The 57,671-nt window shown below is 41.1% G+C and carries 57 protein-coding genes, 2 tRNA genes and 2 other annotated features (1 of these 61 running past the window's edge); of the genes, 5 read left to right on the forward strand and 54 right to left on the reverse strand.

The features are described from left to right. Positions 1–78: 78 nt before the first annotated feature. The 14 genes from ACTWPX_RS17555 to ACTWPX_RS17620 all read right to left on the reverse strand — a co-directional run bounded on the left by ACTWPX_RS17555 (position 79) and on the right by ACTWPX_RS17620 (position 12,062). Positions 79–152 (reverse strand) — tRNA-Arg (locus tag ACTWPX_RS17555). Positions 153–241: 89 nt separating this feature from the next. Then, positions 242–315: transfer RNA gene (locus tag ACTWPX_RS17560), tRNA-Gly, on the reverse strand. A gap of 116 nt (positions 316–431) precedes the next feature. Then, entirely contained in the window at positions 432–956 is a 525-nt protein-coding gene (locus tag ACTWPX_RS17565; RefSeq protein WP_443120862.1) for a metallophosphoesterase, read from the reverse strand. Positions 957–971: 15 nt separating this feature from the next. Next, positions 972–1,565 carry an XTP/dITP diphosphatase gene (locus ACTWPX_RS17570; RefSeq protein WP_443120863.1) on the reverse strand — a complete coding sequence of 198 codons (594 nt, stop codon included), beginning with the start codon at positions 1,563–1,565 and terminating at the stop codon, positions 972–974. 3 nt (positions 1,566–1,568) lie between these two features. After that, the gene (gene rph, locus ACTWPX_RS17575; protein WP_443120864.1) at positions 1,569–2,327 is read right to left on the reverse strand and encodes a ribonuclease PH; all 759 of its coding nucleotides are present in this window, start codon (positions 2,325–2,327) and stop codon (positions 1,569–1,571) included. A 139-nt stretch (positions 2,328–2,466) separates the two neighbouring features. Continuing rightward, a complete protein-coding gene (locus ACTWPX_RS17580; protein ID WP_443120865.1) occupies positions 2,467–3,564 on the reverse strand; it encodes a GerMN domain-containing protein in 1,098 nt (365 codons plus the stop codon). Positions 3,565–3,794: 230 nt separating this feature from the next. Then, the gene (gene racE, locus ACTWPX_RS17585; protein WP_443120866.1) at positions 3,795–4,616 is read right to left on the reverse strand and encodes a glutamate racemase; all 822 of its coding nucleotides are present in this window, start codon (positions 4,614–4,616) and stop codon (positions 3,795–3,797) included. Positions 4,617–4,637: 21 nt separating this feature from the next. Then, positions 4,638–5,099, reverse strand: a complete 462-nt coding sequence (locus tag ACTWPX_RS17590; RefSeq protein WP_443120867.1) for a MarR family winged helix-turn-helix transcriptional regulator — start codon at positions 5,097–5,099, stop codon at positions 4,638–4,640. A gap of 173 nt (positions 5,100–5,272) precedes the next feature. Then, positions 5,273–5,497 (reverse strand): helix-turn-helix domain-containing protein, encoded by a 225-nt coding sequence (locus ACTWPX_RS17595; protein WP_008635211.1) that lies wholly within the window; start codon positions 5,495–5,497, stop codon positions 5,273–5,275. 94 nt (positions 5,498–5,591) lie between these two features. Beyond that, positions 5,592–6,242 (reverse strand): response regulator transcription factor, encoded by a 651-nt coding sequence (locus ACTWPX_RS17600; protein ID WP_281975900.1) that lies wholly within the window; start codon positions 6,240–6,242, stop codon positions 5,592–5,594. Continuing rightward, entirely contained in the window at positions 6,239–8,563 is a 2,325-nt protein-coding gene (locus ACTWPX_RS17605; RefSeq protein ID WP_443120868.1) for an ATP-binding protein, read from the reverse strand. The genes ACTWPX_RS17600 and ACTWPX_RS17605 overlap by 4 nt, the downstream gene beginning before the upstream one ends. 279 nt (positions 8,564–8,842) lie before the next feature. Beyond that, the gene (gene sdhB, locus ACTWPX_RS17610) at positions 8,843–9,607 is read right to left on the reverse strand and encodes a succinate dehydrogenase iron-sulfur subunit (protein ID WP_128526279.1); all 765 of its coding nucleotides are present in this window, start codon (positions 9,605–9,607) and stop codon (positions 8,843–8,845) included. Between the two features lie 15 nt (positions 9,608–9,622). Beyond that, positions 9,623–11,374 carry a succinate dehydrogenase flavoprotein subunit gene (sdhA, locus tag ACTWPX_RS17615; protein ID WP_443120869.1) on the reverse strand — a complete coding sequence of 584 codons (1,752 nt, stop codon included), beginning with the start codon at positions 11,372–11,374 and terminating at the stop codon, positions 9,623–9,625. 67 nt (positions 11,375–11,441) lie between these two features. Further along, positions 11,442–12,062: a succinate dehydrogenase cytochrome b558 subunit gene (locus ACTWPX_RS17620; protein WP_128526277.1), complete on the reverse strand. Its 621-nt coding sequence runs from the start codon at positions 12,060–12,062 to the stop codon at positions 11,442–11,444. A gap of 281 nt (positions 12,063–12,343) precedes the next feature. Here ACTWPX_RS17620 and ACTWPX_RS17625 point away from each other — a divergent pair, with 281 nt between their 5' ends. Further along, complete coding sequence (locus tag ACTWPX_RS17625) at positions 12,344–12,787, forward strand: YslB family protein (RefSeq protein ID WP_443120870.1); 444 nt, start codon at positions 12,344–12,346, stop codon at positions 12,785–12,787. Positions 12,788–12,856: 69 nt separating this feature from the next. On the opposite strand, the gene uvrC is transcribed toward ACTWPX_RS17625, so the two are convergent. The 12 genes from uvrC to zapA all read right to left on the reverse strand — a co-directional run bounded on the left by uvrC (position 12,857) and on the right by zapA (position 25,974). Next, on the reverse strand, positions 12,857–14,650 hold the full coding sequence (gene uvrC, locus ACTWPX_RS17630; RefSeq protein WP_443120871.1) for an excinuclease ABC subunit UvrC: 1,794 nt from the start codon (positions 14,648–14,650) through the stop codon (positions 12,857–12,859). A gap of 120 nt (positions 14,651–14,770) precedes the next feature. Then, complete coding sequence (trxA, locus tag ACTWPX_RS17635) at positions 14,771–15,085, reverse strand: thioredoxin (RefSeq protein WP_128526274.1); 315 nt, start codon at positions 15,083–15,085, stop codon at positions 14,771–14,773. Between the two features lie 138 nt (positions 15,086–15,223). Next, positions 15,224–16,204 carry an electron transfer flavoprotein subunit alpha/FixB family protein gene (locus ACTWPX_RS17640; RefSeq protein ID WP_443120872.1) on the reverse strand — a complete coding sequence of 327 codons (981 nt, stop codon included), beginning with the start codon at positions 16,202–16,204 and terminating at the stop codon, positions 15,224–15,226. A gap of 26 nt (positions 16,205–16,230) precedes the next feature. Next, a complete protein-coding gene (locus tag ACTWPX_RS17645; protein WP_443120873.1) occupies positions 16,231–17,004 on the reverse strand; it encodes an electron transfer flavoprotein subunit beta/FixA family protein in 774 nt (257 codons plus the stop codon). 17 nt (positions 17,005–17,021) lie between these two features. Next, positions 17,022–17,795: an enoyl-CoA hydratase gene (locus ACTWPX_RS17650; protein WP_443120874.1), complete on the reverse strand. Its 774-nt coding sequence runs from the start codon at positions 17,793–17,795 to the stop codon at positions 17,022–17,024. A gap of 15 nt (positions 17,796–17,810) precedes the next feature. Next, positions 17,811–18,401 carry a TetR/AcrR family transcriptional regulator gene (locus tag ACTWPX_RS17655; protein WP_128526270.1) on the reverse strand — a complete coding sequence of 197 codons (591 nt, stop codon included), beginning with the start codon at positions 18,399–18,401 and terminating at the stop codon, positions 17,811–17,813. A 100-nt stretch (positions 18,402–18,501) separates the two neighbouring features. After that, complete coding sequence (locus tag ACTWPX_RS17660; protein ID WP_443120875.1) at positions 18,502–20,205, reverse strand: long-chain-fatty-acid--CoA ligase; 1,704 nt, start codon at positions 20,203–20,205, stop codon at positions 18,502–18,504. A 236-nt stretch (positions 20,206–20,441) separates the two neighbouring features. Continuing rightward, positions 20,442–20,849 carry a DUF350 domain-containing protein gene (locus ACTWPX_RS17665; protein WP_128526268.1) on the reverse strand — a complete coding sequence of 136 codons (408 nt, stop codon included), beginning with the start codon at positions 20,847–20,849 and terminating at the stop codon, positions 20,442–20,444. Between the two features lie 27 nt (positions 20,850–20,876). Beyond that, positions 20,877–23,219 (reverse strand): endonuclease MutS2, encoded by a 2,343-nt coding sequence (locus ACTWPX_RS17670; protein ID WP_443120876.1) that lies wholly within the window; start codon positions 23,217–23,219, stop codon positions 20,877–20,879. A 25-nt stretch (positions 23,220–23,244) separates the two neighbouring features. Then, complete coding sequence (gene polX / locus ACTWPX_RS17675; protein ID WP_443120877.1) at positions 23,245–24,960, reverse strand: DNA polymerase/3'-5' exonuclease PolX; 1,716 nt, start codon at positions 24,958–24,960, stop codon at positions 23,245–23,247. 185 nt (positions 24,961–25,145) lie between these two features. Continuing rightward, on the reverse strand, positions 25,146–25,688 hold the full coding sequence (locus ACTWPX_RS17680) for a CvpA family protein (RefSeq protein ID WP_128526265.1): 543 nt from the start codon (positions 25,686–25,688) through the stop codon (positions 25,146–25,148). 4 nt (positions 25,689–25,692) lie between these two features. Then, positions 25,693–25,974, reverse strand: coding sequence for a cell division protein ZapA (zapA, locus tag ACTWPX_RS17685; RefSeq protein WP_443120878.1), 282 nt, complete (start codon positions 25,972–25,974; stop codon positions 25,693–25,695). 150 nt (positions 25,975–26,124) lie between these two features. Here zapA and rnhC point away from each other — a divergent pair, with 150 nt between their 5' ends. After that, on the forward strand, positions 26,125–27,063 hold the full coding sequence (gene rnhC / locus ACTWPX_RS17690) for a ribonuclease HIII (protein WP_443120879.1): 939 nt from the start codon (positions 26,125–26,127) through the stop codon (positions 27,061–27,063). Between the two features lie 77 nt (positions 27,064–27,140). Here rnhC and pheT read toward each other — a convergent pair whose 3' ends face one another. The 3 genes from pheT to ACTWPX_RS17705 form a co-directional block, all read right to left on the reverse strand. Then, positions 27,141–29,567 (reverse strand): phenylalanine--tRNA ligase subunit beta, encoded by a 2,427-nt coding sequence (pheT, locus tag ACTWPX_RS17695; RefSeq protein ID WP_443120880.1) that lies wholly within the window; start codon positions 29,565–29,567, stop codon positions 27,141–27,143. Positions 29,568–29,582: 15 nt separating this feature from the next. Then, complete coding sequence (gene pheS / locus ACTWPX_RS17700; protein ID WP_443120881.1) at positions 29,583–30,617, reverse strand: phenylalanine--tRNA ligase subunit alpha; 1,035 nt, start codon at positions 30,615–30,617, stop codon at positions 29,583–29,585. 45 nt (positions 30,618–30,662) lie between these two features. Then, positions 30,663–30,884 (reverse strand) — a binding site (T-box leader). A gap of 57 nt (positions 30,885–30,941) precedes the next feature. Beyond that, positions 30,942–31,676: a TrmH family RNA methyltransferase gene (locus ACTWPX_RS17705; protein ID WP_443120882.1), complete on the reverse strand. Its 735-nt coding sequence runs from the start codon at positions 31,674–31,676 to the stop codon at positions 30,942–30,944. Positions 31,677–31,795: 119 nt separating this feature from the next. On the opposite strand from ACTWPX_RS17705, the gene sspI reads away from it, so the two are divergent. Then, entirely contained in the window at positions 31,796–32,014 is a 219-nt protein-coding gene (gene sspI / locus ACTWPX_RS17710; RefSeq protein ID WP_128526259.1) for a small acid-soluble spore protein SspI, read from the forward strand. A 211-nt stretch (positions 32,015–32,225) separates the two neighbouring features. On the opposite strand, the gene ACTWPX_RS17715 is transcribed toward sspI, so the two are convergent. After that, positions 32,226–33,311 (reverse strand): M42 family metallopeptidase, encoded by a 1,086-nt coding sequence (locus tag ACTWPX_RS17715; RefSeq protein WP_128526258.1) that lies wholly within the window; start codon positions 33,309–33,311, stop codon positions 32,226–32,228. A gap of 222 nt (positions 33,312–33,533) precedes the next feature. Then, positions 33,534–34,016 carry a dUTP diphosphatase gene (locus tag ACTWPX_RS17720; protein WP_443120883.1) on the reverse strand — a complete coding sequence of 161 codons (483 nt, stop codon included), beginning with the start codon at positions 34,014–34,016 and terminating at the stop codon, positions 33,534–33,536. Positions 34,017–34,128: 112 nt separating this feature from the next. Here ACTWPX_RS17720 and ACTWPX_RS17725 point away from each other — a divergent pair, with 112 nt between their 5' ends. Continuing rightward, entirely contained in the window at positions 34,129–34,533 is a 405-nt protein-coding gene (locus ACTWPX_RS17725) for a sigma-w pathway protein ysdB (protein ID WP_443120884.1), read from the forward strand. Between the two features lie 302 nt (positions 34,534–34,835). Here the strand turns inward: ACTWPX_RS17725 and ACTWPX_RS17730 are convergent, their stop codons facing one another. From ACTWPX_RS17730 to ACTWPX_RS17830, 21 genes are all read right to left on the reverse strand, one after another. After that, entirely contained in the window at positions 34,836–35,408 is a 573-nt protein-coding gene (locus tag ACTWPX_RS17730; RefSeq protein ID WP_443120885.1) for a TVP38/TMEM64 family protein, read from the reverse strand. A 38-nt stretch (positions 35,409–35,446) separates the two neighbouring features. Beyond that, complete coding sequence (locus ACTWPX_RS17735) at positions 35,447–35,728, reverse strand: DUF1294 domain-containing protein (RefSeq protein ID WP_443120886.1); 282 nt, start codon at positions 35,726–35,728, stop codon at positions 35,447–35,449. A gap of 62 nt (positions 35,729–35,790) precedes the next feature. Further along, positions 35,791–36,147: a 50S ribosomal protein L20 gene (rplT, locus tag ACTWPX_RS17740; protein WP_443120887.1), complete on the reverse strand. Its 357-nt coding sequence runs from the start codon at positions 36,145–36,147 to the stop codon at positions 35,791–35,793. Between the two features lie 30 nt (positions 36,148–36,177). Beyond that, positions 36,178–36,375: a 50S ribosomal protein L35 gene (gene rpmI, locus ACTWPX_RS17745; protein WP_128526253.1), complete on the reverse strand. Its 198-nt coding sequence runs from the start codon at positions 36,373–36,375 to the stop codon at positions 36,178–36,180. Between the two features lie 32 nt (positions 36,376–36,407). Further along, on the reverse strand, positions 36,408–36,911 hold the full coding sequence (gene infC, locus ACTWPX_RS17750) for a translation initiation factor IF-3 (RefSeq protein WP_128526252.1): 504 nt from the start codon (positions 36,909–36,911) through the stop codon (positions 36,408–36,410). A gap of 81 nt (positions 36,912–36,992) precedes the next feature. Continuing rightward, positions 36,993–37,116: a sequence feature (ribosomal protein L20 leader region), on the reverse strand. A 526-nt stretch (positions 37,117–37,642) separates the two neighbouring features. Continuing rightward, positions 37,643–39,589 (reverse strand): threonine--tRNA ligase, encoded by a 1,947-nt coding sequence (gene thrS, locus ACTWPX_RS17755; protein ID WP_443120888.1) that lies wholly within the window; start codon positions 39,587–39,589, stop codon positions 37,643–37,645. A 389-nt stretch (positions 39,590–39,978) separates the two neighbouring features. Then, the gene (gene ytxC / locus ACTWPX_RS17760) at positions 39,979–40,797 is read right to left on the reverse strand and encodes a sporulation protein YtxC (protein ID WP_443120889.1); all 819 of its coding nucleotides are present in this window, start codon (positions 40,795–40,797) and stop codon (positions 39,979–39,981) included. A gap of 167 nt (positions 40,798–40,964) precedes the next feature. Beyond that, the gene (dnaI, locus tag ACTWPX_RS17765; protein ID WP_443120890.1) at positions 40,965–41,897 is read right to left on the reverse strand and encodes a primosomal protein DnaI; all 933 of its coding nucleotides are present in this window, start codon (positions 41,895–41,897) and stop codon (positions 40,965–40,967) included. A 19-nt stretch (positions 41,898–41,916) separates the two neighbouring features. Beyond that, a complete protein-coding gene (locus tag ACTWPX_RS17770; protein WP_443120891.1) occupies positions 41,917–43,272 on the reverse strand; it encodes a replication initiation and membrane attachment family protein in 1,356 nt (451 codons plus the stop codon). A gap of 70 nt (positions 43,273–43,342) precedes the next feature. Next, positions 43,343–43,807: a transcriptional regulator NrdR gene (gene nrdR, locus ACTWPX_RS17775; protein WP_128526247.1), complete on the reverse strand. Its 465-nt coding sequence runs from the start codon at positions 43,805–43,807 to the stop codon at positions 43,343–43,345. Between the two features lie 39 nt (positions 43,808–43,846). Beyond that, positions 43,847–44,221 carry a cytosolic protein gene (locus tag ACTWPX_RS17780; RefSeq protein WP_128526246.1) on the reverse strand — a complete coding sequence of 125 codons (375 nt, stop codon included), beginning with the start codon at positions 44,219–44,221 and terminating at the stop codon, positions 43,847–43,849. Positions 44,222–44,470: 249 nt separating this feature from the next. Next, a complete protein-coding gene (gene speD / locus ACTWPX_RS17785; protein WP_128526245.1) occupies positions 44,471–44,848 on the reverse strand; it encodes an adenosylmethionine decarboxylase in 378 nt (125 codons plus the stop codon). A gap of 237 nt (positions 44,849–45,085) precedes the next feature. Further along, positions 45,086–46,120, reverse strand: coding sequence for a glyceraldehyde-3-phosphate dehydrogenase (locus ACTWPX_RS17790; protein ID WP_443120892.1), 1,035 nt, complete (start codon positions 46,118–46,120; stop codon positions 45,086–45,088). A gap of 127 nt (positions 46,121–46,247) precedes the next feature. Next, a complete protein-coding gene (gene coaE, locus ACTWPX_RS17795) occupies positions 46,248–46,847 on the reverse strand; it encodes a dephospho-CoA kinase (RefSeq protein WP_443120893.1) in 600 nt (199 codons plus the stop codon). Positions 46,848–46,859: 12 nt separating this feature from the next. After that, positions 46,860–47,462, reverse strand: a complete 603-nt coding sequence (locus tag ACTWPX_RS17800) for a manganese efflux pump (protein WP_443120894.1) — start codon at positions 47,460–47,462, stop codon at positions 46,860–46,862. Between the two features lie 48 nt (positions 47,463–47,510). Next, on the reverse strand, positions 47,511–48,350 hold the full coding sequence (gene mutM, locus ACTWPX_RS17805; RefSeq protein ID WP_443120895.1) for a DNA-formamidopyrimidine glycosylase: 840 nt from the start codon (positions 48,348–48,350) through the stop codon (positions 47,511–47,513). Between the two features lie 16 nt (positions 48,351–48,366). Then, on the reverse strand, positions 48,367–51,009 hold the full coding sequence (gene polA, locus ACTWPX_RS17810) for a DNA polymerase I (protein WP_443120896.1): 2,643 nt from the start codon (positions 51,007–51,009) through the stop codon (positions 48,367–48,369). A 162-nt stretch (positions 51,010–51,171) separates the two neighbouring features. Further along, positions 51,172–52,098 (reverse strand): protease modulator HflC, encoded by a 927-nt coding sequence (hflC, locus tag ACTWPX_RS17815; RefSeq protein WP_443120897.1) that lies wholly within the window; start codon positions 52,096–52,098, stop codon positions 51,172–51,174. Then, positions 52,095–53,054 carry an FtsH protease activity modulator HflK gene (gene hflK, locus ACTWPX_RS17820; RefSeq protein WP_443120898.1) on the reverse strand — a complete coding sequence of 320 codons (960 nt, stop codon included), beginning with the start codon at positions 53,052–53,054 and terminating at the stop codon, positions 52,095–52,097. Before hflK ends, hflC begins: the two co-directional genes overlap by 4 nt. Positions 53,055–53,334: 280 nt before the next feature. Then, positions 53,335–55,089, reverse strand: a complete 1,755-nt coding sequence (gene pnpS, locus ACTWPX_RS17825) for a two-component system histidine kinase PnpS (RefSeq protein WP_443120899.1) — start codon at positions 55,087–55,089, stop codon at positions 53,335–53,337. After that, entirely contained in the window at positions 55,090–55,785 is a 696-nt protein-coding gene (locus ACTWPX_RS17830; protein WP_443120900.1) for a response regulator transcription factor, read from the reverse strand. Positions 55,786–56,089: 304 nt separating this feature from the next. On the opposite strand from ACTWPX_RS17830, the gene ACTWPX_RS17835 reads away from it, so the two are divergent. Then, positions 56,090–56,257 carry a hypothetical protein gene (locus ACTWPX_RS17835; RefSeq protein WP_443120901.1) on the forward strand — a complete coding sequence of 56 codons (168 nt, stop codon included), beginning with the start codon at positions 56,090–56,092 and terminating at the stop codon, positions 56,255–56,257. Between the two features lie 34 nt (positions 56,258–56,291). Here the strand turns inward: ACTWPX_RS17835 and ACTWPX_RS17840 are convergent, their stop codons facing one another. Both ACTWPX_RS17840 and mdh read right to left on the reverse strand, forming a co-directional pair. Further along, positions 56,292–56,768, reverse strand: coding sequence for a MaoC/PaaZ C-terminal domain-containing protein (locus ACTWPX_RS17840; protein ID WP_128526235.1), 477 nt, complete (start codon positions 56,766–56,768; stop codon positions 56,292–56,294). Positions 56,769–56,845: 77 nt separating this feature from the next. Beyond that, a protein-coding gene (gene mdh, locus ACTWPX_RS17845; RefSeq protein WP_128526234.1) for a malate dehydrogenase crosses the window boundary here: on the reverse strand, positions 56,846–57,671 show its 3' portion. Its footprint extends 113 nt past the window's final position; the window shows 826 of its 939 coding nt (coding positions 114–939); its start codon lies beyond the right edge, outside the window — the gene reads right to left on this strand; the stop codon is at positions 56,846–56,848.

The following is a 57,671-nucleotide window of genomic DNA, read 5'->3' on the forward strand; positions in this document are numbered from 1 at the left end:
CTACAACCCAAACTCACTCAATAAAACAAAAACGCTGAATCCTTTGTCTCGCAAAGGTTTCAGCGTTTTCTTAGTTAGCGTCCCAGGAGGGATTCGAACCCCCGACCCACAGCTTAGAAGGCTGTTGCTCTATCCTGCTGAGCTACTGGGACATGACATAATATCAAAGTGGCAGTTGAAGCAACTTTGCTAAGCAGCTTTCCCGACTCTCGGATATTTCAATAAGTTGAAAAAGTATGTATGGAGCGGGTGAAGGGAATCGAACCCTCATCATCAGCTTGGAAGGCTGAGGTTTTACCACTAAACTACACCCGCGTTTTGATAATCTCTTATTTCGTTATGTAATGAGTAAAATTATGGTCCGTTCGAAGCGGACAAGAACAATTATATATAAGAAGTAGTGCCTTTGTCAATAGGTTTGCAGCAAAGAATCAGTCCTTTGCTGCAAGTGATGTTTCCAATTTCAAATCTTCGATGAGTTCCCCGTTGACATGATAAAACTGAAGCTGCACCTGAGCGAGCGTTTCCCACTCTAAAATGGCGTAGGTGGGCTCGTCCCGGTCTCTTGGCAACCTTGCACTACCCGGGTTAATAAATAAAGTGTCTTTTACTTTCTCAGCACCTGCTATGTGGGAATGGCCGAAACAAGCCACTTGAGCACCCACCTCTTCAGCCTTGTAAGAAAGGGGCATTAAAGTGGATTTCACTTGGAATAGATGGCCATGGGCCACTAAAAAAGTCAGGTCTCCGACTTCCACAACCTGCTCATTTTCCATTTCAGGTTCAAAATCACAGTTTCCCTTTGCGTAATAGAACCCTTCTAACTCAGCGGAGTTGTAAGGTAATTCTGAATCTCCGCAGTGGATCATCGCATCAACATTTTCATGTCTTTGTTTAATTTCCACTACTTCTTCTGTTAATCCATGACTGTCACTAATAATCAATACTTTAGGCATTAATCAACACCTCTTTCAAGCTTGAGTCTTAAGCCATTCTTCTATTTGTTTAATTGCGTGATGGCGATGACTTATTTTATTTTTTTCATCTGAAGTATGCTCTGCCATTGTACGCGAAGCACCTTTTGGAATGAAGACAGGATCATAACCGAACCCTTGATTACCCTGTGGCTCGTTGGCAATGCTGCCTTCACAGGTCCCTCTTTTTACAATAGTTGCAGCCCCAGGACGAGCTACTGCAACAGCACATACAAACCTTGCATCTCTTTGACTTTCCGGGATACCTTCTAGATTGTTCAGCAGTTTTTGTAAATTTTCATTGTCATCTTTCTCTATTCCTGCATATCGTGCGGAATAAACCCCCGGTGCGCCATTTAAAGCATCTACTTCTAATCCTGAATCATCTGCTACAACAGGAATATTCAGCTGTTCCATCATTGTTTGAGCTTTAATGACGGCGTTCTCTTCAAAAGTCGCGCCAGTTTCTTCTATATCAATACTTTCGTCTAAGTCGAGAAGAGACTTTACTGATATATTATATTTTGAGAACATATCTCGGAATTCACCGACTTTTCCTTTATTCTTAGTGGCCACTAATAATTCTTTCATGGTTTATTTAGTCACTCCGGACTTTGCACGAATGACATCTGCCCATTCACCGATCGCTTCATCCTGAAGTTTAATTATATCTTCTACGCCTTTTTCTGCAAGAGCAAGCATTTTTTGTAATTGCTTCATTGAGAAAGTAGCTTCCTCTCCCGTTCCTTGCACTTCAACAAATTCCCCTAGCCCTGTCATGATGACGTTCATATCTACTTGAGCCTTACTGTCTTCTTCATAGCACAAATCAAGTATTTCATTGCCATCAGGTAATACACCTACAGAAATAGCTGTCAGAAAATCTGTAATGGGAAGTTCTTTAATGGAGCCTTTCTTCACTAATTTCCCTAAAGCTATTACGACCGCAACGAAAGCTCCTGTAATCGAAGCCGTACGTGTACCTCCATCTGCCTGTATGACATCACAGTCTACCCAAACGGTACGCTCACCAATTTTATCTAAATCCACGACAGCACGTAAGGAACGTCCAATCAAACGTTGGATTTCCATTGTCCGGCCGGAAACTTTCCCTTTAGAAGACTCACGGATATTCCGCTGTTCAGTTGCTCTTGGCAGCATTGCATACTCTGCTGTAATCCATCCTTTTCCTTGATTACGTAAAAAAGGAGGCACACGGTCTTCTACACTAGCGTTACATATTACTTTTGTATCGCCAAAACTGATAAGTACGGACCCTTCTGGATGTTTCACATAGTCTGTTTCTATTGTAACGTTTCTTAATTCGTTAACCTCACGATCATCATTTCTCATAGATGAACGACCTCCTTTTTCTACATCATTATCCTTGCCCATCTTAACACAAAATACATCCACTCGGTAGTTTAACCAAAAAGGAAGAAGCGTTCCAAAAGGGTTAACTTTCGGAACGCTCCTTTCTCATCAAGAACTCTTATACTTCTTCTGCTCCGCTGATATCTGAGCGGGAAACCGGTTCTGCAAGTGGTTCTCCAGATTCATTCATCACCTGTTCTGCACCATCCACCTGTACCTCTACGGATTCTACATCAGAAAGATCTGTCAAACTCAACACAAGGCTTGCTAATGCTGCATTAGACAATGAAGGATTGTCAGCCCCTGTTAATATTTTCTCATTGAAAGATACAGACAACACGCCATTTTCAAGTCTGGAACTGACCATTTCCGCTCCTTCATTGAAAGGATTCATCAGAGAACCACCTAATTCTGGTCCTTTGAGGAGTGCTTGTACCATAGCTGCATATTCATCCTCCCCTTTCTCCACCCTAGTGGTTACAGGGACGTGATAAACCTGGTCACCGTTTTGAGCTGGGAAATAAACGGTGACGGCTTCACTGTTCAGTACATCAGTTTGAACACCCACAAGATGGTTAATCCCGTCAGAGCGGGAAACCCCTTTTGTAATTGGGGTCCCGTCTACAGGCATAACTTCTTGTTCATGACCATTAATCCACAACTTAATACGGTTTACATTATCAAATTGGGTTAATGTATATGTCATCGCTTGAAGAATCTTTTCTTCCTCTTTCGCATCGTAATTACGGAATTCCTCTGAAACATCAACGACCAATGTTCCATCCTCTTGAGGGTTCAAACCTAATATCTGTGTTCCCGCTGGTAAAACGGCCTGGAATCCATTCGGAAGAAGGTTTGTTACAGGTCCATCTTTCACTAGATATTCCAATGCCTGAGCGGCTACCTCCTTGGATGCAGGGAGCTCTAAGGTCTGAGGGGCAATCATACCATTTGCATCCATCAAGTACAGCTCACGCGCAACGGTGGATGAAGCAGATTCACCTTCCGAATCTTCGCCAGCCCCATCTGTTTCTTCCCCATCTCCTTCGGGTTGAGGTTCCTCACTACTCGGATCCGGCGTCGTGGTCGCCTCCTCTTCTGGTGTATCCATTTTCTCTAACGATTGCTCTCCTTCAAAAAGGCAGCCTGTCAGCAACCCTGTACTCAATAATAATAAAACTACAAGCAAAAAGGGTTTGTAGCCATACTTCTTCATAGTTTTCCCTCCTGAGATAGATTGTACTACCATATATACGAGCCCCATGGAGGATTAGACCAGAGAATTTCAGACCGCCTTTGTATAATACGCCTTCTTTGATTAGAATCAGTTCAAAAGAATCTGATTAGATCTTTCGTTGAGTATGAAGTAATATATGTACGCCAGTACTTTTCAGGCTAAAAAGAGCGGGAGAACTTATGTCGTACTGCATGTAAAAAGCTCAGCCATCAGAGGGCTGAGCTTTTTACACTTTCTAATTCAACTAATTTCAGAATTTTTATCGGTTCTTCAAACCAGCTATTTGCTACCATGCGGAACTTTTCCATATCACCAGTCGTATAAAATTCATGTTCAGGAGGAGTATCATACGTATCCAGGGCTTTATGGTAAGCAAGAATCAAACTAGCTTCTCTTGCAGTTTCTTCACCTGAACTGATGACCTGGATATGATTTCCCATTTCTTCCTGTACCAAATCCTTGATTAATGGATAATGTGTGCAACCAAGTATCAATGTATCAATATGATTCATTTCCTTCAAAGGCTGTAGTGTTCTGGAAACGATCCCTTGTGCTTTTTTACCTGTCAAAATACCTTCCTCCACCATAGGTACGAAAGGCGGACAGGCTAGATCATTGACACGAATCGCCTGATCGATGGACTTCAAGGCTTCAGGATATGCCTTACTCTGTATCGTACCTTCCGTGCCTATGACTCCGATCCGTTTATTTTGACTCACTTTGATGGCAGCCCTTGCCCCTGGTTCTATGACTCCGATCACTGGGACTGGTAATTCTTCCTGCAGCTCTTCTAATGTATAAGCTGTTGCAGTATTACAAGCAATGACGAGCATTTTTATATCTTTTCCTAATAAATGATTCACCATCTGCCATGTATAAGCTCTCACTTCTTCTTCTGAACGAGGGCCATACGGACACCTTTTCGTATCTCCCAAATAGATGAATCTTTCTCTTGGCAGTTGACGCATCAGCTCACGAGCTACAGTTAAGCCGCCAACGCCTGAATCAATGACTCCGATCGGTTGTTTCACTTCGCATCCCTCATTTATTGCTTAGTTGTCCTGCTCCTGGTCTGTTTCTCTCATTTTTTCATGAAGTACATGCAACAGACGGTTTAAAGTATCCACATCATCCTCCGATACATCTTTAAGAACTTCCTCTAAGTAATTTTGCCGTTTTTCAATCACTTCATGTATGATCTGCTTACCTTTCTCTAATACATGTATACGTACGACCCTGCGATCTTTAGGGTCTCTCACACGTTCCACTAAATCATTGTTCTCCATGCGGTCGACCAAGTCAGTAGTCGTACTGCAAGCTAAATGAATATAATTGGAAAGTTCACCTATCGGCATATCCCCTTTTTCCAATAACCACTGCAGTGCAACAAACTGCGGTGCTGTAATCGGGTAATGATTCAAGATTACTCGTCCTCTTTGTTTCACGATTCCAGATATGTAACGTAGTTCCTTCTCTACATCTGCCACCGTGGACGTCTGTTGTGATTTTGTCACCTTCAGCACTCCTAACGAAAATACTTTGTAAACCTTATTCTCATGGTTATGCGGTAAAAATTCAAGGTAATTGATATTAATTATACAAAAAACCCTTCCAGGTATAGCTTAAAATCACAATACCTGAAAGGCTTCTCCCATTCCAAAAACAATACCGTGCTTTTCTATGGAGATTACAATTCCAGTTCACCCATACGTAGCAGTTCAACAACTGCCTGTGACCGTCCCTTCACCCCTAGCTTTTGCATTGCGTTTGAAATGTGATTCCGCACAGTTTTCTCTGAAATAAAGAGCTCTTTTGCGATCTCCCTTGTCGTTTTGTCCTGTACTAGAAGCTCGAAAACTTCTCGCTCCCGCTTGGTAAGAATTTGTGTTGGCCGATAGCCGTCCTCCTTCACAAGCGCACCCCTCCTTGTTGTTTCTGAGCTATTAAAAGGGGAATTATTTAGTCAATGTATCGTATGAGTCGGAAGGTTGCCCTGTGCTACGCTTTCATGATTTAGACACAAGCCCGAGCTCTTGAGCTTTAAAAAGGGCTTCAGTCCTGGAGCGGACATTCAGTTTATTGAATATCCCGGTAAGCGTATACTCGACACTCCTCTGCGACATGTGTAACGTTTGGGCGATCTCCCGATTGGTAAAACCAGATGCGACTTCTTTCAAAATCGATTGTTCTTTTTCGTTCAACGAAAATCCATTGCAATCGGAGGAATCAGATGTTTCACTTACACTCGCTTCTGAACGGCGCAATTGTTTGAACAAGTTCAAGGGAATCACTACCTCGTCCCTGGAAGCACAACGGATAGCCGTTACAAGTTGTTCGCTTGTCGCCGTTTTACTTACGAAGCCATTGATATCTGCTTCCACCAGCATATTGAAATGGGTGCTCAAATCAAACCCAGTATATATGAGCAATTTTAAGTCAGGGTATGTTTTTCTAATACTTTTGGCCAGTTCAATTCCATTCATCCCCGGCATGTATAAATCAAGCAGTAAAATATCATACTGATTCTTTTTCAGCAGCTGTTCTACCTGTTCATTTTCATAGGTGACATCCACCTTCATATCCGCTTCTTGTTCCAACATTGATTTAGTACCAGCCCCTACTGCAGGGTGGTCATCTACAATCAAAACTTTCGTCATACTTGAACCTCCTTGTTAGCCGTACAAGGAAACGTAACAATCGTTTTAAACCCTTCTCCCGGCGCTGTCTCAATTTCTAAGTGACCATTCAAACCGTTTACACGCTGTTCAATTCCAGAAAGACCAATATGGGAGAACAGATCCCGCCTTACGGAATAATCCATCCCTTTTCCATTATCTGAATATAACAACATGACTTGATTTCCATCATTTGATAAAGATAACTTCACTATTTTAGCATCTGAGTGTTTCATTGCATTCGTCAAAAGTTCCTGAACAATCCGAAAGATTGCCAGAATCCGTTCTTGATCCAATTCTGCATCGAACCTTTCATTGGTGAAGTACACCGTAAAATTCGATCTTAACTGATATTGATGAATCAAGTTTTTCAATGACTGAACGAGACCTAGTTCTTCTATGAACGCAGGGCGTAATTCATTACAGGTCTCCCGGATCAAATGAATGCTGTCGAGCAGAGACTCCTTGTACATCATAAGTTCTGCATGCAGGCTCCGAGTCAAATCATCCCTGTGACCGATTAAATCATCCATTCTTCTATAAAGATACAACTGTTCCTGAAGGACTGTATCATGCAAATCAATGGATAATTGCTTTCGCTGATTCTCCGCAATCGTGAATAATAATCTGGACAGCCAAGTCGGGTACTTTTGCGTTTGATCATTCTTCAATGTGCGCAGTTCTTTCACTAAATCTTCAATCAGATTCATGTTTTCAATCGCGATGTTCGCATTATATGAGATGGTTTGTAAATAGGTTTTCTCATCGCGGTTCAATGTAGTATAGTCCTTTTTCCCTTTACACCACATCATAGTTAATTTCTCTAAAGAAAATCCAACGATCACTCCGAAACCTTTTTCAGTCTCAATGATAGACCCGATATCAAAACTATGATCATTCAAGTGTTCGTGAAAGTGATCTATGATGTCTTGAGGAATCTTATCGTATACACAATACATGTCACGATCGTTATGTTTGGAATAAATATAAATTTCCCTCACATTCAATACGTTCCGCACTTCGTCTCTCATCACCTTCATTAAGTCGACAGCATTCGATTGGTCTTTCATATCCTGCGCCATTCTGTGCATACTCTCCTGATAACTATAACGGGCAGAAAACAGATAACGCTGCAAACGAAAATCCAACACTTCTTTAAGAGACAAGAAAATAATCAGTGCCCCATGTATAAATAAATAGTTTTGTATATAATCGATCACTGATAAGGAAGCTGGTATTAACCACCCGATGGCAAAGGTTAAGATCAAACTGGGAATAACAGAAAGAATAATATAATACCTTACACGACTGATGACAAAATTTATATCAATCAATTGTTCTCGAGTGACTAAATACATGAATGTAATCGGCAAGGCAATCAGAAAGACTGCCCCTATTTCGAGGGAAATGATTTTAATGCCAAAAGTCAAAGCCGGGATTAAATACAATAATATATAAGGGAAGAAAGCAATCGTCATCCCGATCGCCATATAATTGAATATTGGACCTACAGGAGATTTCTTATATATAAAGAGGCCCCGATAAATTATGAAAAAGAGGACAATATATAAAATCATTAGTACAGCGCCTGGGACAGAGTTGAAATAATCTGGGTATTGCTTCGTAATCAGAAAATAACTTTCAAAGAAAGAGACAAGAAGTACGAAGGAATATAGAAAATATATTATTTTTTTCGAAAACCAGTAAATTTGTAACTCTTGAAAATAATTATATAAAAAATGAACCAACATAACAGGAGAGATTAAAAATAAACTCGTGTTTAAGAACAAACTATATAAATCATCCCTCACTGCACCACTATTGCTCAAATAACCAGTAGCAACCGCCAAGAAAAACAATATTAACTGCTCAGCTGAATAACGCTTTGGGACACGTTTGTGAACAAGATAGGAGATTCCTAAGATAACGATGAAAAAGAGTACAGGAAGAATAATATATAAAATCCAATGCAAAGGACTCGATTGATTTATGTTTTCATATAAGATTTCTCTCCCTGTATATTCTACTAAAAATGATTCAGCCTTTTCCACCTCATCAAACATAGATACAGATTGATGTTCTCCAGGTTTATTGCCGTTAATGGACTGGATCTCTCCACCAACTGGGACACTATGACGGTCCGCCCAGCTGCCATTCTCCACATTGACAATGACCCATTCTTCCTTTTGCTTATCTACATCAATACCTAAAAAAGGTTGAGTAATGGAATGTATAATCAAGTAACATGCTGATAATATGAAAAATGATAAAACGATCCATTGGGACCATTTGAAATTACGCATACTATATCCATCCTTAAACGAATTCAATCAAGTCTATTATACTATCGATAAGAAGTCCTACAACCCCTTGTCCTATAGAAATTATTGTAACTTTTCACCCCTGTACTAAAAGAAAACAAATTAAAGACGAACACACACGTTTCAAATGTCATTTTTCACAGGAAGGAGAGCATCGAAACCCTTGGATGAGCGGACAGTTACGGTGTGTTTTAAAGATTATATTTCAAACGGAAAAAGACCTCTGTACTTTTTAAAGTACAGAGGTCTTTTAAATGAACTTTATACCCGTTGATCACTGCCAAAGAAACTCTTGAAAGATTCAATGGCTGTATCACGGTTCAAGGCAGCAATTGAAGTCGTCAATGGAATTCCTTTTGGACAGGCCTGCACACAGTTTTGTGCATTTCCGCATCCCATTAAGCCTTCTTCATCCATAATTGTCTGAAGTCGCTCACTCTTATTCATTTCCCCTGTCGGGTGAGAGTTGAACAAGCGAACTTGAGAAAGCGCAGCTGGACCTATAAAGTCAGATTTATCATTTACGTTCGGACAAGCTTCCAGGCATACCCCGCATGTCATACATTTGGAAAGTTCGTAAGCCCATTGACGCTTACTTTCAGGCATCTTAGGTCCTGGTCCAAGGTCGTGTGTTCCATCAATCGGAATCCATCCTTTGACTTTCTTCAAGGAATCGAACATGCGACTGCGATCCACAGCAAGGTCGCGATTAACAGGGAATGTTGTCATTGGTTCAAGACGAATCGGTTGTTCCAACTGGTCGACTAGAGCAGTACATGATTGCCTTGGTGTACCATTGATCACCATAGAACAAGCCCCACAAACTTCTTCTAAACATCCCATGTCCCAATAAACCGGTGTGGTCGCTTCTCCGTTTGCATTGACGGGATTACGGCGAACTTCCATCAGAGCGGAGATGACATTCATATTCTCACGATAAGGTATCTCAAACTTTTCTTCGTAAGAGGGCTTATCTGGATGATCTTGACGGGTGATAATAAACGTTATCGTTTTATTTTCGCTCATGATGCATAACCTCCTTTATTTACTTTTCGAATAATCACGTTTACGAGGTTCGATTAATGATGTATCCACTTCATCATATCGGAAGACGGGCTTGTTATTTTCTTTATCATAACTAGCTACTGTCGTCTTCAAAAAATCTTCGTCGTTTCGTTCAGGGAACTCTGGCTTATAGTGTGCGCCACGGCTCTCGTTACGGTTATACGCCCCTTGAGTAATTACTCGCGCTAACTGAAGCATGTTCCAAAGCTGACGTGTGAACATTGCGCCCTGGTTGCTCCAACGGGAGGTATCGTTGATATTAATTCGTTTATAACGATCCATCAGTTCCAAAATCTTCTCATCGGTTTTGAGAAGTTTATCATTCTCACGCACAACGGTTACATTATCCGTCATCCATTCACCAAGTTCTTTATGGATCTGATAGGCGTTTTCATCGCCATCCATGTTCATGATATCTTCAAATTTCTGTTGTTCTTCTTTCACTTTTTCATCAAAAAGTGCTGAAGTCATGTCATCAGAAATTTTATCGAGACCTTCGGTATATTTCACTGCATTCGGTCCTGCCTCCATACCACCAAAGATAGAGGATAGTAAGGAATTCGCACCCAGGCGGTTACCACCATGCTGGGTATAATCACATTCTCCGGCAGCAAAGATGCCTGGAATGTTTGTCATTTGGTCAAAATCAACCCACATACCACCCATAGAATAATGGACAGCTGGGAAAATTTTCATCGGAACTTTCTTCGGATCGTCTCCTACGAACTTTTCATAAATTTCGATAATACCGCCAAGTTTAACGTCCAACTCTTTAGGGTCTTTATGAGACAAGTCCAAATAAACCATGTTTTCGCCATTGATTCCCAGTTTTTGGTTTACACACACATCAAATATTTCACGTGTGGCAATATCACGCGGTACAAGGTTTCCATAAGCCGGGTATTTCTCTTCAAGGAAATACCAGGGCTCACCATCTTTATATGTCCATACTCTTCCACCTTCTCCACGAGCAGACTCGCTCATAAGGCGGAGCTTATCATCTCCTGGAATGGCAGTAGGATGAATTTGAATGAACTCACCGTTTGCATAGTCAACCCCTTGCTGGTAAAGAGCGCCCGCTGCGGATCCAGTATTGATGACAGAATTCGTGGACTTACCGAAAATGATTCCAGGCCCGCCAGTTGCCATGATAACTGCATCTGCTGGAAAGGCTTTGATTTCATGGTCGCTCAGGTTTTGACCGACAATTCCACGACTGATGCCTTTTTCATCAACAATCGCCGAGAGGAATTCCCAGTTTTCATATTTAGTAACCAAACCGTTCACTTCGTGGCGACGAACTTGCTCGTCCAATGCATATAGTAGCTGTTGACCAGTCGTAGCACCTGCATAAGCGGTACGGTGGTGTTGAGTACCTCCGAAGCGGCGGAAATCAAGCAATCCTTCCGGTGTACGGTTGAACATGACACCCATACGGTCCAACAAGTGGATAATTCCTGGTGCAGCATCACACATTGCTTTTACAGGAGGTTGGTTTGCTAGGAAATCCCCCCCATATACTGTATCGTCAAAGTGTTCCCATGGTGAGTCTCCTTCACCTTTTGTATTAACAGCTCCGTTAATTCCACCTTGGGCACATACAGAGTGAGAACGCTTAACAGGTACAATAGATAACAGATCTACGTGAACCCCTTGTTCCGCTGCTTTAATTGTTGCCATTAGGCCGGCTAAACCACCACCGACAACAACAATATTTCGATTTGTCATGATTGAAGCTCACTCCCTTAAATACTAAAATCTACCTCTACATGTCTAAAATTGAGTCAATATAAATTTAACTGCCGTATGCAAATTGGATCAGTGTACGTACACCGACATAAGAAATGGCAACGAAAATGATAATGCTCGCATAAGTCATGATCAATTGTGAGCGTGGAGATACAGTGATCCCCCAGCTGACGAAAAATGACCATAATCCATTAGAAAAGTGGAAAGTAGTTGATATTACCCCTACTATGTAGAACCAAAAGAAAAACGGCTCAGTAAGGATGCCTTCCATCAACTGGTAATTCAAGTCAGCCCACCCGAAACCGATGGCAATCCTTGTTTCCCAAACATGCCATGCGATGAAAATGAGCGTAATGATTCCAGTAATTCGTTGGAAAATGAACATCCAGTTTCTGAAATAACCGAAATTCGATAAGTTGCTCTTAGCTGTGAATGCAATATACACCCCATATATGGAATGAAATAATAGTGGTAAGAAGATAATGAAAATCTCCAGTACATAACGATATGGCAAGCTCTCCATGAAATGAGCTGCTGCGTTAAATGCTTCTGGTCCACGTGTTGCAAAAAAGTTCACAGTCAAGTGTTGGATCAAAAAGATTCCGATAGGTACTACTCCTAAAAGTGAATGCAGTCTTCGATTGACGTATCCGCGTGTTCCCGCCATATTTACCCCCCTCATGATGATAGCAGATTAAAAACAACATTATTCAGACAGTTAAGCGCTTTTATAACAACTTAAAAATAATAGGAAAAGCCCCTCTTTCCTAATACACGTCTGACGAATGTGCAATTTGTGACATGTTTATTGTACTTCTATCATGTATAAGCGTCAAGAAAGCACGTTTATAAAATCCTCAAAAATACACATTTATTTCCTTTGGATTAAATGAAATAATTATCATTGCGCCGATTTCCATTTCGAGTGATAATAAAGGATAGAAAGGAATGAGCGTTTTGAAAGAATCTACAAAGTTAACGACCAGCAACATTTCATCGCTTGTAGGCACTGGAGCAGGATTCGACCTGATGCGTTATTATACTCTCCCTGACTTTTTGGGAAAGGATGCTCCCTATCTACTCTATTACATGGGAAAAAACATGGCTAGACAGACAAGCATATCCACCTTTGAGGAGCTTTATGAATTTTTCCAGTACATGGGATGGGGAGAATTGAAACTGGTGCAGGAAAAAAAGAAAGAAATGAAATTCCACCTCACGGGCCATGTGATAGAAAAGCGACTTCATCAACAGATATTTCATGTCGAGTTTCGTCTAGAGTGCGGCTTTTTATCTGAAACCATTCAACAAATCACCGAACATACATATGAGTGTTTTGAAGAAAAGAACACAAAAGAAAATTTCATTGAAATCAAAGCTATGAAAGGTTGAACGGTTATCAGCAACTAGTGAGTTCACTTACCCCTGTCACTGTTCAACAATCCACAGAAGAACCAGCTGTCAATCTTCCGCTGGTTCTTCTTCTTGATTTAAGTGGATTAGTATCGTATTCGCTACAGGTTCCGGCACGCCTAATCGTGTAATTTCATTCAATTCAGCATTTTTTATATCATGCAATGATTTAAAATGACGAAGCAGCAACCTTCTTCTTTTTTGGCCGACCCCAGGGATGTCATCCAACTCAGATTGAATGGCCCCTTTCCCACGCAATTGCCGATGGAATGAAATTGCAAAACGGTGCACCTCATCCTGGATCCTTTGCACTAAGTAAAACTCCTGTGATTTCCGGTCCAAATCAACTGGAACAGGTGGATCCCCATAAAGTAATTCGCTCGTTTTGTGTTTATCATCTTTCGCTAAACCACACAGAGGAACATCCAGCCCTAATTCATTTTCCAACACATCAAGGGCTGCTGTCATTTGTCCTTTTCCTCCATCCACCACAATCAAGTCGGGAAGGGGAAGATCCTCTTTCAACACACGTTTATATCTGCGCCTTACTACTTCTCTCATCGTTTCATAATCGTCAGGTCCTTCGACATCCCGTACTTTGTACTTTCTGTATTCTTTTTTATTTGGTTTGCCGTCGATGAAGACGACCATCGCTGAAACCGGGTCGACCCCCTGGATATTTGAGTTATCAAAAGCCTCTATGCGATGCGGTGTTTCTATATGAAGATGGTTGCCTAAAGATTCAACAGCTTTAATCGTTCTTTCTTCATCTCTTTCAATTAATGCGAATTTCTCTTCTAATGATATTTCGGCATTCTTCATGGCCAGCTCAACCAGTTCTTTCTTTCTCCCTCTCATCGGAATATGAACTTTCGTTTCAAGTGCACCTTCTAAAACATTCACATCTGTAGCCACCGGTACAAGAATCTGCTTAGGATATGGGTGGTTCTGGTGTAAATAAAACCGTCCAATATAGCTCAGGAATGTTTCTTCAGGGTCATCAAAGAACGGAAATAGAGCGACATCACGTTCAATCAATTTACCTTGTCGAACAAAAAAGACCTGAACACACATCCAGCCTTTATCATAGGAATACCCAAAAACATCTCGATCCACTTGGTCATTCATTGTCATTTTCTGCTGTTCCATCACTGATTCAATGTGTTCGGTTTGATCCCGCAGTTCTTTCGCCCTTTCAAAATCAAGATCCTCTGAAGCTTCATACATCCTTTTCTTAAGATCCTTCTTAATTTCAGTATGCCCACCATTTAAGAAGGAAGTGATGTTCTGGACAATTTCTTCATTCGTATTTTTAGAAACCTTGAATTCACACGGACCTAAACATTGATGCATGTGATAATAAAGACAAACACGATCCGGCATGGTATTGCATTTTCTCAGTGGATATAACCGATCCAGTAATTTCTTTGTTTCACGGGCTGCGATAACATTAGGATAGGGTCCGAAATACTTCCCTTTATCTTTTTTAACATTCCTTGTCACAATCAATCTGGGGTGGCGCTCAGCTGTAACTTTCAAGTATGGATAGGTCTTGTCATCTTTAAGAAGGACATTATACTTTGGATCGTATTTCTTGATTAAATTCATTTCCAAAATCAAAGCTTCAATCTCTGAAGTTGTTACTATATATTCAAAATCTATGATTTCACGTACTAACCGCTGCGTTTTGCCATCATGAGCTCCAGTAAAATAAGAACGAACCCTGTTTTTTAAAACTTTAGATTTACCTACATATATAATGGTTCCATTCTTATCTTTCATCAAATAGCATCCGGGCTGGTCAGGCAATACTGCAAGTTTTTCTTTTATCGTTAAATTCATAATGATTCACTCCATCACTTCGAGAAGTTTATATAAAGAAAATACCACACTGGTGAAAAGTTATGCATTATAAAAGCCGCGCTGCTTGGCAACGCGGCTTTTATAACGGAAAACTCATTCTTAGGAATGCTTAGAAATCAATTCAGCCAGAGCTTCTTTAGGTTGGAAACCGATCACTTGGTCTACAACTTGCCCGTCTTTGAAAAGAAGGAGTGTCGGAATACTCATAACTCCGTACTTACCAGCTGTCTCCTGGTTCTCATCTACATCCAACTTAACGATTTTCACTTGATCGCTCATTTCTTCATCTAACTCTTCAAGTACAGGAGCGATCATTTTACAAGGTCCACACCAAGGAGCCCAAAAATCAGCCAGGACAAGTCCTTGTTTTGTTTCTTCAGTAAAGTTTTGATCAGTCGCTTTTACAATTGCCATACTATAATTCCTCCTCGACCAATAGTCTGTTTAGAGTATATCACTATCTATTTTTAGTGACTAACAATTTGTTTATACCTTATTTAAACACGGAATAAAGCCGAAGCCAAATATTTGGCTTCGGCTTTAAGGGAAAAATTATGCGTTGACTTTCATTTCTTTCACTTCTTCGATCAATTTAGGTACGACATCAAACAAGTCTCCTACAATCCCATAGTCAGCTACATTGAATATGTTTGCTTCTGGATCTTTATTGATCGCAACGATTACTTTGGAGTTAGACATTCCCGCTAAGTGTTGAATTGCTCCTGAAATTCCGCATGCGATATACAAATCAGGGGTAACGACTTTCCCTGTCTGCCCAATTTGCAAGGAATAATCACAATAACCAGCGTCACAGGCTCCCCGCGAAGCTCCTACGGTTCCACCCAGGACTTCTGCCAGTTTTTCCAAAGGCTCAAATCCTTCTTCACTTTTCACACCGCGGCCACCGGCAACGATTACTTTCGCCTCGGATAAGTCGATACCATCCGAAGACTTACGAAGAATGTCCTTGATCACTGTGCGGATATTCGTGATCTCCACATCTTTTTCAGTGACTTCTCCACTCAATGAATCGTTACGCTCCATTGCAGGGATATTGTTCGGACGGATAGTAGCGAAAATAAGTCCATCTGTTATTTCTTTTTTCTCAAAAGCTTTACCTGAGAATATCGGGCGCGTGAAAACGATATTGCCACTTTCAGCAACAACTTCAGTAGCGTCCGATATTAAACCGGATTCAAGTTTACTTGCTAATTTGGGTGTCAGATCTTTGCCGATAGCCGTGTGACCCATAATGATTCCCTCTGGAGACTCATCTTCAATCACTTGATAAACCGCCTGACCATAACCATCAGATGTATACGTTTTCAATTCCGGGTTTGAAATTGTAATTACACGTGCCGCTCCGTGATAAACCATTTCTTGACCCATTTCGTTCAAATCACCATCACCACATAAGACTCCGACGACTTCGCCTCCGTCACTCACGATATTTGCTGCAGCAATAGCTTCAAACGTTACATTACGTAATGAACCTTCTTTAGTTTCTCCGATCACTAATACTTTTTTACTCATAACGATTCTCCTTTCCCTTCCTCTATTTACAGTACTTTAGCTTCTGTTTTCAGTAACGAAACGAGTTCTTTCACTTGATCATCTACTTCGCCTTCTAGCACTTTACCAGCTTGTTTTTCCGGTGGAAGGAAAATCTCAGTAGTCTTCGTCTTAGGTTCAACATCATCTTCATCTAGATCGAGATCGTCTATTTCCAATTCATCCAAAGGCTTTTTCTTAGCTTTCATGATTCCTGGTAAAGATGGATATCTAGGCTCGTTCAACCCTTGCTGGCAAGTAACGAGCAATGGAAGACTTGTTTCTACTTTCTCTACATCCCCTTCAACATCCCTTTCAATATTGACGGTCGATCCATCAATGTCAATACTTGTAATCGTCGTTACACAAGGGATATCTAAACGTTCTGCTAAGCGTGGACCTACTTGGCCACTAGCTTCATCAATTGCTACGTTTCCTCCTAAGATGATATCCACTTCACGATCCTTGAAGAATGATTCCAGAATTTTCACTGTAGTGAACTGGTCCCCTTCCTCAAGATCGTCTTCGGTATTGATCAGGACAGCCTTGTCAGCCCCCATTGCTAATGCGGTTCGAAGTTGTTTCTCAGCTTCCTCTTCCCCAATGGTCACGACTGTAACTTCTCCGCCATGCTCCTCGCGGATATTGATGGCTTCTTCTACTGCATATTCATCGTATGGGTTAATGATGAATTCAGCACCATCATCTTCAATGACCCCGTTGTTGACGGAAATTTTCTCTTCTGTGTCAAAGGTTCTTTTCAGTAAGACGTAAATATTCATGTATATTACCTCCTGGACTATTGATCTTTAAATGCTGGACTTCTTTTCTCAATAAATGCCTGTATGCCTTCCTTGGCATCTTCATTGCCAAATACTTCACCAAATGCTTTTGCCTCTGCGCTTACACCTGTTTCAAATTGCGAAGTGTGGGCAAATGGAATCAAGTTCATCACATGATTTATTGTCGGGCCACTTTTACTGGCAATGGCTTTCGCAAGTTTTTCTGCTGCAACAAAAAGCTCTTCATTCGTAAAGCTTTGGTTCGCCAATCCTATTTGCACGGCTTCTCGTCCTGATATCGGGATACCTGATAAAATCATTTCGTAAGCCTTAGCTGTCCCTACATGCCGTGGAAGACGCTGGGTTCCAGCGAATCCCGGAATAATTCCGAGGTTCAATTCCGGCAAACCCAATTTTGCATCATCAGTTACATAACGTATATGGCAGGACATAGCTAACTCTAACCCGCCACCTAAGGCTGCCCCATGGATCGCAGCAATAACTGGTATGGGGAAGTGTTCAATTCTGTTGAAAAGTTCCTGGCCTTTTCCTGACAATTCTGTATAATCAGAAGCTCCCTGCAGGGAAGTAAATTCTTTAATATCTGCTCCCGCCGAGAAAAATTTGCCCTCACCCTTCAACAATATCGCTTTTACAGAACAATCCTTCTCGATTTTATCCAGCTCTTTTGAAAGATCTTGCAAAATCGTACTTGATAATGCATTGGCAGGTGGACTCTGGATGGTTATCTCCGCTACGTTTTCCTTGACTTGCAATGTTAAAGTAGACAAAATGACATCTCCTTTTCACTGACCGTTATGGGCTAATCCATGAATAATCAAGCTATGGACTTCTTTCGCCTGGTCTACTATGTTATATCGCTGGTCCTTCATGACCCAATTGGTCACCGTCTCATCCATAGTGCCAAAAATCATTTGACGTACAAGACGGCGATCAAGGCCAGTGCGGAACAGCTTTTCCTCAACACCCTCTTCAACGATTTGATCAATGACTTTAAGGTAGCGTTTCAATACAAGATTGATTTTTTGTCTCAATTCTTTGTTTGATTGACGCAATTCCAACTGTGTCACAATCGCAAGATGATGATCGGCAGACAGCTGTTCAAAATGAGTGTGGATCAGAGTGAACAGTTTTTGTTCAGCTGACTGCTTTGAGGTTGTTTCCTGCTCAATTTTTTCTATGAACTGCCCCATTTTTTCTTGGAACAGAGATACGAGGATATCTTCCTTGTTTTTAAAATAAAGATAAATGGTTCCATCAGCCACTCCCGCTTTTTTTGCGATCTTTGATACTTGTGAGGAGTGGTATCCATTTTCAGCAATGACTTCGACTGCTGCATCGATAATTTGTTTGAACTTAGGTTTGTTTTTTTTCACTGTCTATCTCCGCCTATCCATACCGAAAATGAATGAATCATCATTCATCTATTATTCTACAATCAAGGAAATATTCTGTCAACTTTTCTTTTTAGAGACACTACTGAACACTCTCAGACTCCTCATACTTCTGTTTTTCTTCCTCAATTAATGTGCGGCGAAGAATTTTACCAACAGCAGTTTTAGGTAACTCATTACGGAATTCGTAAAGACGAGGGACTTTGAAGGCCGCCATATTCTTACGGCAATATTCATTCAACTCTTCTTCTGTAATATCACTGCCTTGCTTTTTGACGATAAAAGCTTTTACTGTCTCGCCACGATATGGGTCAGGTACACCGACAATGACCGCTTCCTGTATTTCCGAATGCTCATAAAGGACTTCCTCAACCTCGCGTGGATAAATGTTATAGCCACCAGCGATGATCATATCCTTTTTACGGTCAACTATATAGAAATAACCATCTTCATTCATATAACCCATATCTCCAGTCCTGAACCAGCCGTCCTCACTTAATACTTGGGCTGTTTCCTCAGGCTTGTTCCAATAACCTCTCATTACTTGAGGACCTTTAACAACGATTTCGCCAATTTCACCGTGATCAGATTCTTCATCCGTTTCCATTTTGAAAATCTTAGCATCTGTGTCAGGCCATGGGACTCCTATGCTGCCACTGACTCTTTGCCCCCATACAAAATTGGAATGGGTAACAGGGGAAGTTTCTGTAAGACCATATCCTTCTACAAGTTTTCCGCCAGTCACTTCTTCAAATCGTTCTTGTACTTCGACTGGTAATGGCGCTGAACCACTGATGCACGCTTCTATAGAAGACAAATCATATTTCTTTAAGTCTGGATGATTCAACAGGGCAATATAAATGGTCGGAGCTCCTGGGAACAAAGTGGGGCGTTGTTTTTCAATCACTTTCAAAACGTCTTCAGGTTCGAACTTCGGCATAAGCACCATTCGATTCCCCATCATGACCGACAAATTCATAACAGATGTCATACCATATACATGGAAAAAGGGAAGGATGGCTAAAACAGTTTCTTCACCATCTTTACATTTGTACAACCATTTTTTAGACATTTGGGTATTTACGACTAAATTATAGTGCGTGAGCATTACACCCTTCGGAAAACCGGTGGTGCCTCCAGTGTATTGTAGAAGAGCCAAGTCTTCCAGAGGATCGATTTCAACAGGCTTTACATCTCCACTGCTTGTTTTCAACATGTGTGTCCATAAATGTGTATCTGTAGATTGTTCTGGTTTAACAAGCACTTGATATTGCCTTTTTTGAATAAACGGGTAAATTTTGTTTTTAGGAAACGGCAGGTAATCTTTAATACCTGTCACAATGATGTGTTCTAGGGACGTGTCTGGTTTCACATTCGCCGCCTTCGGATAAAGGACATCCAAACAAATGATCATCTTGGTACCCGAATCATTCAATTGATACTCCAATTCCCTTTCCATATACAATGGGTTTGTCTGAACGACGATTCCACCAGCCATCAGCACTCCATAATAAGCGATGACGGATTGTGGACAGTTGGGAAGCATAATCGAAACACGGTCACCTTTTTTTAAGCCTAAACTCTGCAGATAACTGGCGAGGGACTGTGCCTGGTCGTACACTTCCTCATAGGTAAGTTCTTTCCCCATAAAATAAAGCGCTTTCTTTTTACCGTAAACTTTTGCACTCGCTTTCAAATAATCGTGCAATGGACGATTATCGTATTCCAGGCTGACTGGGACTTCTGGTGGATAATGCTTATGCCATGGACGTTGAAAGGTTGTCATACATGCATGCCTCCCTTTTAGTTGTCTTCTATTCTATTATAACGACTAAAGAATCATTTTTGAAATATTATTTTAAATTTTGAAAATTTTACATAAACAGCGGGGAAGTTATGAAAAAAGTCCTTTCCGAAGAAAGAACTTTTTAATTATAGGATGAAGAACAGTACACCAACAATTAGGAATAGCGTAGCTACCACCATCAGTATTTTAGCTAAAGTTTCCACAAATCTCTCCCCTTAAATGATATTCGCTCCAATCACGTAAGAAAGTCCTACAGATATGATTAACGATATAAATCCGACCGCCCGGTTATCAGCCGCTATTTCCTTATCGATTTTAAAAGAAGGGGTTAGAAATTCAAAAATGAAATAGCCAAATAAAAGAAGGACAAAACCATATAACCCCCACCCCATCGTTTGAATGAGTGAATCATTATGTTCAATCGAAAAACGAAAAATATTAGCGATTCCGAATATCTTTCCTCCGGTAGCCATAGCTACTGCGATATTTCCTTTTTTTATTTCTTCCCAATTGTTATATGAAGTCACGATTTCGAAAACTGCCATGAAAACGATGAGGCAAAGGACTACGACACTGTAGCGTGCAGCTGTTTCGACTAACGTATATTCCCAAAAAACACTCATATTCGCCCTCCCCCTTACCTTTCCATTTTAACGGAGTTCTAATACAGTAACTCCACTTCCACCTTCATTCATTCCCCCGGCACGGTGGCTGGAGATATTCCGATGGTTCTTAGCGAAATTTTGGACGGCTGTTCTCAGTGCTCCTGTTCCTTTTCCGTGGATGATGGAAACTGTAGGATAACCAGCAAGCAACGCGTCATCAATGTACTTCTCTAATTTGTTCAAAGCATCTTCATATCGTTCTCCTCGAAGATCGAGCTCTGTTTTCACATGAAAGCTCTTCCCTTTTACAGTCGCCATCGGCTTCTCTTTATATGGCTGTTTTGCTTTTACGAACTCAAGTTCCTTACGTTTTGCTTTCACCTTCATAACGCCTACTTGTACCTGATACTCATTCTTACCTGTCTGCTCAACAATGGTTCCTTGTTGATTCAATGTGAGCAGCTTCACTTCATCACCAGAGTTCAGTTCTTGAGTATCTCTCTTAGGTGCCGGAGACTTCTGTTTCTTTTTAGCTAATTCCGGCTGAGCTTCTTCAAACATCTTACGAGCTTCAATCCACTCATGCTCTTTCATTTGAGCCTGTGATTTCATGTTACGGATTTCACCAACAATGCCTTCCGCTTCTTCTCTTGCTTGTCGAATCGCCTTTTCTGCTTTTGCTTCCGCTTTCTCGTAAAGCTTCTCACGCTGCTCTTCAAACTGATTCCACTTGACCTTCAATTCATTTCTCAGATCTTCAGCTTCCTGAAGGAGACGCTCAGCTTCATTATAATCGTGTTCAGCTTCCCGTTTGGATTCTTCCAAGGACGCAATCATATTTTCGACACTTTGAGAGTCGACACCAATGTGACTTTTAGCAGAGTTGATAACAGATTCATCCAATCCCAGCCTCCTGGATATTTCAAATGCATTACTGCGCCCTGGCACTCCGATAAGCAAACGGTATGTCGGTCTGAGAGTTTGGATGTCAAATTCAACAGAAGCATTGATGACTCCTGGACGATTGTACCCATAGGCTTTCAGTTCAGGGTAGTGAGTTGTTGCAATAACTCTTGCATCCCTTTGCACTACTTCATCCAAAATGGACATAGCTAGCGCGGCACCCTCCTGAGGATCCGTTCCCGCTCCTAATTCATCAAATAGCACAAGTGAGTTATGGTCGACCTCTTTTAAAATATCAACGATGTTTGTCATATGGGAAGAAAAGGTGGACAAGCTCTGCTCAATGGATTGCTCATCGCCGATATCAGCGTACACCTCATCGAATACAGCTAGCTCACAACCGTCCAAGGCAGGAACTTGCAGCCCAGATTGGGCCATCAAAGTAAACAAACCCACCAATTTCAACGCAACTGTTTTACCACCTGTGTTAGGACCTGTGATGACTATCGATGAATAATCTTCGCCGAGCTCGATGTCATTCGGGACCACTTCATCTCCAGGGATTAAAGGGTGTCGAGCTTGTTTCATCTTAATTCGGCCCTCATCGTTCATGTTTGGCATCGAAGCTCTCATGAGCTTGCCCAATTTCGCTCTTGCAAACATGAAATCGATATAGCCTAATACTTCAACATTTTCATATAAGGTTTGATGATTTTCTGCAATGGTCTCAGAAAGTTCCTTTAAAATCTTTTCCACTTCGTTCTTTTCTTGTACTCGGGACTCTTGAAGTTGGTTGTTCAAATCGACAACTGTCTGCGGTTCTATGAAAAGTGTAGCGCCAGAAGACGATTGATCATGAACGATACCACCGATCGATCCTCTGTATTCTTGTTTAACAGGGAGGACGTATCGTTCGTTACGAATGGTTACGATGGCATCTGAAAGCATTTTTGCCTTCGACTTTGTAAAAGCATCCATCTTATCCCTGACACGGCTTTCATAGGTACGGATTTTGGAGCGGATTGACCTCAATCTCTCAGAAGCACCATCCATCACTCCACCATTCTCATCAATACAATTTCTAATATCGTTTTCGAGTTCCTTCATTGGTACGATTCCTGTGATCATTTCCCTCAGAATCGGCATTTCAGGTTCATCCATATCTTCCACAAACCTTTTCAACTGCCTGCCGCCATATATGGTACTTGCAATATCCAGGCATTCCATCGCACTCAGAATCCCCCCAATGGTTGTCCGTTTCAAACTCGGCTTAATATCAAAAATTCCGCCTAGTGGAACATGTCCTTTCAAACGTAACACTTGTGCAGCTTCGTCTGTTTCCATTTGCCATTTACGAACCTGGTCTATATCAGAGGAGGGTTTCAGACCTGCTGTCTTTTCTTTCCCTAAAGACGATGCAGTTTGTGCATTTAATTGCTCTATGATTTTTTTGAATTCTAATACATGAAGGATGCGTTGATTCATGTGTAACCGTCTCCTTTTATTGCTGTTAATGAATGTTGAATTTATCCATTAACTGTTGTTTGGTCCATGTGTTTATTACCGTGCTTTTCCTCAACCACCCTTTGCGGGCTGCACCTATTCCTATATTCATGTGGTCAAGCATTGGATAACTGTGGGCATCTGTGTTAATTGCTATTTCAACCTCTTCTTCCTGGGCCTTCATCAACCATTCCCAGTTCAAGTCCAAGCGATTCGGATTAGCATTAAGCTCAAGAATCGTCCCTGTCCGCTTCGCGCCTTGAATCAAGCCTTCTAAGTCAACAGCATATCCTTCTCTCCGTCCGATCAACCTTCCGGTAGGGTGCGCGATCATATTCACATGCGGATTTTCTAAAGCGTTTGTCAATCGTTCCATTATTTTGTCTTCTGACTGTTGGAAACTTGAATGAATAGATGCGATTACAAAATCCATTTCTTCTAAGAAATCGTCATCAAAGTCCAGGCTTCCATCAGGAAGAATATCCATTTCAATGCCAGCAAAAATATGGAAGTCATCCATCGCTTCATTAACTTTTTGTATCTCTTCACGCTGTGAGCGAAGACGCTTTTCATTTAATCCATTAGCTACACGCAAAAATTTAGAGTGATCCGTAATGGCGATATACTCATATCCCTTCGACTTTGCACGCTCTGCCATCTCTTTTATGGACTGAGCTCCATCACTCCACGTTGAGTGCATATGGAGATCTCCACGAATATCTTTCAAATCAACTAAATCGACAGGTTCTTTGAACCTATCTACTTCTCCATAATTTTCTCTCACCTCTGGAGGAATGAAATGAAGGTTGAAGTGTTTAAAGAAATCTTCTTCGCTATCAAAGGTTTTGACTTTCCCACTTTCTACATTCTCGATTCCATATTCACTTATTTTTTCATTTTGCTGCTTTGCCAGCTGTCTCATGGCAACATTATGATCTTTTGAACCTGTAAAATGATGGAGAGTCGTAGCAAATTCTTCAGGTGCTACGATGCGGAAATCAATGCCGATATCATATCCTTCATTGACGACAATCGACACTTTCGTTTCCCCTGAGGCGACTACATCCTTGATATCTGGATAAGATAGCAATTCGTCCCTTGTGTCCTCAGGTTTTTTTGATGCAATGATAAAATCAAGATCTTTGATCGTTTCACGCATCCGTCGTAAACTTCCGGCTCTTGAATAGCGGTCGAAAGTTTGAGCCTCTTCCAAGAACGATTCGATCTTTTCAGCTAATGGCAGCATGTGAGCAATGGGCAGACGCTCAGGTCTGGAATGAGCATCTTCTAATGCTTTCAACATTTTCTCAGCAGACTTTTTGCCGAAACCTTCAAGCTCTTCTACTTTTCCGCTCTCTAAGGCGTCCTTCAGTGATTCGGCATCTGTCACTTCTAATTGCTTATAGAGCTTGGCCAATTTCTTTCCGCCAAGCCCTGGAAGGTCAAGTAAAGGAACAAGACCTGCCGGAACCTCTGCTTGCAACTGTTTTAAAGTATCAGACTCTTCATTCTTTAAAAATTCATCGATGACAGCTGCTGTCCCTTTACCGATCCCTTGCATTTTAGTGAAGTCCTCAATTTCACTGAGTGAACGGTCATCTCTTTCTAAAGCCTGGGCAGCTTTTCGATAAGCAGATATTTTAAAAGGGTTTTCCCCCTTCAACTCTAAATAGACAGCAATTTTCTCTAATAATTTTATTACCTGTTTTTTATCAATAGCCATTTAAAGATCTACTCCTTTTCATGGTTTCAATTTTATAGGGAGCGAGGTAATGGGCAGACGCATTTTAGCAGCTTCCTGCTTCTTTCAAAGTAGTCTTTTTTCAATGCCATCTCCAAACGATGAAAAAGAGCCGCCATGATCGAAATCATAGCGGCTCTACCTGCATCTTTTCTAAACGTCCCTAATCAGCCTGCTACATGCTCAATCCATAATGTTTTCAACTGTTCCGAAAACACCGGCGTATGTTCTACAATCAGCTGTGCAAGCATCGACCCGTCCAGAGCACTTTGAACACCTGCAAGTGGAACAAGTGCCGCTATGTACAATAACACAAACAATATGACATAGTTTTCGATGAAGCCTAGAATTCCACCCAATAAGGTATTTAAAGAACTCAGGATCGGGAGTTCTGACACGAAGTCCAGCATCGAAGCAATAATATGTAAAATGATCTTAGCTCCGAAGAATATGATGGCAAATGCTATAGCATTATAAAAACCCTGCTCCAATGGCAGATCATCTAAGAAAACAGCCCATGAAGAATCTTGTGGCAACTCAGGGTAGGGGACCCATAAAGTCAGTTTCGGTGCCAAATCATCATAGTAAATCACTGCAAGTACAAAGGCTATTACGAAACCGATCAAATGAAACAGTTGAAGGATAAACCCTCTTTTCAAACCAGTCAAAACTCCGATAAATAAGATGAATAATAGCAATAAATCAATCATAATCTCAGTTGTCCTCTTTCTCTTTCTTTTCAATATAGTTCATCAGTTCTGTACACTCTTCCTTCAATTTCATATATTCGTTCATTGTATTCACAGCGGTCAATACGGCGAGCTTTGCCGTATCTAGACTAGGGTTCGCTTCATGAATTTCACGCATTTTCTGATCCACCAGACTAGATACCATACGGATATGATGGGGCTCCTCATGACCAACTATAGTGTAAGACCGTTTATTGATCTCCACTGTAATTCTTTTTTTTCCTTGGTCTGACTGCGACACATACATACCCCCTAGTTTCTCTCAATCCTAAACTTTATATTAACACGAAGGCTTACAATTAGGAAACCAATATGGACGTATTTAGCAAATGTTCTCATTTCCTATCCAATTTGCTATACTGTCCTTATCATTTTCTAATACAGAAAGGAACTCATTATGCCCCAGGTTGTATTAAAATTACCCGCCTCTACTTTGGAGGAAATGAAAAAACATTACGCAAAACAACAAAAAGCGAGCCCTCCTTCACATGCATTGTTCGCAGCCAAAACCAGCAACTGCATGATTACCGCTTACCGTTCCGGAAAGGTACTGTTCCAAGGGCAAAACCCTGAAGCAGAAGCGGGGAGATGGGGGGATGTGACAAACACCTCTTCACAAAAAAAGAAAAAAAGCAGTGTGAACCAACATGAATTCTACCCTGATGATAGGTTGTTCCAAAGCTCTCATATCGGTTCAGATGAAGCGGGTACAGGAGATTATTTCGGCCCCATAACTGTCGCGGCGGCATATGTTACAAAAGAACAGATTCCTCAATTGAAAGCAATCGGTATAAAGGATTCCAAGAACTTGTCAGATGCTCAAGTCACTGATTTGGCCAAAGACATTGTCTCAATGAAAATTCCGTATAGTCTCTTACGCCTTCCGAATAAGAAATACAATCAATGGCAGCGCAAAGGATGGAGCCAAGGAAAGATCAAAACCATTCTTCACCACCAGGCCCTCACACGTCTATTAGAAAAAATCGAACCTGAAAAACCAGCTGGGATACTAGTGGACCAGTTTTCAGAACCGCATGTTTATCAAAAACATCTAAAGAGTGAAAATTTGTTTCTTCAGGAAAATGTGTATTTCATGACAAAAGCAGAAAGTCATTCCATTGCAGTGGCCACAGGGTCGATTCTTGCCCGCTCCGCATTTGTAAAAGCTATGAACCAGTTAGAGTTTGATACAGGCTTACCTATACCCAAAGGTGCTTCTTCCAAAGTGGATAAAGCTGGTGCTGCTATTATTGAAGCCTATGGTGAATCTAAACTTGAAGAGTTAGCCAAAGTCCATTTCGCTAACACACAAAAAGCCAAGAAATTAGTAAAATGAATACACAGGCATATTTTTTCAATTTTTTAAAAAATTGAAAAGGGTACCTTGAAATTCAAGGTACCCTTTCCTATGAGTCAGCCGCGCAACTCTGCTTCATGCCTTTCTTTGACAGCCGATAAAATCCGGTTATGAGTTTCCTCTACCTCTTGATCCTTCAATGTTCGTAATGGATCGAGATAAAGAAGACTATAGGCTAAGGATTTCTTCCCTTCTGGCAAGTGTTCTCCTTGATATACATCAAAAACCTGTACATCTTTAACGAGTGGAGATCCAGCTTCTGCAATCGTCTCCTCAATGGTTCCTGCAGATACCTGCTCATTTACGACCAGAGCAATATCTCTTGATACAGATGGGTGACGAGGAATCGCCTGGAAAGTTTCCTCTTTTACATATTCTTGGAAGAGTTCTTCTAAATTCACATCAAACACATAAGTTTCTTTCAATCCAAGCTCTTTTTGCAACTTCGGATGAACTTGTCCCGCGAATCCTATCGTTTTTCCCGCAACAGCAACAGTAGCCGTCCGGCCCGGATGCATATGTGGAAGTTTGGCTTCCTCGTATGTGAAAGGTAGATCCAGCTGTTTGCTGAGTCCTTCCAATATACCTTTCACGACGAAAAAGTCGACCTGTTTTTTCTCTTGCTGCCAAGGGTGGCTTACCCATTGCCCCGTTATGGCCCCAGAAGCACGCAACACTTCATCAGGTTGTTTCGTCACCTTTTGCTCTTCACTGATGAAAACAGTACCTACTTCATAATAAGCCAGATTTTCCTGCTTTCTTGCCACATTGTATGACAGGGATTGCAATATTTCCGGAAGCATGCTTAAACGCAGGTAACCATGATCTTCACTCATCGGCATGGCCAACCCGACAGGATTATTTGCACGGGCACTTACTTCTGGACTAACTAACATGGATGCTTTCTTTTCATGTGTCAGTGAGTAAGTAATCGTTTCATGCAATCCTGCGCCTTCAAAGTAATGCTTCATTCTGCGTTTCAACTGTTGTTCCAGAGTCAATCCACCTGCTTGAGAAGCACCCTGGGGTAACGTGTAAGGGAGGTTGTCATACCCATAAATACGTGCGACTTCTTCTAACATGTCTTCAAAAATGGTAATATCTCCTCGTCTCGTAGGAATAGAGACGGCGAATTCTTCTCCATCTTGTTCAAAAGAAAATTGCAGACGGCGAAAGATATCTGCCATTTCATCAGTCGTGATTTCTGTGCCTAACCGATTGTTAATCACACTTGTCACTACGTTGACCTTCTTTTCAAAGCGATCTAATTCATCATGGCTCACTACTCCATTTAATACGGTCCCGCAGGCATATTTCTGGAGAAGTTCACATGCACGTTTACCCGCTCGTTCAACACGATTAGGATCAACACCTTTTTCGAATCTAGTGCTGGACTCACTACGCAAACCATGATCCTTCGAAGATTGGCGAACCACAGATGGATTGAAATAAGCAGCCTCCAGAATGATGGTTGAAGTATCATCCTGCACTTCAGATTTCGCTCCCCCCATTACTCCTGCAATGGCGTGTGCCTCTTCACCATTAGTAATCACCAAGTGTTCAGGTGTCAATGTTCGTTCCTGATCGTCTAAAGTTTTAATCGTTTCACCTTCACCAGCCCGTCTTGTCAAAACCGTTTTCGAACCAAAGCGATCGTAATCGAAAGCATGTAAAGGTTGACCATACTCCATCAAAACATAGTTCGTTATGTCAACAACATTATTAATCGGGCGTATGCCTGCTGCGGTGAGACGGTTACGCATCCATAGAGGAGAGGTGCCGACCTGGATATTCTTAATTACAAAAGCTCCATAGTAAGGATTGGCATCTGTATCTTTTACAGAGACTGATATATAATCTGCCGCATTCTCTTCAGCAGGTTTTACGTCTTCTTCCGCTAGCTCGTAAGAACCATCAATCGCTGCTGCTACTTCGTATGCAACCCCTGCCATACTTAAAGCATCAGAACGATTCGGTGTCAAACCGAGTTCAATGATCAAGTCATCGAGGTTAAGGAGAGATACAGCATCGGTTCCTACCTCAACATCCTCCGGAAAAACAAAAATCCCATCAGTAAATTCTTTTGGAACATCCTTTTCATCTACGCCTAGTTCCTGCAACGAGCATATCATCCCGTTCGATTCTTCACCACGTAATTTCGTTTTCTTAATTTTGAAATCTCCTGGCAGTACGGCTCCAGGCGTGGCAACAGGTACTTTTTGTCCCTGAGCTACATTCGGGGCTCCGCAAACAATTTGCAGGGTTTGTTCACCGATGTCTACTTGGCAAAGGTTTAATTTGTCTGCGTTAGGGTGCTGCTCGCAGGAACGGACCTGCCCGACGACTACACCTGTAACCGTATCTGCCACAGGTTCAACACTTTCTACTTCAATCCCTGTCTTAGTAATGATTTCTGCTAACTCTTCTGGAGAGTAATTACTCACGTCTATATATTCTTGCAGCCAATTTAATGATACAAGCATTTCTCTATTCCTCCTTTATGCCTTATGATACTGTTCTAAGAATCGGATGTCGTTCGTATAGAAATGCCGGATGTCGTCCACTCCGTATTTCAGCATAGCAATCCGCTCTGGTCCCATACCGAAAGCGAATCCAGAGTACTCTGCAGAATCATAACCTGCCAACTCCAAAACGTTAGGGTGGACCATGCCGCCACCTAAAATTTCTATCCAACCTGTACCCTTACAGACTGAACACCCTTTTCCTCCACAAACTTTACATGAGATGTCCATCTCTACAGAAGGTTCTGTGAAAGGGAAAAAACTTGGACGAAGACGGATTTCCCGGTCTGAACCGAACATTTGCTTGGCAAAAGCATTCAAAACACCTTTCAAGTCGCTCATCCGTACATGTTTATCTACTAATAAACCTTCAATTTGTGTGAATTGATGAGAGTGGGTGGCATCATCAGTGTCACGGCGGTATACTTTACCGGGGCAAATCATTTTAACGGGTTCACTGCCATTCTTCGCTCCCATAGTACGTGCTTGTACAGGAGATGTATGCGTACGCATTAACAATTCTTCTGTAATATAGAATGAATCCTGCATATCTCGAGCTGGATGACCTTTTGGCAAATTCAGAGCTTCGAAGTTATAATAATCAGTCTCCACTTCTGGACCTTCTTTAATTTCAAAGCCCATTCCTATAAACAGGTCTTCAATTTCCTCAACGATGCTCGTCAATAAATGCGGTCCTCCTACTTGAACTGGACGACCAGGCAAAGTGACATCAACACTCTCTTCCTCCAATTGTTTTTCCATTGCTTCATCCTCTAAACGAGTTTGCTTCGCTTCTATCGCTTCGGCTATATTCTCACGGACATCATTGGCCAATTGACCAATGACTGGTCGCTCTTCTTTTGATAACTTGCCCATACCTCGAAGAACCTCAGTAATCGGCCCTTTTTTTCCTAAGTATTCAATTCTGACATCTTTTAGATTTTGGACAGAATCAGCATTTTCAACTTTCTGTAAAGCCTCCTGCTTCAACTGTTCTAAACGTTCTTTCATCTCATTTTCCTCCTTTATATGAAAATAAAAAAGTCCCATCCCTAAAAAAGGGACGAGACTTATATGGTCGATTCGCGGTACCACCCTTGTTGACACATGTTGAATGTGCCCACTTCGATACAATAACGGATATGGAATCCGGACCAAAAAATGGTCAGCTCCAGAGTGAAATTTCAATAAATGTCACATTAGAAGCACTTCCAGTCCAAGGTGCTTCCTTCCTGAAATGATTTACATTCATTTACTTTGCTCTTTCAACGCTTTTCAATAATGAAATTCTTTCAACTGAGTACATTATAGACAAAGACGATGATCGATGCAACCTTAGCCTCTCAAATGGTACATCAAGACCGCGCCAGCAATTGCAACATTCAATGACTCCGCTTGACCGTAGATTGGAATATAGACCCGCTGATCTGATTGTGAAATCAAATCTTCTTTTATACCTTGCCCTTCATTCCCGACAATCAATCCAGCCTTTCCGGGAGTCTCAAGCTGTTGAAATGGCGTTGCCTCTTGTAAAGCAGCTGCCCATATCTCTACATTGTGTTTTTTCATGTGGTTTATATATTTTTGAAGGTCTCCGGTATGGATAGGTACGTGGAAAATGGAACCTTGAGTTGATCGAATGACCTTATCATTATATAGATCCACACAACCTGTACCCAAAATGACATCATCAAACCCTGCTGCATCAGCCGTTCTGATTAATGTACCGATGTTTCCGGGATCCTGCACAGCATCAATCATCAAGGTCAAATTACCAGGAGTATATGACAACTTTTTCTGTTTTACGAGAGCGGCAATTCCTTGAGGGGTTTCCGTTTCGGCAATGGCTGCAAAAACCTGTCCACTTACTTCTGTAACTCTAATACCCTCTGGAAATGGGAATTCAGTTCCTTCACGAAAGATAAGTTCAACAACATCCCAATCACTTTTAAGTACTTCTTCTACCAGGTGAACACCTTCAACAAGAAACTGTCCCTTCATGTCGCGATACTTCCGCTTATGTAGTTTTTTCCATTCCTTCACTTTTGCATTTTGTAAGGAAGTCAGCATTTTTTGTCCCTCATTTACGTGTTTATTTCTCATTTATCATACATAGCAGAAGCCGTGTTGGTCAAACTAAGAAAGAATATTATTACGATTTAAGTATAGAAAAAGGAGGTTGATTCAACATGAATCTGAACTTAAGAGCAGCAATCCTTTCAAATGTCAGTGGCCACGATGCCCAACAGCTTGAAGCTACGATTGATGATGCCCTGCAAAAAGGGGAAGAGAAAATGCTTCCAGGGCTGGGAGTCTTTTTTGAAATGTTGTGGAAAGAATCAGATGAATCGGAAAAACAGGAAATCCTGGGTACGCTGGAACAAGGACTTAAGCAATCCAACCAGTAATAAGTTTGGTTAAGCGGCTTATGCGAGGGGTCCAGCCTGTAAAAACCTCCCCGCCAAGGTTTCCACGCAAAGGGGCCACTTACGTCCTCAGGAGAGACACTGGTACTGGATATAGCTTTAACCAAAAATAAGGTCTGCCCAGTCTGGTAATTCATCCTTACCTGGGCAAGAACGAAAAAGCCAACCCATTTAGAGAGGGTTGGCTTTCGACTTATTTAAAAGTAATGCGTTGTACTGTATCTGCATCCATACCTTTGATCACTTCTACAATCAATCGTACCGCGTTTTCAAAATCATCCCGGTGCAGCATTGCTGCATGTGAATGGATATAACGGGTTGCTATAGTGATTGATAGTGCTGGCACGCCATCGTGGCTTAAATGGATTGCACCTGAATCCGTCCCTCCACCTGCCAAGGAATCAAACTGATATGGAATCTCACGCTCATCAGCTGTATCTGTCACAAAATCACGCAAACCTTTGTGAGAGATCATAGAAGCATCATAAAGGATGATTTGCGGTCCATCCCCCATCTTGCTTGATGCATCTTTATCTGAGACACCAGGCGTATCTCCGGCAATTCCAACATCAACACCGAAAGCAATGTCCGGGTTGATCATGTTAGCTGAAGTACGAGCACCACGTAAACCTACTTCCTCCTGAACAGTACCCACTCCATAAACAATGTTCGGATGTTTTTCACCTTTCAGCTGCTTCAATACTTCTATAGCAATTGCACAACCGATACGGTTATCCCATGCTTTAGCAAGCAGCATTTTTTCATTTTTCATTTGTGTGAATTCAAAATAAGGAACAACAGAGTCTCCTGGCTTCACACCAAACTCGAGCGCCTCTTCTTTACTTGAAGCACCGATATCAATGAACATGTCTTTGATATCTACGGCTTTTTTGCGTTGTTCTGGAGGCAGAATATGTGGAGGTTTTGAACCGATCACACCAGTCAAGTCACCGTTACGTGTCATGATCGTAACACGTTGAGCGAGCATCACTTGGCTCCACCATCCACCGACAGTTTGGAAGTAGATATAGCCGTTATCATCAATTCTCGTCACCATAAAACCGACTTCATCAAGGTGGCCGGCTACCATGATACTAGGCCCTTTTTTATTTCCTACTTTTTTAGCGATCAGACTGCCCAAGTTATCCGTAAACACTTCATCTGCATACGGAGTGATATACTGTTTCATCACATCGCGAGCTTCTCTTTCATTACCAGGCACACCTTTGGCATCTGTCAAATCTTTCAACATTTTCAACGTTTCATCAGTCTTTGCCATATGTATGTTTCCTCCTTTTCGTTTCCAATGATATTATAAACCTTTTGAAGCGATTTCACAAAAAATTGCGTCTTTTAATCTTCTGGTTTCCTTAAATCACGTTAGATAGCCATTGCAGGAAGCTATCTAATATCAAGAAGAAATACAACAGCTCAGCTCACATCCTATCCCGGTCATTTCCTGCTCTTTTAAAATCAACAAACTCTTCCACCAAATATCCTCTTAATAACCTTCATCTTGGCGCTTGAAGTTGACTTGATTCTTATCTTCATAGGCTTTGATAAGTTCTCCCTCTGTTAACCCAAGAGTCAAACCTAATTGCAAATACTCATGGAAAAGGGCCATATAGGATTCTTCACTTTTATAAAGACGAAATTGCTCAATGGATTTATATATGCTCAAAAATGCATCAGTTTGAGAATCATAAGCTTCAGTATGTTCAGAATGGTACATGAACTCTAAATCAATACCTAAAGAAAGCAAAAAATGAACTCCATCTACATATTCCTCTAAAATGACTTGTTTCTCACTGGGACCTTTAGTACTCCAGAATTTAAAACATCTGGTTTCGTTTGCAAGTTCCCCGACTTCCACAAGGAGTGCTAAGATTTTTTCTTCCACTTTTTCACCTTTTTGAAGTTGGTGCTGATTTTCAATATACTGGTCTAGACGCCTTTGCATGAGATATAATGGTTCCCAATTCATATTATGAATCTCCTTTTCAAAAATTCTCTCCAATAATGTATCATTTTTTGAAACAAATGGACACGCCTATTCGTATGTATGCTATGAACCTACAATTAGGGAGACGATCGATATGATAATTATTTTGTTCCGTTTACTATTATTGATAGCAATCGCGTTCATCATTTATACAGCCTATAAATTCATCGTAAATCCACGAAGGAAGTTAGAGTTAGCCAGGGACAAGAGGGAATTTTATTTTCATGACAATAAGGAAAACACTAAGGAAAATTTCCTGATTACATTAAAAGGGAATGTTTTTGAAGGGGAAAAATACTTAGGAACGACTGAGGATTCATTTGAAGTGGTTAACATTAATGTGAGTGCCCACAATCCAGAAAAACTGCAAGGGCTTGATCGTGAAGATATCTATTTCATGGAACAGGAAATTTTAATACGCTACCCCCATGCCTCAATCGAGTGGAAATATCCTGTCAACAGACTGATCATCCACCCACTTAAAGGCGGGAATGATTGAGTATCATTATTTGTTGTAATTCAATGATATAACAGGGCGCTATTGTGATCCACCCATGGATTGAGGCAGAGGCACCCCAAAACGAGTGAAATAAACGTTACAATAACTAAAGATTATTCATTGTTCCTATTAGGAAAAGCCTAATGGAGAGAGGGAAAGGGAGACGAGTCAAGTCGACTCGTCTCCCTTTCCCTCTCCCTCTCCCTCTCCCATTTATTATATAAGGACGTAAGGTTTTCCCCGACATACATAGTCAGCTGCTTGGTAGCAATACTCTTTAATTTCTTCGTGAAATACATTCTTTAAGCAGATGTCTGGAAGAAATCACTCCATACAAAAACTTCGTATCTTTTTCTGATCATAAAACACAAACCGATCAAAGCACCTGAAAATGCAAACATCATCGGTATAGAAAATAATGTAATCCACTGCCCTACTGACGTATATACGAGTGCTAAAGGAAGATTCGCAAATAACGAAGACTTTGTATATTCCTTGAAATTTGCACTGATTTCTAACAAACAATAAGATAACAAATGAAAGTGTATGAAAGGGACCAGGCGCAAAACAGCCACTTGCTTCACAGTAAGATTAGCACTTTTCTTTAACCACCGCTCTTTTAAAACCTTCAACTTCTTCAACCATGAAGGCACAAGTCTAATAGTTCTGTAAAAGAGTAAGCTTGATAGCATTGTACCTATGATGGAGTAAGCAGTGCCAGCAATTGGTCCGAACAATACACCCCCAGTAATGCATACAAGCATCACAGGTAAAAATAAAAAAGGTCTTAACAAATGAATACCTATGAATAAGAGCGGCGCCCAGGCTTCTCGATGTTCTAACCACGCAAGGATTGCATTCGGTGTTTCGCCCATACCATTCCCCTCCCTGTCTACATAATATGACAGGGCGATCAGAGATAGAACTCACTGGTAATGTAAGCTAATGCTGCGAGGTGAATGATTGCTAAGATAGGAAAAAGAAACATAAATGCTTTGTGCTTTGTTTTATGACGGTAAAGCTTCATGCCAATCCACCCTCCGGCCGCTCCCCCTACTAACGCTACTGTCCATAAATTCCTTTCTTTGATACGCCATGACTTTCTTTTAGACCTCCGCTTATCTATACCCATGAGGGAAAATAACCATATGTTCATCAATAACATATAGATAAGAAGATATATAAAGGCATCCATGTACATTCCCCATTCAAAAAAAGAGCCATTTCCCACCGAACGGAAATGGCTCTTTTCTATAATTATTTAAGTGCAGATTTAGCTTGGTCTGCCAGGCTAGCGAAACCTTGCTCATCATTGACAGCAAGATCTGCAAGCATTTTACGGTTCACTTCGATACCTGCAAGCTTCAAACCGTGCATAAGACGGCTGTAAGAGATGTCGTTCAAACGCGCTGCAGCGTTGATACGAGCGATCCATAGCTTACGGAAGTCGCGTTTTTTCTGACGACGGTCACGATAAGCATATTGACCTGATTTCATTACTTGTTGCTTTGCAGTTTTGAATAGTGCATGTTTTGAACCATAATAACCTTTTGCTAGTTTAAGGACACGGTTACGACGCTTACGTGTCACTGTTCCACCTTTTACTCGTGGCATGGTAATCCCTCCTATTTAAATCGTTCTTTATTAGTCTTTCGGAAGCATATGCTTGATACGACGATAGTCTCCAGCAGAAACAAGAGTCGCTTTACGCAATTTACGCTTTTGCTTAGTAGATTTATTCGCGAACAAGTGGCTAGTGAATGCATGGGAACGTTTCACTTTACCTGTTCCAGTCTTTTTAAAGCGTTTTTGAGAACCTTTATGGGTTTTCATTTTTGGCATGTGAATTTCCTCCTTTTACTTGATACCCTTACTTACTTCTCATTAAGAGGAGCAAGCATTAAGAACATACTACGACCTTCCATCTTAGGCTTGGTCTCAACTTGGGCAACATCTTTGCACTCTTCCGCCATGCGTTCAAGTACTTTTTGGCCAAGTTCTTTGTGAGTGATCGCACGACCGCGGAAACGGACAGATGCTTTCACTTTGTCACCTTTCTCCAAAAACTTACGTGCGTTACGAAGTTTTGTGTTAAAGTCATGATCTTCAATCCCAGGGCTGAGACGAACTTCTTTGACTTTGATGACTGTTTGTTTCTTACGAGCTTCTTTTTCTTTCTTCTGCTGCTCGAAACGATACTTTCCGTAGTCCATCACTCGGCAAACCGGAGGCTTCGCATTTGGGGCCACCATAACAAGATCAAGATTCGCATTTGCTGCTATATCGAGAGCTTCATTACGTGATTTAACTCCAAGTTGCTCACCATTCACGTCGATCAGACGAACTTCACGGGCACGGATTTTCTCATTAACGTTCATGTTATCCTTGCTAATATCGAGCCACCTCCAACAAATTTTAGAAAACTTATATGAGATCTGTCATCGACAAGATTTCCTAATAAAATAAAAAAAGCGTCGGTACATAATGCACCCACACGTCTCCTAAAAATATCAAAGGAATAGTGACCTGCCAACTGCATCAATGCGTCGATCAGGTGAGAAGCGGGTGCTCCTACTTGTCTCTAGATCCGTTCATTCAGTTACCTAAATTATAATAGCATGCCTTATGATTCATGTCAACAGTATATCCTTGTTGCCATGACTACCTTAATTAGAATAAGGCAAGTGTGTGGAAAAATCAAGGCTTTTTCAAGCAAAGTCAACTTTTCCCACCTATCACAAAAACCCCCTTATCTTGAAGACTCAGTTTCGAGGCTTTTTGAAAGTGGATAGGTACCCCCACCTATATAGTGAGTAATAGGATCAGGATATGCCCCCATGAATAGCGAAAGAAGAAAAGTACGTGTGCTTAATTGTAGACGAAGGTACTGTAATCAATGACCTGAACTGCTATTCTCCATTTACTCATGTCTGGGTGGTTATTGTTAGGCGATTTCGTGCAATTCTTACGGCAAGGGGCGACTTATCCCCCATCGACCCTTAATTCGCACAAACATCTCGAAATCGATCCTTCAAGAATACTGCCATATTTGTAAAAAACCAAATCGTAAAAATCCCGTAAGCCTTTGGGAAGGCTTACGGGATTTTTATTACTTTCTTAGAAGCTTTTGATCGATTTCATTACGGATTTCTGCTTTGAAAGTGCTCAATGGCTTCGTTTCGGAATTTTGTTCTCCATAACGACGAACATTAACAGCATTTTCTTCAATTTCACGATCACCGACAACGAGTTGGAAAGGAATCTTCTGCATTTGAGCTTCACGGATTTTGTAACCGATTTTCTCATTGCGTTCATCCACTTCTACCCTAACACCGGCTTCACGCAATTCATCTTCAAGCTTTTTAGAGTGTTCTAAATGCGCATCTGCAGATACAGGGATGATTTTCGCCTGGACTGGTGCAAGCCACGTCGGGAAAACACCTTTGTATTCTTCAATCAAGAAGGCTACAAAACGCTCCATAGTGGATACTACACCACGGTGGATGACTACAGGGCGATGATTTTCCCCATCCTCCCCTACATATGTTAGGTCGAAACGCTCTGGCAAGTGGAAATCAAGTTGCACAGTGGAAAGTGTCTCATCTTTACCAAGAGCTGTCTTCACTTGAACATCCAGCTTAGGTCCATAAAATGCAGCTTCTCCATCTGCTTCTACATATTCAAGCTCCATATCTTCCATCGTTTCTTTCAACATCGCTTGAGCTTTATCCCACATGGCATCATTATCCACATACTTCTCTTTATCTTCTGGGTCACGATAAGAGAGGCGGAAGTAATAATCGTTGATTCCGAAATCACGATACACTTCTTGCACCAAACGGACTACACGCTTGAATTCATCTTTAAGCTGATCTGGACGAGCAAAAATGTGGGCATCATTTAAAGTCATGGCCCGTACTCGCTGCAAGCCTGCCAATGCGCCAGACATTTCATACCGATGCATCATTCCAAGTTCAGCAATCCTTACGGGAAGATTACGATAACTATACAATTGGTTTTTATATACCATCATATGGTGAGGGCAATTCATCGGGCGAAGAACGAGGTCTTCATTGTCCATTTCCATTGTCGGGAACATATCATCTTGATAATGATCCCAGTGGCCGCTGGTCTTATACAAATCAACACTGCCAAGAACAGGTGTATAGACGTGGTCATAACCCAGGCGCTCTTCTGTGTCCACGATATAACGTTCAATTGTACGTCGAATCGTCGCACCCTTTGGCAGCCACATCGGGAGACCTTGCCCGACCTTTTGGTTCACAGTGAAAATATCAAGTTCTTTACCAAGTTTGCGGTGGTCACGCTCTTTCGCTTCCTCCAGCATCTTCAAGTACTCTTCCAGATGCGCTTTTTTCTCAAACTCTGTACCATAAATGCGTTGCAGCATTTGGTTATCGCTATTCCCACGCCAATAAGCACCAGAAATGCTAAGCAGCTTAAAAACTTTGATTTTACTAGTCTGTGGGACATGAACTCCTCGACAAAGGTCAAAAAATTCACCTTGCTTGTATATCGTCACTTGCTCGCCCTCTGGAATATCATCAATCAGTTCCAGTTTCAGGTCGTCCCCGATTTCTTTGAACTTTTCTTTCGCTTCTTCTCGCGAAAGTTCAATACGTTCGATTTCCAGGTTTTCATCAACAATTTTTTGCATCTCTTTTTCAATCTTTGGAAGGTCTTCTGGAGTCAGTGATTCTTCCATATCGATATCGTAGTAAAAGCCATTTTCGATCACAGGCCCTACTCCGAATTTAACATTGCCGTATAAACGCTTGACCGCTTGAGCCATCAAGTGTGCTGTCGAGTGTCGTGCTACCTCGATTCCTTCCGGGTTCTTATATGTCAATATTTCAACTGCCCCGTCTTGTTCGATCGGACGTCTCAAGTCATAGGGTTCCCCGTCCAATTTGATCGCCAAAGCTTGTTTTTTCAATCCTGGTGAAATAGACTGCGCGATCTCTTCACCTGTTGTCCCTTTATCAAACTCCTTTATGTTCCCATCTGGAAATTTGACTTGAATCACATTAGCCATGCGAATCACTCCTTTTCTTCTTATGATCGATATTCTGTCAGTGCAAAAGAAGTCCTCCTTACACTTATTGACAGAATTCTCCGAGCCAAAATAAAAAACGCCCGTCCCTCAGCATAATGCTAAGGGACGAGCGTTGTCACTCGTGGTTCCACCCAAATTCCCGCAGAGTATAATACCCGTACGGCTCTTATTCCTTAACGCGGATCAAACGCTGCTCATTACTAAAGATTGTTCACAAGCAGGGCTCCAAGGTGGTAAACGAAGAAGTCGTCAAGAAGGAGTTTTCAGCCTAAGACTCCTCTCTCTGGCCATGCGTCACTTATCGTTCAAGTCCTTTTCCAAGCCGTTAAATTAATATGTACGTATTATATCCATTAACGAAAAGGAAATCAAGCCATTTTGAATGGAAATTGCGATTTAGGTCGCCATGAGGCTTTTTCTTCAAAGATATTCATCAGCAATTCTAAATTTGAATCATTGGACTCATCCGAATAGATTACCAATTGGTCTGGTGAATGAACAAGTGCCGTGGTCACTGGCCATTCCAAAGGCAAATCATCTATCGATTTATCAGGGTACTGCCTCATATACAAACGGGTTTCTGATTCGCTGATCGGGTTTCCTTCATCATGAAAATATATCAAACCGTCTTGATCCAGTAAGTGCATCAGCTGAATTCCTGTATCCTGGTCATGCACTCTATGCCTCCACGAATCCAACAGTAATTGATAAGACTCCTCCTGCTTATATTCATCGATGACCTTTCCTGTATACTCAATAATACAGGCATGGGCGGCTTGCAAACACTCAGCACTCATATCATCGAATTTCACAAAAGTACGAGCTATTAAATAGTCCTGGATGAAGGCCCTTATATAGTGATAAATAGGCGGAAGCTTTAATCCTGAAGGGGGTTTATCCTCAAAATCCCTCGCTATTTCAAGGATACGTTGAATTTCTTGATCATCTTGATAGTAATACTTATGCTTCAGCACACCTTCCATCCAACCTAACATCTTCCGCTTCCGAATCAATTGTAAAAATGCCCTGATTGACTCTACATAAGCTGTCCCACTTAATGAAGTGCTTATCAGCTTTACTTCGTAACGATCACCTTGTTCTTTGAATAGCCAAAGTTTTTGTTCAGACACTATCGCATTATAAAAAATCACAGCTTCCGAACGATTAGAAAAATGAATGCAAAACACCGAAATTCCCCCTCATCCCGACTTTCAATCAAATTCTATCCTTAATGTCTTCACACAGACTGTTTTTCAAGTATTTAATCGCTTCCCTATTAGCATAACGCGTTCTATTCTTTGTTATATTTATGTGAGGGAGGGAAGAATCATGCCATTGTCATTCACCTTTCGAATCAACCTCGTCTATTTTTCCCGTGCACAAGAACACCTTCGCTCAGCTGTCTAATCCGTTCGGTAATCCTTTTTGCCTTCACTTGCTCGACATCGCCCCGGTTACTAGTCATCAGAACCTTTTCCAATTCCTCCAAATTATAATTGGAAGTGAAAAACACAGGCAGACGTTCCATCATCCGATAATGAAGAATGCTGCCAAGAACTTCATCTCTGAACCACGCAGATTGCGATTCAGCACCTATATCATCCAACATTAATACTGGCACCTCTTTGAACGCTTCTATCTTTTCGTTCATTGAATCATCTTTGATTGACGCTTTAATTTCACGAACGAGCTCGGGCATATAAATAACCATGGATGGGATATTTTTCGCACTCAACTCATTAGCAATCGCACCCAGGAAATAAGTCTTCCCTACACCGAAGGGGCCATGAAAATAAAGCCCTTTGTTCGGTAATTCATCATTAAGATTTTCAATATAATGCACAGTTTTCTCTACAGCTCGTCCCCGGTCCGGATCCTTAAGGTCCAATCTTTCAAGCGAAGCTTCTAAGATTTCCCGCGGCATGTGTAAACTCTTAACCAGCGACTTCTGTTGTTCTTGTTGTTCATGCTGGCGTTGACGTCTGCATTTATCATAAGCAAGCTTCACATCTGAACCTTCCACTTCAAGGCGAGGGACATAGCCAGGCAGTATGTTTATACATTCTTCTCTGGAAGGGCACTTCTCACAATTTTTGGACTGTGTCCGGTATTCATATAGTTTGATTAATTGTTTCTCAAAAGCTTCATTATCTATTTCCGGATGCTCCTCCATGAGCTTTTTAACATCAGAAGACTGCATTACTTCTTCTTTCATTTGATTCATGCGCTGCTGAAACTGCTTATTCTCCCTCATCCATTTCTTTAAAGACTTTTGAATGGGTTCCATGGTTTTCACACCCTTTATGTCAATTTCCTTTTTTCGTTAGCTTTTTGATTCTTTCTGCAATATTATCTGTGTTCACATTTGTAGAACCTGTTTCTTCTTTAGTTGTTGAGGATTCCTGATTAAACCACGCGGGGATAACTTCCTCTTTGCTGTTTTTACGTTTCTGGGACTTCTGCTTCCCCCATTGCTGGTACTTTTGGTGCTCGGCTTTGGCTAAATTCATCGCTTGACGGACGGTAGTTACATTCTTTCTCGCCCAGTGACTTGCGATTTTTTCTAAATAAGGCTTTGATAACTTCATATCCGTCTTCAACAAAACATAATGTACGAGAACGTTCATTACACCTGGGGCTATCCCTTGTTCAGTCATAACATCCCGGATAAGTTTCAGGTCTTGCTCAGAAGCTCGATTCCCCTGTGACACATCTTCTAAAAGTTCCCTTGGAGAAATACTCTCCAGCATCTCAATGAATTGGTCCTCTTTACTCCCCTGATCAGAAGTTGAATCATCTTTCATTTTATCACGGCCATCAATATTGCCGCCTGGAGCACGTCCATTATTTACTTCTTTCATGAAATCGTGGCAAGCAGATTTAAGCTCCTCTTCAATCAAGTAGTGGTTCTCATCAATCGCCCAGGTCACCGCTTTTTCTAACTCGACATTAGATAGATCATAAAGAGTGGCCAGTTGAATGATCAATTTCTTGTTTCGACCTGTCAGAATCCGCTCAGTAGGATACATACGTTTTTTCAAGGCATGATGCAACCACTCAAAATCAACGCGGCTGGAGGAGGTAGTCGGCCCCCGATGTTCTGTTTTGACATTCTGAGTTGCTAATTGGTCTGTTTCGGCTCGGACAGATTCAATCATCTTACTGTGAAACACTTCATCAAATGTAGCAGTAACTTCAGTAAACCCCTCTAAAGCCTTGACCGTTGGCACAAAACGTTCCTTTAATAGTTCATATTTCGAAGAACCGAGTTCATGATATAAAAGTAATGAAAGCATATCATCCTGGAAGAATTCGTCCGGTGAAAAAGGTGGATAAACCGAATAAACATATTCAGCCTGCTGATTTTCATCGGTAGAACGAAACGTTCTTAGAAGTCCGATGGCTTCCAACTTGCCTCTAGCTTCATATATTTTATCCAATGGTGCTGATAAATAAGCCATCAAAGTATGATGAGACTGGACCTGGCTTTCATCAGTTATGTCCGATTCAGAAATGAGGAGATGATATAAAGATATAGCTAGTCGTCCGACTATTGGCTGGTAAAGGTGAGATAATGAACGATGAAAACTTCTTGGCAACTCTCCCTGACGCAAAATCCGAAAACCATCAACGGGTAAGAGCTTACCTATAGAATACTTCATGGTTCTCCACCTCCTTTGTTCTAAATGAGTCAATCGGAATCTATGAAAAAGAAAATGAGCCGCGGTTGGCTCATTCCTTATCCTCGTGTTTAATTAGGTCTTTCAACTCGTCAATAAAGACATTAATATCTTTAAATTGACGATAAACAGAAGCGAACCTTACATAGGCAACTTCATCGATCTGTGATAAACGTTCCATCACCATTTCACCGATATCTTTACTCAAAACTTCAGAAACCCCGCGATTTCTAAGTTCTTTTTCAATATCCATCGTTACATTATCTAGTTCTTCTACCGCAACAGGGCGTTTTTCACAAGCACGAATTAATCCTCTCATCAACTTTTCACGACTGAATTCTTCCCTTGTACCTTCTTTTTTCACAACAATCAAAGGAACCTCTTCAATCCGTTCAAAGGTCGTAAATCTGAAATCGCACTGTTCACACTCTCTTCTTCTTCTAATGGCTTGACCTTCTTCAATCGGTCTCGAATCAAGGACTTTCGTACTTTTGTAGTGGCAATTAGGACATTTCAAAATTAATCAACTCCACATCGTCTTCGTTTCGACATCGCACTAAGATGGATCGACAGTAGCGAATTGACTATCCAGCTTTTTATAAAACTGGACAATCAAGTTCCGACTGAACCCAAAATCCACTGGCCCGCCTGAGTCTGTTGTCACAGAGAAATCGACTGCCGTACGGAAAGGTCTTACCATAATGATAGTAGCTACTACAAACGCCCGCCTTTTGCCTTTATATTTGACCGTTACTTCCCCACGGTCTTTAGAAACAGCAACAATTTCAGAAGGTGATGAAAAAAGCTCTTCTACCGCCTGGAAAACATCGTCACGCTTGGCTTTATAATAGTGTGTGACAAGCTCAGAATCCTTATGCTTTTCACTAGTTTCAGAGTGAGTGCTGAAATATCTGGAAATAAATGCTTTCACTAAACTAACCCCTTCAGTCCATTCGACATTAACTCCCTACATTTTAACATGATTCAACAAAATAAGAAATGATTTATAAAGTGTATAAGTGAACAGGGAGCTACAATAAATATAAGCAAAAACACAGCGTGATAGTATTCTTGAAGACTCAATCCGAGACAGAGGAGGGAGTTACCGGATTGGGAATCCACGACAACCTTTGCTATTAAAAAAACCATGCAGGAATCCCTGCATGGCTACATTCATTCTTCATAGAGCACGGGATTCCTGCACTTCAACAGGCCCCATTCCTCTGGGCACTTCAACGGTTTCATTCTTTCCTGCCTCTAAAGCATCTACAATATATTGAGCAGCTACATTAGGATCGATGCGGTCTCCACAAGTGTACACATCAATACTTGCATACCCATGTTCGGGGAAACTGTGAATCGTCAAATGTGATTCGGATATTATGACTACCCCGCTAACACCATGAGGAGCGAATTTATGAAAAGCAACCTCTCTTACCTCGGCTCCTGCTTTCAGTGCAGCATCAACAAAAACTTGTTCTATATACGACATATCATTCAATTTACTTTCATTACAATCCCAAAGTTCTGCAATTACATGTCTTCCCATTGTATCCATACTTAGGATCCCCCTTTGTACATTCACTTCATTCCTTCTGAAATTACAGCCATGTACTACCACGGGGGAAAGTTAGTCCTGAGAGGTCCTAACCCTTTGAGCAGACATGATAATAAATGAAATTCAGAAGTTCAAAAGAAAGTATATACGGTTTACCCCCAATTTGCAAGATTTATTTTCCCTATAAAACTTGCTCACTGGTCCCTAGTATAAGATACATACGGGCTTCTTTTCTAGTCAGGAGACACGCGCCTTCGTTTCATGCTTCATTAGATTACCCACGTGTTTCGCAAGATCTACAACACGGCAGGAATAACCCCACTCATTATCATACCAAGCCAACACTTTCACTTTACGATCATCAATTACTTGGGTGGATAAGCCATCAATAATCGCAGACGCTGGAGAAGTCGTGTAGTCTATAGAGACTAAAGGTTCATCATTATATTCCAAGATTCCCTTCATTTCTTTACTGGCTTTCGCTGAAAACGCCTGATTAATTTCCTCAACCGTTACTTCCTTCTTTAAATCTACAACCAAATCTACTAACGATACATTCGGTGTTGGTACTCTCAGAGCCATTCCATTCAATTTCCCTTTTAAACTCGGAATCACTTCACCTAAAGCTTTCGCTGCCCCTGTTGAGGTCGGAATGATAGATTGAGTGCAACCACGAGCTCTACGCAAGTCTTTATGAGGATTATCCAGATTCTTTTGATCGTTCGTGAAAGCATGGACTGTAGTCATCAATCCATTTTCAATTCCGAATTTATCTTCAAGCACCTTTACCACAGGAGCTAAGCAATTTGTTGTACAAGACGCATTTGATATTACATCGTGTTCACCAGGGGAATAGCTTTCTTCGTTCACCCCCATCACGATGGTTGCATCCACTTCTTTTCCAGGAGCTGTAATAATCACTTTCTTAGCCCCTGCTTCCATATGCAAGGCCGCTTCCTCTTTTGTTCTGAACTTTCCTGTTGCTTCTATGACGATATCAATATCCAATTCATCCCACGGTAAATCTAAAGGATCCCTCGTGGAACAAAGTTTCACTTTCTTCCCATTCACATCAAGACCGTCTGATATGACGTGTATTTCGCCGTTAAAACGACCATGTACGCTATCATACTTCAACATGTGAGCAATTGTTTCAGCTGGATAACTGGCATTCACCGCCACCAACTCTACAGATTCATCGACAACTGCCTTTCTGAAAACCATACGACCAATTCTTCCTAAGCCATTAATGGCGATCTTTGTCTTCCCCATGTTCCAGCCCCCTATATATGATATACTTTAAAACGTTTTTTCAGAAATAGTATAACATATTGCAAGCGCTTTTACAGTTAGAACTATAACATTCCACAAAAAATAACACGTCACCCTCGACGTGTTATTATACGATGTTCCACCTATGAAGTATGTCTTTTAATTGTTGAAAACTTTCTTCCACCGTTCCATTGTTGTCAATCACTGCATCCGCCAGTTCCGCCTTTTTACTGACTGGCATCTGGGATTTGATTCGTTCAAGGGCATCTATGCGTTCTGATTGATCCCTCTCCATTAATCTCTCCAGTTGGGTGTCTTCATCTACATAAACCACAAGTGTCCGTTCTACATAATCCATTAGCTGACTCTCGAATAATAAAGGAATATCTAAGACCACCGCCGGAGAAGCTCCATCTTTATAACTGTCTCTTTGTAAAACCATTTCTTTTCTTACTTCAGGATGGACGATTTCATTTAATTGTTTTCTATGATCTTCATTGGCGAAAATGAGCTTCCCGAGCTTTTTTCGGTTAAGCGTTCCATCTTCATGCAAAACCTTTCGCCCGAACACATTTACAATTTGTTTGTAGGCAGGCTCTCCAGGCTCCACCACATCCCTTGAAATTTGGTCGGCATCAATTACTGGTATATTTAGTTCTGAGAACATTTTAGAAACGGTGCTTTTTCCACTGGCAATACTACCAGTCAATCCAATCACTAAAGTCATCATACACTTCCTTTACGATAGCTTGATCAAGCCGATGATAATGAGCAGGACACCAGGCAGAATTGATAAGCTCTCAGCTTTATCACTTAACTTAGTTCCGCTCAGCATCCCTCCCCCTAACATCAAAAAGGTAGCTGCTGTAATTAATAATGCAGTGTGAAAAGTCGGTATTCCAATTAACGCTCCACTAACGCCGGCACCTATAGTGTCCAGCGATAACGCCGCACCTAGCAGCCATACCTCTTTACCGCGAATCCCTCCGGATCGGTCAACATCTGCGGCAATAGGATCGTTCAATACTTTCGTCGGATGTAGCCAAGGCTCAACTTCTTCTGTTGTCGTCTTATCCTTTTTAAAAAACTGCCACAGGAAATAAATGCCGATCCCAATCAATGCTGACGCTCCGACTCTTTCAGCATCCTCTGGTGCAACAAAATTAATTAAAATGTGACCAAAATAAGAGGAAAGTAAAAACATTCCCCCAGAAACCAATGCTATGAGGGCAATCCCTTTCATAGTAATCCGGACTTTCTTCAACCCCAGCACACAACCGATTCCAAAACTGTCGATGCTGACGGCTGTAACAAACAAAAACATGAACATACCAATCCCCATGAATTCCCACACCTTTGCTCTTTAAGCTGTGGGATAGTATATGGGTATTTACCTGGGAATGTGTAATGGCTGACATTGCGGACAAATATGTGTACCGCGCCCGCTCACTTTAAGCTTAGTAATGCCGGTACCGCACTTAAAGCACTCTCGATCTTGCTTTCCATAGACACGGAGCTGCTGTTGAAACATACCGATTTCCCCTTGACTATTCAAGTAAGAGCGAATAGTGGTCCCACCCTGATCGATGGCTTCCAAAATGACATTGATACTAGCTTTCCGCACTTGTTCAGCTTCTGATTTCGTCAAAGTTTTTGCTATTCTTTCAGGATGGATACCTGCACGGAAGAGTGCTTCATCCACATAAATATTCCCGAGGCCCGCTACGATAGACTGATCCAACAAAACAGCCTTCATATTACGTGACGTTTTCAATAATTTATTGTAGAAATAGTCAAGAGTGAAAGCTTCCTCAAAAGGGTCAGGTCCTAACTGCAACAAAGGCTTGTTAACAGCTTCTCTTCCTTTTTGAAATGCATGCATCGTCCCGAATTTACGCACATCGTTATAGCGCAATTCCGTTCCATCTGTAAAATGGAAGACGACATGGGTATGCTTAGGTTTATCAACAGATGCATCGTACACTCCAAATTTCCCTTCCATTCTGAGATGGGAAACAAGGGAGATATCATTCATTTGAAAGATTAAGAATTTCCCTTTACGATCGATTCCCTCTATTGTTTGACTAATCAGTAATTTTTCAAACTCTTCCGGATCTTGTGGCCTTTTGATGATATTCCCCCAAAAAACCGAGACCCGCTCAATTTTTTTACCGAGTATCATCTGGTGCAAAGTCTTTCTTACGGTTTCTACTTCAGGTAGTTCTGGCATGCTGCATTCTCCTTACTTACTTTGCATCGTACCATGTGTCTCCATAGGAGGAATCCACTTTCAGAGGTACATCAAGTTCTACCGTATTCTCCATGACAGAGGCAACGATTTTTTCCAATTCCGGGATTTCTTCTTTCGGCGCTTCAATAATAAGCTCATCATGTACCTGAAGCAATACTTTTGCTTGAAGCTTTTCTTTCTGCAGGCGTTCCTCCAAGTCAATCATGGCTTTTTTGATAATGTCGGCAGCACTACCCTGAATAGGTGTATTCATCGCTGTTCGCTCGGCAAAGCTTCTCATGTTGAAATTACGACTTTTAATATCAGGAAGATAACGGCGTCGATTCATGAACGTTGTCACATAACCGACTTCCTTCGCTTCTCTGACTGTTTCATCCATATAAGCTTTCACTCCTGGATAGCTCTCGAAATATTTATCGATAAAAGCCTGGGCTTCCTTACGGTTGATACCGAGACTTTGAGAAAGGCCATAATCACTGATGCCATATACAATACCAAAATTGACAGCCTTTGCTTGTCTTCTCATTTCTCCAGTTACTTCATCACTTGCTACACCGAATACTTCACTCGCAGTCTGGGTATGGATGTCCTCTCCGGCCTTAAAGGCTTGCACCAATTTCTCGTCCTGAGCGATATGAGCTAAAACCCGAAGCTCGATTTGAGAATAGTCACTTGCAAATATCAACCAACCCTCTTCCGATGGTATGAACGCTTGTCTTATCTTACGTCCTTCCTCCAATCGGATCGGAATGTTTTGGAGGTTAGGGTCTGTTGAGCTCAAACGTCCTGTTTGCGTAAGAGCTTGATTGAACCGTGTATGAATTTTGTTCGTATCTTCATGCACAACTTTTAATAGCCCTTCAATGTATGTGGACTTCAATTTTCTCAGCTGACGGTTCAATAATATCTTTGGAATGATTTCATGTTGACCTTCCAACTGTTCCAGCACATCTGCAGAAGTTGAATATCCTGTCTTCGTTTTTTTGATTACGGGCAACTCCAGTTTTTCAAAGAGAATGGGCCCGAGCTGCTTAGGAGAATTCAAATTGAATGATTCACCAGCCAGCTGATAAATTTCTTCTTCAACTTTGTTCAAACGGCCTTCTAATTCTTCACCCATTTGTTGAAGACGCTCTACATCTACCCTTACACCCCGGTGTTCCATGCGTCCCAAAATAACAGCAAGTGGCATTTCCAAATCTTTATATAACTCGTATTGTTCATTTTGTTTCAACTCTTCTTCCATATCATCTTTCATCAGGTATAAAGCAGATGCTTTTCTACTTATATGCTCGTGGAAGGTTTCGTCGTTATCCGGGCGTTTCAATTTAGCGCCTTTTCCATAAACTTCTTCATCATACTTCACCTCAGCAGCCCCCCTCCTGTGACCGACTGCTGGAATATCGTGGTTGTTCTCTGAAGGGTTGATCAAGTAAGAAGCGAGTAACAAATCAAAAGAGATTCCCTTCATCTCAATTCCATGGCGCATAAGTGCTACTAAAGTACGTTTTGCGTCAAATACCCATTTTTCTTTTTCCTTATCTTCCGCCCATTCCTTAAAGGCTTCAGATTGTTCAGCTTGTTCAATAGATATGACGTACTTTTTATCATCATTGACGATGGCAATGCCCTCAATTGGAGAGGTATGGTAGTTATCATGCAGCATTTCGATGACAACCGCTTCTTTTCCTGTGAACAACTCCGCATGAATATCCTCTAAGTCTTCTACCTCTATTTCAGGCAAATCTTCTCTTTCTACGTCCTCTTCCAAGCCACCTTCTTGAACTCGGGAAAGAAGAGATTGAAACCCTAGCTCTTTAAAAAATTGACTGACCTTTTGTGTTTGGTATCCTTCATAGGCAATATCTGTTACATTGATTTCAATAGGGGCGTTACATTCAATCGTTACAAGCTGTTGGCTCATTAGAGCATCGTCTTTGTTCAGTTCCAACTTCTCTTTCAATTTCTTTCCGTTGACCTCATCTAACTGTTCATACATTTTTTCCAATGTATCGAACTGCTTCAATAATTTCACGGCTGTTTTTTCCCCTACACCTTGAACTCCCGGGATATTATCTGAACTATCTCCCATCAATGCTTTGAAATCAATAATTTGTTCCGGTCGTATCTCCATCTTCTCCAACATGAAAGAAGGGGTATATGTATCCACATTTGTGATCCCTTTTTTCGTCAAACTCACAGACACTTGATCATTTACCAATTGAAGCAAGTCCTTATCACCAGAAATGACTTTGACTTCCAATCCTTTTTCACCTGCCTGGGTAGCCAGTGTTCCGATAATATCATCCGCTTCATACTGCTCAAGCTGATAGTATTTGACTTCAAATGCATCTAGCAATTCCTTCAGCACAGGAAACTGTTCAGAAAGCTCCGACGGCGTCTTCTGTCGACCGCCTTTATATTCTTTGTAAGTTTTGTGTCTGAACGTAGTTTTACCTGCATCAAAAGCAACTAAAAGATGATCTGGTCGATCTTCCTCTAAGATCTTCAAAAGCATAGTCGTAAATCCGTACACTGCATTCGTGTACACCCCTTTATCATTATTTAATAGGGGTAAGGCAAAAAAAGCCCTGTATGCAATACTATTTCCATCAATTAAAACAACTTTCTCAGCCATAGGCTCACTCCTCAATATAGAACAAATGTACTTCTGACCATTTTGTCTCAATGGCAGGTGGAGATCAAACTTGTCCCTTTTTAAATTCGTTAACGAAAAAGAAAACGCCTTTTCTTCATTCTACCATGATTGATGTAGAGAAGAAAAAAACGTGTATCTTTATTATTCGAAATAACCTAGCAGCAATTTAGAATACGGCGAATCTTGCGGGAGAATGATTGTCGTCTCTCCATCAATTGTCTTTTCATAAGACTCGAGTGTTCGATAAAGCTGGTAAAATTCAGGGTCTTGAGAAAATGAAGTATTATATACTTGTGCGGCTTCTTGCTCTCCTTCTGCTCGTACCTTTTCCGCCTCAGCCCTTGCGGTTGAAAGCATCTCTTGCACTTCTCTATCAACTTCCGCCCTTATTCTGCTTTTGTCCGCTTCTCCTTCCGATAAATATTGCTGGGCTATTTTTTCACGATCTGTAATCATTTGATTAAAAACGGCCTCTTCGTTGGCTTCTGGCAAATCCGATCGCTTAATCCGGACATCATTGACAACAATTCCATAATTATCTCTAGCTAAGAACTCATTCACTTTCGTTGTAATCTCTTCATTCAGTAAACTGCGTGAACTTTCTTCCTCATTGATAATTTCTGAAAAATCCATTCTCCCTAGTTCTGAGCGTACGATTGAAAAAATGAACTCTCCCATCCTTGCTTCCGCATTCATTACCGTTCTTGCATTCGTTATCATTTTTTCAGGATCTGATATACTCCATATCGCGTAATTATCAATAATCATACGCTTTTTATCGAGGGTAGTAATTTCCTTTTCATCCACATCATAAACCATTTTTTTCTTAGATAGAGTGGTTACTTCTTGAACCAAAGGAATTTTGAATTTCAGTCCTGGATTTTCGTGGATTCTGACGACATCCCCGAATTGCCTGACAACTTTATATTCTCCCTCTTTAGCGATAATGACTGAATTAATACCAATGAGCAATAGAGCAATAATGACAACAAGAGTGATTCCACCTTTTATATAATTCTTGAAATCTTTTTGTTGTTTTTGGTTGACTTCTATATTTTCGTTGTTCATGATTCTTTCTCCTCCTCTTCTTCATCAGTAACAGGAGGGGTCACGTTTTGAACATTACCTTGATTCAAAGGGAGGTATTTCATCGTGTTGCCGTCATCATTCATGATGTAAACGTTCGCTTCTGGAAGGACTTTTTCTAAGGTTTCCATAACTAATCGCTCACGGGTAATGCTTTCATTATCCTGGTATTCAGCAAGGAGGGCATCGAAGCGGGATACTGCGCCATTTGCATCCTGAATACGTTCAACCTTATCTCCTTCTGCCCGCTGCATAATGGCATCTTTTTCGCCTAATGCTTCTTCACGCTTTTGGTTGGCGTATTTTTCTGCCTCATTGACTTTACTCTGCTTCTGCTCTCTTGCATCCGTCACTTTAGTAAAAGCTGAACGCACTTCCTTGTTAGGCAAATCGACCTCCTGAAGCCGTACATCAATGATTGATATGCCAATTTCATATTGATCAATCAACTGCACAAGGACTTCTCGTACTTCATTTTCAATTTCTGCTTTTCCCGAAGTCAACGCTTCATCAATCTCACTACTTCCTATAACCCCTCGTAAAGAGGAGGAAGTCGCGTTGAAAAGTACTTGCTCTGGCTCCTCGGAAGCAAATAGATAACCGACCGGTTCTGTGATTTTCCACTGCACTACCAGATCTGCCTGGACAATCATATCATCACCGGTAATCATCGTAACTTTATCAGCTTCTTCCTCCCCATCATTGAAACCGAAGTCCAAACTGAAAGTCTCTTTTGACATTTTTTCAACTTCTTGTATCGGCCAAGGCATTTTGAAATGAAGACCTGGTTCTGTAATCCCATCCTCCGCTTCACCAAAAGTAAGGACTACCGCCTGTTCGGATTCATCCACCGTGTACCAGCTAGTAAGTAAAATTACAATCAACAGAGCTCCGATGATGACTAGACCCGTCCATTTATAAAACTGATTTAAACTCATAAAGACTCCCTCTCTTTTATGTATGTCCAATATTATTACGTTTTTATGACACAAAGGTTTCAAAAACGTAATAATAAATTGAACAATAAGGAACCTTAGTTAGATACACTTGTGATAGAGGATGCAGGCGTGAAACGGCTCGCTTTCTAAATGGGTGATGGGTTAACAGAGAAAAAAAAGCAGAAGCGAGGGAAGCTTCTGCTTAAAGAGAAAACACCTTGGATGAAAGGGTTTCATTGGTATTCTAACCCAGTAACATTAACGGCGGTTTAATGATACATTAACTTTCTGTAAACTTCTTCGGAATCTCTATATGGAAGGTTGTGCCTCTTTCCAATACACTTTCGACATGAATCGTACCCTGATGTGCTTCTACAATATGTTTCACAATTGCCAAACCAAGGCCCGTCCCTCCGGAATTCCTGCTTCTCGCCTTATCCACACGATAGAACCGCTCGAATATCCGGGATATTTCCTCTTCTGGAATTCCTACACCATTGTCAGTAATAGAAACCATAATATGATTTTCTGACTCTTCAAATGTCAAAGATACTTCACCGTGATCACTAGTATAATTGATGGCATTAGCAAGCAAATTCATAAAAACTTGCTTTAAACGGCTCGAATCACCTTGAATAACTGTGCTGCCTTCAATATCCATATAAAGGTCCACATTTTTGTGGTCTGCATGCTGTTTTACAATTGGCAGGAGATCTCTCAATAAGCTTTGTATATCGATTTGCTCAACGTTAAGCAGAAAATCTTCCCGTTCTAATTTAGAGAGTTCTAATAAATCTTTAATAAGGGACTGCAATCTACCACTTTCTTTTAGTATGATTTGCAAGAACTGATCCAGCATTTTCTCGTCTTTCATAGCACCATCAAGCAGCGTTTCCGAAAACCCCCGGATGGATGTGATTGGTGTTTTCAATTCATGGGATACGTTAGCTACAAAGTCTTTTCTGGTTTGCTCCAGCTGCTTAAGCTCAGAAATATCATGGAATACTAAAACGACACCTTTCCACTTACCTTCTTCACTAAAAATCGGAGCCCCGGTCACTTCTAAATGCTTTCGATCAATATGAAATGGGAGTACAAATGTTTCACTGACAGTTTCTTCAAACATATAAACTTTCCTTACAGCTTCATGAATAGAAGGATATGGAATGGCATCATGATATAAATAGCCGATGTAATCTTTTTGTTCCCCCTCGAATGTCTCAAGAAAGGCACGGTTTAACAAAAGAATATAGCCCTTTTCATCAATAAGGGCAAGACCATTGCCCATATTATTAATGACCGCTTCCAATTGGTTTTCCTGCATCCCTTTCGTGCTCGTCATATCTTGGAGATTACGCGCTAAGATATTGATGGAATGACTGAGTTGTCCCGCTTCTCCGAAATGACCCTCGTATGTCCTCGCTTTGTAATTCCCTTTGGCTAATTCTGTTGCTACATTGGATGCTGCTCTAATAGGTCGGATATATTTAGAGAATACGTTAAAACCGATAACGAAGATAACCAGTAAACCGAGTAGTAAAGTAAAACTAATAAGCAGCCAAATGTTTTTAGTAACATTGCTTAACGAGTCTACAGGTGATAGTAAAATCAATGTACCTTCAATATCATCCACTTGAATAGTTGCTGGATAATAGAAAATATCATCAATCAGCTTCCCTTCACTAATTTCTGCACGATTTTCTGTGACTCGCGACAGAATAATCTTTTTTTCCTCATTATTGATTAATGGAATAGCCTCAACAGTATCTAAGATGACTTCTCCAGAATCGGATATGAATACCATGCCTGTGTTAAGCTGTTTACTGAAGCTATACAGTTCTTCCTTATCCACCTCGGATTCTTCTGTGAATTTTTCAAGATAAGTAATAAAATACTGACTCTCTACTTCCACCCGTTCTTCAAAAATATTGATGAAGTAACCCCGAGTGAGCTGCGCTAAGAGAATTCCTATTCCAACCATTACAATGATAACGAGAATCGCATAAGTCAATAAAGGTCTGGTGTTCGAAGGCATTTATTTTGGTGCCTCCATCTTATAACCCAGGCCACGGATCGTCTTGATATACACAGGTTTTTTTGTATCTGGTTCTATTTTTTCCCTTAGATGACTTACATGGACATCAACAATCCGTGTATCTCCAGCAAAATCATAATTCCACACAGCACTCAGCAGTTGGTCTCTAGATAACACCCTTCCAAGGTTTTGAGCTAGATAAAGGAGCAATTCAAACTCTTTCGGGGTAAAGGTCAAAGCTTGTCCTTTAATTGTAGCCTCGTATTGTTCAGGGTAAATAGAAAGATCGGCGATTTGCAGGTTCTTTACTTCCACTTCTTTATTAACTTGAACCATTCGACGTAAAATAGCTTTGATTCGTGCTACCACTTCTCTAGGACTGAATGGCTTGGTCAAATAATCATCTGCCCCCAGCTCCAGTCCTAGCACTTTGTCAAACTCATCATCTTTAGCTGTCAGCATAAGAATCGGTGTATTCACCTGCATTTGACGTAGTTGTTTACACACTTCCATACCATCCATACCCGGAAGCATAACATCCAGTACGATTAAGTCGAAGGGGATTTCCGAAGCCTTTTCCAGGGCGTCAATTCCGCTATAAGCTACTTCCGTATCAAACCCCGCTTGTTCAATATTATATTTAAGTAGGGTTACAATTGATTCCTCATCATCCACGATCAAAATCCTTTGTTCCATAAACATCACCTCTGCTACAGTTTACATTCATCATACAATTAAGTTTACATTTTGAATACGGATCTTTTGCGATCTTTACTTAATCTTAATATACCGCTGACAATGGATTCATACACACATTTTGTTTTTTATAAGGCGAGATGAACTTCTGCTATTTTCTAGACATGCTAACTATAGCTTTTTAAGTATTACATCAAATAAATAAGCCGAGTTGGACGAATTTATCGTTCAACTCGGCTTATTTCAAGGACAAAAAACTCACTCTTTTTAGATGGACAACAGTTGATTCCACGAGGAGCGTTCGGTGGTGACGCCTGCGGGAACAGCGCGAGCCGAAGATCCACTTGGTCAAGTGATCTTTTTGACCAAGTTAGCTGAGGCCGTGCCCGCGGCAAGCACCCACCGACAAGCAATTCGTGAGAAGCAACCACAAACTTTAACAGCTCCTATAGATTCAGAAGTTTTTCCATAAACCACTATTTTTAAGTTTTTCACTTATGAAAAGATCAATAAAAATTTTCCAGCGAAGTTGCATTCATCGAATCCAGTTCGTAAGGCGGTTTGACTATTAAGTCACCTTTGATTACTACTTCTCCTTCTTCATCATACCCAATGACTTGAAGACCTACCGTATGGTCCTCCTTATTAACTTCGGTCACTTCTACATGGAAGCGGACTTCTGCATAATGATATACGGGTTTAGGGTAATCCAGAGTTTGTTGGATAATATGGCTGCCTGGACCAGGGAGGTGCATGGATACAATAGAGGATACCATTCCAAAGACCATGATCGTCGGTACCACCGGCTGCTTAAAAGGAGTTTGAGATGCATAGTCATGCTGAATGTACAAAGGATTCGAGTCATCAGTGAGCCCTAAGTACATCAACAAATCCCGATCCTCTACTGATGATGAAGTGGTGAATTTTTCACCAATTTTGATTTCATTCATTTTCCTGCCCAGTTTTCTTTTCTTTCCTAACATGGTCATCACCTCTTGGAAGCGTTTTCTAATATGTTTTTAAAAAAGGGATTCGAGGACTGCCTCGAATCCCTTCATTTTCATTTTAATACATTGAGAACATTTTTAACAGAATCCGCTGATTTATCCAGCTGTTTTTTTTCATCTTCTGTTAATTCCAGTTCAATTATTTCTTCGATTCCATTTCCACCTAGAATAGTCGGCACTCCCAGGTAAATGCCATCATATCCATATTCACCTTCGAGATACGCAATAGATGGGAGGATTCTACGCTGATCTTTCAAAATGGCTTCAGCCATCTGCACAATGGATGCGGCTGGTGCATAGTATGCACTTCCGTTACCAAGCAGGCCTACAATCTCACCGCCACCTTTACGTGTACGTTCAACGATGGAATCTAAACGCTCTTTCGAGATTAGTTTTTCAAGAGGGATGCCTCCAGCGAAAGAGTAACGTATAAGCGGAACCATATCATCACCGTGTCCACCTAATACGAATCCAGTTACGTCTTTGATAGAAACATTCAACTCTTCAGCGACAAAGGTGCGGAAACGCGCTGTATCCAACACCCCTGACTGACCAATGACACGGTTCTTAGGAAGACCTGCTTCTTGGAAAACGGAATAAGTCATCGCATCAACAGGGTTTGTCAATACCACAATATAGCACTCAGGAGAGTTTTTGACTATTTCTTTGGTCACACTCTTCATGATTTTGGAGTTGGTATTAACTAGATCATCACGACTCATGCCAGGCTTTCGGGCGATACCCGCTGTAATGATAACAAGATCTGAATTTTTCGTGTCTGCATAATCAGAAGTGCCTGTCACTTTTGCATCAAAACCTTGTACAGGACTAGCTTCCAACATATCCAACGCTTTCCCTTTTGTCGGATCTTCCATATCT

This window comes from Halobacillus sp. H74, assembly GCF_052246715.1.
GTDB lineage: Bacteria > Bacillota > Bacilli > Bacillales > Halobacillaceae > Halobacillus > Halobacillus litoralis_A.

What these genes read in the sequence shown, in the direction of transcription:
- rpmI (WP_128526253.1), bottom strand. Translation starts at nt 36,375, where the DNA reads ATGCCAAAAATGAAAACCCATAAAGGTTCTCAAAAACGCTTTAAAAAG.
- speD (WP_128526245.1), bottom strand. Translation starts at nt 44,848, where the DNA reads ATGGATACAATGGGAAGACATGTAATTGCAGAACTTTGGGATTGTAAT.
- hflC (WP_443120897.1), bottom strand. Translation starts at nt 52,098, where the DNA reads ATGAACAACGAAAATATAGAAGTCAACCAAAAACAACAAAAAGATTTC.
- trxA (WP_128526274.1), bottom strand. Translation starts at nt 15,085, where the DNA reads ATGGCAATTGTAAAAGCGACTGATCAAAACTTTACTGAAGAAACAAAA.
- ACTWPX_RS17665 (WP_128526268.1), bottom strand. Translation starts at nt 20,849, where the DNA reads ATGAGTGTTTTTTGGGAATATACGTTAGTCGAAACAGCTGCACGCTAC.
- ACTWPX_RS17625 (WP_443120870.1), top strand. Translation starts at nt 12,344, where the DNA reads ATGAGCGTTTTGAAAGAATCTACAAAGTTAACGACCAGCAACATTTCA.
- mutM (WP_443120895.1), bottom strand. Translation starts at nt 48,350, where the DNA reads ATGCCAGAACTACCTGAAGTAGAAACCGTAAGAAAGACTTTGCACCAG.
- ACTWPX_RS17640 (WP_443120872.1), bottom strand. Translation starts at nt 16,204, where the DNA reads ATGAGTAAAAAAGTATTAGTGATCGGAGAAACTAAAGAAGGTTCATTA.
- sdhA (WP_443120869.1), bottom strand. Translation starts at nt 11,374, where the DNA reads ATGACAAATCGAAATATTGTTGTTGTCGGTGGTGGTTTAGCCGGCCTA.
- uvrC (WP_443120871.1), bottom strand. Translation starts at nt 14,650, where the DNA reads ATGAATTTAACGATAAAAGAAAAACTTGCAGTATTGCCTGACCAGCCC.
- ACTWPX_RS17570 (WP_443120863.1), bottom strand. Translation starts at nt 1,565, where the DNA reads ATGAAAGAATTATTAGTGGCCACTAAGAATAAAGGAAAAGTCGGTGAA.
- rplT (WP_443120887.1), bottom strand. Translation starts at nt 36,147, where the DNA reads ATGCCACGAGTAAAAGGTGGAACAGTGACACGTAAGCGTCGTAACCGT.
- ACTWPX_RS17725 (WP_443120884.1), top strand. Translation starts at nt 34,129, where the DNA reads ATGATAATTATTTTGTTCCGTTTACTATTATTGATAGCAATCGCGTTC.
- dnaI (WP_443120890.1), bottom strand. Translation starts at nt 41,897, where the DNA reads ATGGAACCCATTCAAAAGTCTTTAAAGAAATGGATGAGGGAGAATAAG.
- ACTWPX_RS17605 (WP_443120868.1), bottom strand. Translation starts at nt 8,563, where the DNA reads ATGCGTAATTTCAAATGGTCCCAATGGATCGTTTTATCATTTTTCATA.
- rnhC (WP_443120879.1), top strand. Translation starts at nt 26,125, where the DNA reads ATGCCCCAGGTTGTATTAAAATTACCCGCCTCTACTTTGGAGGAAATG.
- rph (WP_443120864.1), bottom strand. Translation starts at nt 2,327, where the DNA reads ATGAGAAATGATGATCGTGAGGTTAACGAATTAAGAAACGTTACAATA.
- ACTWPX_RS17735 (WP_443120886.1), bottom strand. Translation starts at nt 35,728, where the DNA reads ATGGATGCCTTTATATATCTTCTTATCTATATGTTATTGATGAACATA.
- ACTWPX_RS17840 (WP_128526235.1), bottom strand. Translation starts at nt 56,768, where the DNA reads ATGTTAGGAAAGAAAAGAAAACTGGGCAGGAAAATGAATGAAATCAAA.
- ACTWPX_RS17770 (WP_443120891.1), bottom strand. Translation starts at nt 43,272, where the DNA reads ATGAAGTATTCTATAGGTAAGCTCTTACCCGTTGATGGTTTTCGGATT.
- ACTWPX_RS17800 (WP_443120894.1), bottom strand. Translation starts at nt 47,462, where the DNA reads ATGGGGATTGGTATGTTCATGTTTTTGTTTGTTACAGCCGTCAGCATC.
- sdhB (WP_128526279.1), bottom strand. Translation starts at nt 9,607, where the DNA reads ATGAGCGAAAATAAAACGATAACGTTTATTATCACCCGTCAAGATCAT.
- infC (WP_128526252.1), bottom strand. Translation starts at nt 36,911, where the DNA reads ATGAACGTTAATGAGAAAATCCGTGCCCGTGAAGTTCGTCTGATCGAC.
- ACTWPX_RS17620 (WP_128526277.1), bottom strand. Translation starts at nt 12,062, where the DNA reads ATGGCGGGAACACGCGGATACGTCAATCGAAGACTGCATTCACTTTTA.
- ACTWPX_RS17580 (WP_443120865.1), bottom strand. Translation starts at nt 3,564, where the DNA reads ATGAAGAAGTATGGCTACAAACCCTTTTTGCTTGTAGTTTTATTATTA.
- pheT (WP_443120880.1), bottom strand. Translation starts at nt 29,567, where the DNA reads ATGCTTGTATCATTAAATTGGCTGCAAGAATATATAGACGTGAGTAAT.
- polX (WP_443120877.1), bottom strand. Translation starts at nt 24,960, where the DNA reads ATGGCTATTGATAAAAAACAGGTAATAAAATTATTAGAGAAAATTGCT.
- hflK (WP_443120898.1), bottom strand. Translation starts at nt 53,054, where the DNA reads ATGAGTTTAAATCAGTTTTATAAATGGACGGGTCTAGTCATCATCGGA.
- polA (WP_443120896.1), bottom strand. Translation starts at nt 51,009, where the DNA reads ATGGCTGAGAAAGTTGTTTTAATTGATGGAAATAGTATTGCATACAGG.
- coaE (WP_443120893.1), bottom strand. Translation starts at nt 46,847, where the DNA reads ATGACTTTAGTGATTGGATTGACTGGTAGTATTGCCAGTGGAAAAAGC.
- pheS (WP_443120881.1), bottom strand. Translation starts at nt 30,617, where the DNA reads ATGAAAGAACGTTTAGAACAGTTGAAGCAGGAGGCTTTACAGAAAGTT.
- ACTWPX_RS17645 (WP_443120873.1), bottom strand. Translation starts at nt 17,004, where the DNA reads ATGAATATTTACGTCTTACTGAAAAGAACCTTTGACACAGAAGAGAAA.
- ACTWPX_RS17565 (WP_443120862.1), bottom strand. Translation starts at nt 956, where the DNA reads ATGCCTAAAGTATTGATTATTAGTGACAGTCATGGATTAACAGAAGAA.
- ACTWPX_RS17660 (WP_443120875.1), bottom strand. Translation starts at nt 20,205, where the DNA reads ATGACAACCTTTCAACGTCCATGGCATAAGCATTATCCACCAGAAGTC.
- ACTWPX_RS17790 (WP_443120892.1), bottom strand. Translation starts at nt 46,120, where the DNA reads ATGGGGAAGACAAAGATCGCCATTAATGGCTTAGGAAGAATTGGTCGT.
- ACTWPX_RS17830 (WP_443120900.1), bottom strand. Translation starts at nt 55,785, where the DNA reads ATGGAACAAAGGATTTTGATCGTGGATGATGAGGAATCAATTGTAACC.
- ACTWPX_RS17730 (WP_443120885.1), bottom strand. Translation starts at nt 35,408, where the DNA reads ATGGGCGAAACACCGAATGCAATCCTTGCGTGGTTAGAACATCGAGAA.
- ACTWPX_RS17680 (WP_128526265.1), bottom strand. Translation starts at nt 25,688, where the DNA reads ATGATTGATTTATTGCTATTATTCATCTTATTTATCGGAGTTTTGACT.
- thrS (WP_443120888.1), bottom strand. Translation starts at nt 39,589, where the DNA reads ATGGCTAATGTGATTCAAGTCAAATTTCCAGATGGGAACATAAAGGAG.
- pnpS (WP_443120899.1), bottom strand. Translation starts at nt 55,089, where the DNA reads ATGCCTTCGAACACCAGACCTTTATTGACTTATGCGATTCTCGTTATC.
- ACTWPX_RS17705 (WP_443120882.1), bottom strand. Translation starts at nt 31,676, where the DNA reads ATGCTGACTTCCTTACAAAATGCAAAAGTGAAGGAATGGAAAAAACTA.
- zapA (WP_443120878.1), bottom strand. Translation starts at nt 25,974, where the DNA reads ATGTATGTGTCGCAGTCAGACCAAGGAAAAAAAAGAATTACAGTGGAG.
- ACTWPX_RS17600 (WP_281975900.1), bottom strand. Translation starts at nt 6,242, where the DNA reads ATGACGAAAGTTTTGATTGTAGATGACCACCCTGCAGTAGGGGCTGGT.
- sspI (WP_128526259.1), top strand. Translation starts at nt 31,796, where the DNA reads ATGAATCTGAACTTAAGAGCAGCAATCCTTTCAAATGTCAGTGGCCAC.
- ACTWPX_RS17715 (WP_128526258.1), bottom strand. Translation starts at nt 33,311, where the DNA reads ATGGCAAAGACTGATGAAACGTTGAAAATGTTGAAAGATTTGACAGAT.
- ACTWPX_RS17670 (WP_443120876.1), bottom strand. Translation starts at nt 23,219, where the DNA reads ATGAATCAACGCATCCTTCATGTATTAGAATTCAAAAAAATCATAGAG.
- ACTWPX_RS17720 (WP_443120883.1), bottom strand. Translation starts at nt 34,016, where the DNA reads ATGAATTGGGAACCATTATATCTCATGCAAAGGCGTCTAGACCAGTAT.